The sequence below is a fragment of the Mesorhizobium sp. WSM3864 genome, assembly GCF_002294955.1.
Lineage (GTDB): Bacteria > Pseudomonadota > Alphaproteobacteria > Rhizobiales > Rhizobiaceae > Mesorhizobium.
In genome coordinates this window covers 790,716-845,111 of sequence record NZ_NSGD01000001.1, presented here as the reverse complement: position 1 = coordinate 845,111, position 54,396 = coordinate 790,716, and the positions used below count along the sequence as shown (strand labels likewise).

Below are 54,396 nucleotides of genomic sequence, written 5' to 3'. Positions count from 1 at the left end.
TACGACATTCTGCGCCGCGGCACGCTGGTCCTTTCGAAGGCCGCCGTCGAGGCTCTCGAGGAGCGCTTCAAATGACCGACCTCCGTCACTACGACGTGATCGTCTCGCCGGCGATCACTGAAAAGTCGACCATGGCTTCCGAGCAGAACCAGGTCGTCTTCAATGTCGCCAAGAAGGCGTCGAAGCCGGAAATCAAGGCCGCCGTGGAAGCTCTCTTCGGGGTCAAGGTTACGGCCGTGAACACGCTCGTCCGTAAGGGCAAGATCAAGCGCTTCCGCGGCACGGTTGGCCGCCAGGGCGACGTCAAGAAGGCGGTTGTGACGCTGGCCGACGGCCAGTCGATCGACGTCGCGACGGGTCTCTGAGCAAGGCCGCGAGGACAGGACAATGGCACTCAAGAAATTCAACCCGGTAACGCCGAGCACCCGTCAGCTGGTCATCGTCGACCGCTCGGGCCTCTACAAGGGCAAGCCCGTCAAGGGTCTGACCGAAGGCCTGACCAAGTCGGGCGGCCGCAACAATTACGGCCGCATCACGGCCCGCTTCATCGGCGGCGGTCACAAGCGTTCGTACCGCATCATCGACTTCAAGCGTAAGAAGTACGACGTCGTCGGCACGGTCGAGCGCATCGAATACGATCCGAACCGCACCGCCTTCATCGCGCTGATCAAGTATGACGACGGCGAGCTGTCCTACATCCTGGCGCCGCAGCGTCTGGCTGCCGGCGACAAGATCGTGGCCGGCGAAGCGGTCGACGTGAAGCCGGGCAACGCGATGCCGCTGGCTTCGATGCCGGTCGGCACGATCGTCCACAATATCGAGCTGAAGCCGGGCAAGGGCGGCCAGGTCGCCCGCTCGGCCGGCGGTTACGCCCAGCTCGTCGGCCGCGACCAGGGCATGGCGATCCTGCGCCTCAACTCGGGCGAGCAGCGCGTCGTGCACGGTTCCTGCATGGCCACCGTCGGCGCCGTGTCGAACCCCGATCACGGCAACATCAACGACGGCAAGGCCGGCCGCACGGTGTGGCGCGGCAAGCGCCCGCACAATCGCGGCGTGGCCATGAACCCGGTCGATCATCCGCACGGTGGTGGCGAAGGCCGCACCTCGGGTGGCCGTCACCCGGTTTCGCCCTGGGGCAAGCCGACCAAGGGCAAGAAGACGCGGTCCAACAAGGCGACCGACAAGTTCATCGTGCGCTCGCGCCATCAGCGCAAGAGCTAAGAAGAGGTAACGCCAAGTGACTCGTTCGATTTGGAAAGGCCCCTTCATCGACGGCTACCTTCTCAAGAAGGTGGACAAGGTTCGTGAAGGCGGTCGCAATGAGGTGATCAAGATGTGGAGCCGTCGCTCCACCATCCTGCCGCAGTTCGTCGGCTTCACCTTCGGTGTCTACAACGGCCAGAAGCACGTTCCCGTCTCCGTGAACGAGGACATGGTCGGCCACAAGTTCGGTGAATTCGCTCCGACCCGGACCTATTACGGTCATGGCGCGGATAAGAAGGCGAAGAGGAAATAATCATGGGCAAGGCCAAAGCTCCGCGCAGGCTTGCTGACAACGAGGCGCGCGCCGTTCTGCGCACCATCCGTATCAGCCCGCAGAAGCTGAACCTGGTTGCCGCGCTGATCCGCGGCAAGAAGGTCGCGACAGCGCTTTCCGACCTCGAATTCTCGGCCAAGCGGATTTCCGGCACGGTCAAGAAGACCCTGGAGTCGGCGATCGCCAACGCGGAAAACAACCACGACCTCGATGTCGATGCGCTGATCGTATCGGAAGCCTATGTCGGCAAGTCGATCGTCATGAAGCGTTTCCACGCGCGTGGCCGTGGTCGCGCCAGCCGTATCGAAAAGCCGTTCTCGCACCTCACGATCGTCGTTCGTGAAGTCGAGGAAAAAGGGGAGGCCGCATAATGGGCCAGAAAGTCAATCCGATCGGGCTGCGTCTCGGCATCAACCGCACCTGGGATTCGCGCTGGTTCGCGAACACCGGCGAATACGGTCAGCTGCTGCATGAAGACATCAAGATCCGTAAGTATCTTGAGAAGGAACTCAAGCAGGCCGCGATCTCCAAGGTCGTGATCGAGCGTCCGCACAAGAAGTGCCGCGTCACCATCCATGCCGCGCGTCCGGGCCTGATCATCGGCAAGAAGGGCGCCGACATCGAGAAGCTCCGCAAGAAGCTGATGGAGATGACGAAGTCCGAGACGCACCTCAACATCGTTGAAGTGCGCAAGCCGGAAATCGACGCCACGCTGATCGCCCAGTCGATCGCCCAGCAGCTCGAACGCCGCATCGCGTTCCGTCGCGCCATGAAGCGCGCCGTTCAGTCGGCCATGCGTCTTGGTGCCGAAGGCATCCGCATCAACTGCTCCGGCCGTCTCGGCGGCGCCGAAATCGCGCGCATGGAGTGGTACCGCGAAGGCCGCGTGCCGCTGCATACGCTGCGCGCCGATGTCGACTACGGCACGGCCGAGGCGAACACGGCGTATGGCATCTGCGGCGTCAAGGTGTGGGTGTTCAAGGGCGAGATCCTCGAGCACGACCCGATGGCGTCGGAGCGTCGCGCCACGGAAGGCGATCACGGCGGTCAGACCGGCGAGCGTGAGCGCGGTCGCCGTCGCGAGAACGCCTGAGAAATTTGAGAATTTGGAGTTAGAACGATGCTGCAGCCAAAGCGCACAAAGTTCCGCAAGCAGTTCAAGGGCCGTATCCACGGTACCGCCAAGGGCGGCACCAATCTGGATTTCGGCGGTTTCGGGCTGAAGGCGCTTGAGCCGAACCGCGTCACCGCGCGCGAGATCGAGGCGGCCCGCCGCGCGATCACCCGCGAGATGAAGCGCGCCGGCCGCGTCTGGATCCGGGTGTTCCCGGATCTGCCGGTCACCTCGAAGCCGACCGAAGTGCGCATGGGTAAGGGCAAGGGCGCCGTCGACTACTGGGCGGCGCGCGTCAAGCCTGGCCGCATCATGTTCGAGATCGACGGCGTCAGCGAAGAAACAGCGCGTGAGGCGCTGCGTCTCGGCGCCGCCAAGCTCTCGGTCAAGACGCGCTTCGTGCAGCGCATCGCAGAATAAGGACAGGCGATCATGAAAGCCGAAGACATCCGGACCAAGACCCAGGATCAGCTGGCCGACGACCTGGCCGCCCTCAAGAAGGAGCAGTTCAACCTGCGCTTCCAGAAGGCCACCGGCCAGCTCGAGAAGACCGCACGCGTGAAGCAGGTCCGCAGGGACATCGCGCGCATCAAGACCATCGCCGCGGAAAAAGCCGCGGCCAAGAAGGCTTAAGGACGAGAACCATGCCAAAGCGCATCCTGCAGGGCACCGTCGTCAGCGACAAGAACGAGAAGACGGTCGTCGTCAAGGTCGAGCGGCGCTTCACGCATCCCGTGATGAAGAAGACCGTGCGCCTGACCAAGAAGTACAAGGCGCATGACGAGAACAACGCCCATAAGGTCGGCGACCAGGTGTTCATCCAGGAATCGAAGCCGATCTCCAAGGACAAGCGCTGGGTCGTCATCACCGCGGATCAGGCTTGATCCGGGCGAACGAAACGAATTTTGGACAGACCGGGGAGGGGTGAAAGCCCGTCCCGTTAGAAAAGAAGAAGGCGGCCAGTCATGATTCAGATGCAAACAAACCTCGACGTCGCGGACAATTCCGGCGCCCGTCGTGTCATGTGCATCAAGGTGCTGGGCGGTTCGAAGCGGAAGTATGCCTCCGTCGGCGACATCATCGTGGTGTCGATCAAGGAAGCCATCCCGCGCGGCCGCGTTAAGAAGGGCGATGTGATGAAGGCGGTCGTGGTTCGCACGGCCAAGGACATCCGCCGTCCGGACGGCAGCGTGATCCGTTTCGACAAGAACGCGGCCGTTCTCGTCGACAACAAGAAAGAGCCGATCGGCACGCGTATCTTCGGGCCGGTTCCGCGCGAGCTTCGCGCCAAGAACCACATGAAGATCATCTCGCTCGCGCCTGAAGTGCTGTAAGGAGCCGGACCCATGCAAAAGATCAGAAAAGGCGACAAGGTCGTCGTGCTTGCCGGCAAGGACAAGGGCCGTTCGGGCGAAGTCCTGTCGGTGCAGCCGAAGGAAGACACCGCGCTGGTCCGCGGCGTGAACCTCATTCGCCGTCACCAGAAGCAGACCCAGTCCCAAGAGGGCGGGATCATCACCAAGGAAGCGCCGATCCACCTGTCGAACATCGCGCTGGCCGACCCCAAGGACGGCAAGCCGACCCGCGTCGGCTTCGCCATCCAGAAGGACGGCAAGAAGGTGCGCGTCGCCAAGCGTTCGGGAGAAGTCATCAATGGCTAAAGCTGAAACCAAGCAGGCAGCTGCCAAGAACGAGCCGCGCCTCAAGAAGGTCTATCAGGAGACCATCCGCAAGGCGCTGCAGGAGCAGTTCGGCTACGACAACGAGATGCAGGTTCCGCGCATCGACAAGATCGTGCTGAACATGGGCGTCGGTGAGGCGACCGGCGATTCCAAGAAGCCCTCGGTCGCGGCCGAGGACCTCGCGCTGATCGCCGGCCAGAAGGCTGTCGTCACCCGCGCCCGCAACTCGATCGCGGGCTTCAAGGTGCGCGAGAACATGCCGATCGGCGCCAAGGTCACGCTGCGCAAGGAACGCATGTACGAGTTCCTCGACCGCCTCGTGAACATCGCGCTGCCGCGCGTTCGCGACTTTCGCGGACTGAACCCGAAGAGCTTTGACGGCCGTGGCAACTACGCCATGGGCATCAAGGAGCACATCGTGTTCCCGGAGATCAACTACGACAAGGTTGATCAGGTCTGGGGCATGGACGTCATCGTTTGTACGACGGCGAAGACGGATGACGAGGCCAGGGCGCTGCTCAAGGCCTTCAACTTCCCCTTCCGCCAGTAACGGCAGCGAAAAAGGAAAAATCTGAAATGGCAAAGACCAGCTCAGTCGAGAAGAACAACCGGCGCCGCAAGCTTGCCGGTCAGTACGCCGCCAAGCGCAAGGCGCTCAAGGAAATCGTCATGGACCAGTCCAAGCCGATGGAAGAGCGTTTCCGCGCCCAGTTGAAGCTTTCGGCGCTGCCGCGCAACTCGGCCAAGATCCGCATCCGCAACCGCTGCGAAGTGACGGGGCGTCCGCGCGCCTACTATCGCAAGCTCAAGCTTTCGCGTATCGCGCTTCGCGATCTGGGCAACAACGGCCAGATCCCGGGCCTGGTCAAGTCGAGCTGGTAAGGAGACACTGAGATGTCATTGAGCGATCCTCTCGGCGATATGCTGACCCGCATCCGCAACGCCTATGGCCGCAAGAAGTCGAGCGTCTCGACTCCGGCCTCGCGTCTGCGCGCCCGCGTCCTCGAAGTGCTGAAGTCGGAAGGCTATATCCGCGACTACAGCCAGACCGACTTCGAGAACGGCAAGTCGGAAATCGAGATCGAGCTGAAGTATTTCGACGGCGCTCCGGTCGTGCGCGAAATCGAGCGCGTCTCGAAGCCCGGCCGCCGCGTCTATGTCTCGGCCAAGTCGATCCCGCATGTCGCCAACGGCCTCGGCATCGCCATCCTTTCGACGCCGAAGGGCGTCATGGCCGATCACGAAGCGCGCGAGCAGAATGTCGGCGGCGAGATCCTCTGCCAGATTTTCTAAGGGTGAATGGTCAATGGTGAATAGTGAATGGTGAGACTGCACGGGACTTTGACCGCGCCGTTCGCCACTTCACCATTCACCATTCACAGCAGTAAAAGGAAGAGGAGACAACAATGTCTCGTATCGGAAAGAAACCCGTTTCGCTGCCGCAGGGCGTCTCCGCGACCGTCAACGGCCAGACCGTGACGGCCAAGGGCCCCAAGGGCGAGCTGAAGTTCGTGGTCAACGACGAAGTGCTGGTCAAGATGGAAGGCGCCGAGATTTCGGTCGAGCCGCGCGACCAGACCAAGACCGCCCGCGCCAAGTGGGGCATGTCGCGCACGCAGATCGTCAACATCCTGCAGGGCGTCAAGGACGGCTTCGAGAAGAAGCTCGAGATCACCGGCGTCGGCTATCGCGCCGCCATGCAGGGCAAGAACCTGCAGCTGGCGCTCGGCTTCAGCCACGACGTGGTCTATGAGACGCCGCAGGGCATCACGATCTCCGTGCCGAAGCCGACCGAAATCACGGTCTCCGGCATCGACAAGCAGCAGGTCGGCCAGGTCGCGGCCGAGATCCGCGAGTATCGCGGTCCCGAACCCTACAAGGGCAAGGGCGTGCGCTATGCCGACGAGCGGATTGTCCGCAAGGAAGGCAAGAAGAAGTAAGACTTTTGATCGCCGCGGGGCGCGACCGCGGGAGGCTTGGCCTACCGCACACGGTTGCCCCCGTTTTCTGAAGGCAAGGAACAGAATCATGGCTAGCCCCAAAGAAACAACCCAGCGCCGCGCGCAGCGCGTGCGCCGCCAGCTCAAGAAGGTCGCCGGCGAGCGGCCGCGGCTTTCGGTGCATCGCACCTCGAAGCACATCTACGTCCAGGTCATCGACGACGCGAAGGGCCACACGCTGGCCGCCGCCTCGACGCTGGAGAAGGAGCTGAAGGGCTCGCTCAAGACCGGCGCCGACAGCGCCGCTGCTGCCGCGGTCGGCAAGCTGATCGCCGAGCGCGCGTCGAAGGCCGGCGTCAAGGAAGTCGTCTTCGATCGTGGCCCGTACATCTATCACGGCCGCGTCAAGGCGCTGGCCGAGGCTGCCCGCGAAGGCGGTCTGAGCTTCTAATGCATGATCCCGAAAAGTTGCAGACTTTTCGGACAAGATCATGCAAAGGAGAAATTCACCGCCGGTGTCGATAGAGGCGCCGGCAAACAGCAACCCGTGCTTCCGGAAAAGAACAAGGACTAGGATATGGCACAGGAACGTAGGGAAGGCGGCCGCGGCCGCGAGCGTGAACGCGAAGAGCGCGACGACGGCATGGTGGACAAGCTTGTCCACATCAACCGCGTCGCCAAGGTGGTGAAGGGCGGCCGTCGCTTCGGCTTTGCCGCGCTCGTCGTCGTCGGCGACCAGAAGGGCCGCGTCGGCTTCGGCCACGGCAAGGCGCGCGAAGTGCCGGAGGCGATCCGCAAGGCGACCGAATCGGCCAAGCGCGACATGATCTTCGTGCCGCTGCGTTCGGGCCGCACGCTGCATCACGACGTCGAGGGCCGCTGGGGCGCCGGACGCGTTCTGCTGCGCGCCGCCAAGCAGGGTACCGGCATCATCGCTGGCGGCCCGATGCGCGCCGTCTTCGAGACGCTCGGCATGCATGACGTGGTCGCCAAGTCGATGGGTTCGTCGAACCCCTACAACATGGTTCGCGCCACCTTCGACGCGCTGAAGAGCCAGATGCATCCGAAGGATGTGGCTGCTGCGCGCGGCATCAAGTACTCGACCCTTCAGGCCCGCCGCGGCACCGCCGTCGCGGCCGAAGAATAGTCGACGCTGACCAGGGATTTCGACCATGGCCAAGAAAGCTACCAAGACCATCACCGTCGAGCAGATCGGTTCGCCGATCCGCCGGCCGAAGGAGCAGCGCGCGACGCTGGTCGGCCTCGGCCTCAACAAGATGCACAAGCGGCGCACGCTGGAAGACACCCCTTCGGTGCGCGGCATGATCGCCGCCGTCCAGCACCTCGTCCGCGTTGTGGACGAGGCCTGAACGGAAGCGCAGGAGACAGAAACATGAAACTCAACGATCTGCGTGACAAGGACGGCGCCACGCACTCCAGGAAGCGCCTCGGTCGCGGCATCGGCTCCGGCTCTGGCAAGACCGCCGGTCGCGGCGTCAAGGGCCAGAAGGCACGCTCGGGCGTTGCCATCAACGGCTTCGAGGGCGGCCAGATGCCGCTTTACCGGCGCCTGCCGAAGCGCGGCTTCAACAACCTGTTCGCCAAGAGCTTCACCGTCGTGTCGCTTGCCCGCATCCAGGCTGCGGTCGATGCCAAGAAGCTCGACGCGAAGGAGACCGTGACGGCTGAGACCCTGATCGCTGCCGGCGTCATCCGCCGCGCCAAGGACGGCGTGCGCGTGCTCTCCGACGGCGAGCTCAAGGCCAAGCTCAGCTTCGACGTCGCCGGCGCCTCCAAAGCTGCGATCGAGAAGATCGAGAAGGCGGGCGGTTCGGTGAAGCTGCCGGAAGCGGCCGCCGCCGAGTAACGGCGATTTGAAGCGCGGCCGGCGGGTATGGTTTCATTTTTGCCGCCCGTCCGCGCTTTGATCTGATCAATTAGGCGGCCGCGTCAACGCGGCCGCTTGCATGTTGACGGTCCGGAGCTTATCTCGTGAGCTTCGGTGACACGCGCCGCCTGAGCTGCGGGCATCGAGCGCGACATAGAAATCAATGAAGTAGAGCATGATGTCTTCCGAAAACCGCTTCACACTTTTCGGCATCATGCTCTAGCGGAGAAAATCAGGCATGGCTTCGGCTGCTGAACAACTAGCCTCCAATCTGAATTTTGCGGCCTTCGCCAAGGCCGAGGATCTGAAGAAGCGCATCTGGTTCACCGTCGGCGCGCTGCTCGTCTACCGCCTCGGCACCTACATCCCGCTTCCCGGGATCAATCCCGACGCTTTCGCGCAGGCCTTCTCCTCGCAGAGCAAGGGCGTGCTCGGCATGTTCAACATGTTTGCCGGCGGCGCCGTGCAGCGCATGGCGATCTTCGCGCTCGGCATCATGCCCTACATCTCCGCCTCCATCATCATGCAGCTGATGACCTCGGTCATCCCGTCGCTGGAAGCGCTCAAGAAGGAAGGCGAGCAGGGCCGCAAGATCATCAACCAGTACACGCGCTACGGCACCGTGCTGCTGGCCTTGGTGCAGGCCTACGGCATTTCGGTCGGGCTGGAGGGCGGCAACGGTATCGTCACCGATCCCGGCATGTTCTTCCGCATCTCGACCGTCGTCACGCTTGTCGGCGGCACCATGTTCCTGATGTGGCTCGGCGAGCAGATCACCGCGCGCGGCATCGGCAACGGCATTTCGCTGATCATCTTCTCGGGCATCGTCGCCGGTCTGCCGCACGCCATTTCAGGCACGCTGGAACTCGGCCGCACCGGTGCGCTGTCCACGAGCCTGATTCTCGCGATCATCGTGCTCGCCGTCGTCGTCATCGGCGTCATCGTCTTCTTCGAGCGCGCTCAGCGCCGCCTGCTCATCCAGTATCCGAAGCGGCAGGTCGGCAACCGCATGTTCCAGGGCGATACCTCGCATTTGCCGCTGAAGCTCAACACCTCGGGCGTCATCCCGCCGATCTTCGCCTCCTCGCTGCTGTTGCTGCCGGCAACGGTTGCCGGCTTCTCGCAGACCACCAACCTGCCTGCCTGGGCGAGCACGGTCCTGGCGGCGCTCGGGCACGGCCAGCCGCTCTATATGGCGTTCTATGCGGCGATGATCATTTTCTTCGCCTTCTTCTATACGGCGATCGTCTTCAACCCGAAGGACACGGCCGACCAGCTCAAGAAGCATTCCGGCTTCATCCCGGGCTATCGTCCGGGCGAGCGCACCGCCGAATATATCGACTATGTTCTGACGCGTATCACCGTCATCGGCGCCATCTATCTGGTGCTGGTGTGTCTGCTGCCTGAGTTCCTGATTTCAGCGACTGGCGTACCTTTCTATCTCGGTGGCACATCGCTTCTGATCGTGGTCAGTGTCACGCTCGACACGGTGGCGCAGATTCAGGGTCACCTGATCGCGCACCAGTATGAGGGCCTGATCAAGAAGTCGAAGTTGCGCGGGGGTAAGAGGAGCAGATGAGGCTGATATTGCTTGGGCCGCCAGGAGCGGGCAAGGGGACGCAAGCACAGAGACTGGTAGAAAAACACGGCATACCCCAGCTTTCGACGGGAGACATGCTGCGTGCCGCCGTCCAGGCCGGAACCGAGGTCGGCAAGCGGGCCAAGGCGGTGATGGATGCCGGCGAGCTGGTATCGGACGCGATCGTCAATGCGATCGTTGCCGAGCGGATCGACCAGCCCGACTGCGCCAGGGGCTTCATCCTCGACGGTTATCCGCGCACGCTGGTGCAGGCCGATGCCGTCGAAGCCATGCTCGCCGAGCGCAACATCGCGCTCGACAGCGTCATCGAGCTCGTCGTCGACGACAAGGCGCTGGTCGGGCGCATCGTCAAGCGGGCCGAGGATGCCAAGGCGGCCGGCCAGCCGGTGCGCAAGGACGACAATCCGGCGGTGTTCGAGGAGCGCCTGCGCGAATATTACAAGAAGACGGCGCCGCTGACCGGCTACTACTATGCCAAAGGCAGGCTGAAGAGCGTTGACGGCATGGCCAGCATCGACGCGGTGACCGCGGAGATCGAGAAGGTGCTCACGGCGGCGGTGAGCTAGGTCGCTCCGACAAGCAAAGATTGCGCTTGACTGGAAGAAGCCATTGGGGTATGGCGGCCCGTCTTCCTATCAGGCATGGACTTTGCTTGCCCGCAAGGGCAGGGCATCCGTTTTGAACCAGGATACTCCCGCAAGGGCCGGCCTCCACCGGACGCGGGGCAACTTAGATAGCGCCGGGCCTGCCTTTTTGAAGGATGGCCGGCCCAAATGGAGATGAGAGAACATGGCTCGTATAGCCGGCGTCAACATTCCGACCAACAAGCGCGTCGTCATTGCGCTTCAGTACATTCACGGCATCGGCAAGAAGTTTGCCCAGGAGATCGTCGACAAGGTCGGCATCCCGGCGGACCGCCGCGTCAACCAGCTGACCGACGCGGAAGTGCTGCAGATCCGCGAGACGATCGACCGCGACTACCAGGTCGAAGGCGACCTGCGCCGCGAGGTCTCGATGAACATCAAGCGGCTGATGGACCTCGGCTGCTACCGTGGCCTGCGTCATCGCCGCTCGCTTCCGGTCCGCGGCCAGCGCACGCATACCAATGCGCGCACCCGCAAGGGCCCGGCCAAGGCGATCGCCGGCAAGAAGAAGTAATTAGGGGAATAAGGGAGTAGGGGAGTAAGGCAGTAGGGAATGGTCCGAAATCGGATCGTTCATTTCCCTACTCCCTTACTGCCCTATTCCCCTACTCCCTTACGAAGGTGGAGCCGCTGGCGTTACGGCGGTGTAGAGATCAACTGAAAGGACTACCATGGCCAAGGAAGCCGCTCGTGTTCGCCGTCGCGAACGCAAGAACATCTCGTCGGGCGTTGCCCACGTCAATTCGACCTTCAACAACACGATGATCACCATCACCGACGCGCAGGGCAATTCGATCGCCTGGTCGTCGGCCGGCGCCCAGGGCTTCAAGGGTTCGCGCAAGTCGACCCCGTTCGCCGCCCAGATGGCCGCCGAAGACGTCGCCAAGAAGGCACAGGAACACGGCATGCGCATGCTCGAGGTCGAGGTCTGCGGACCCGGCTCCGGCCGTGAATCGGCGCTGCGCGCCCTGCAGGCCGCCGGCTTCACCATCACCTCGATCCGCGATGTGACGCCGATCCCGCACAATGGCTGCCGTCCGCGCAAGAAGCGCCGCGTCTAATATTTTTGAACGCCGCGTGAGCGCCAAGGCGCTCCTCCGCGGCAATTCCAGGCTGCCCGCCACGATTGGATGGTGGCGGGTCAAAGGAAGGAAGACACCATGATCCAGAAAAACTGGCAGGAACTGATCAAGCCGAACAAGATCGAGTTCTCGTCGAAGAAGAAGACGCTGACCACGCTCGTGGCCGAGCCGCTCGAGCGCGGCTTCGGCCTCACGCTCGGCAACGCGCTGCGGCGCGTGCTTCTGTCTTCGCTGCGCGGCGCGGCCGTCACCGCCGTGCAGATCGACGGCGTGCTGCATGAGTTCTCGTCCATCGCCGGCGTGCGCGAGGACGTGACCGACATCGTGCTCAACATCAAGGAAATCGCCATCCGCATGGAAGGCGATGGTCCCAAGCGCATGGTCGTGCGCAAGCAGGGTCCGGGCGCCGTCCTTGCCGGCGACATCCAGACCGTCGGCGACGTCGAGATCCTCAACCCCGACCACGTGATCTGCACGCTGGACGAGGGTGCGGAGATCCGCATGGAGTTCACCGTCGACACCGGCAAGGGCTATGTGCCGGCTGAGCGCAACCGCGCCGAGGACGCGCCGATCGGCTTGATCCCGGTCGACAGCCTCTACTCGCCAGTCAAGAAGGTCTCCTACAAGGTCGAGAACACCCGCGAGGGCCAGGTTCTCGACTATGACAAGCTGACCATGACCATCGAGACCGACGGTTCGATCTCGGGCGAGGACGCCGTGGCTTTCGCGGCCCGCATCCTGCAGGACCAGCTCAGCCTGTTCGTCAACTTCGACGAGCCGCAGAAGGAAGTCGCCACCGAGGCCGTCACCGAGCTGGCCTTTAACCCGGCGCTGCTCAAGAAGGTCGACGAGCTCGAGCTTTCGGTGCGTTCGGCCAACTGCCTGAAGAACGACAACATCGTCTATATCGGCGACCTGATCCAGAAGACGGAAGCCGAGATGCTGCGCACTCCGAATTTCGGCCGCAAGTCGCTGAACGAGATCAAGGAAGTGCTGGCGGCGATGGGTCTGCACCTCGGCATGGAAGTGCCGGATTGGCCCCCGGAAAACATCGAAGACCTCGCCAAGCGTTACGAAGATCAATATTGAGCATGAATTCCAAGGATCGGCGGCGCGAGCCGCTCGATCCGACGGTCATGCGGAAAACCATCAGAGGCCGTGGCCTCTTGAACAACTAAAGAAGGAAAAGAGCCATGCGCCACGGTTTCAAAGGCCGTCGCTTCGCCCGCAGCGTGAGCCACCGCAAGTCGATGTTCGCCAACCTCGCCGTGTCTCTGATCGAGCACGAGCAGATCGTCACCACCCTGCCGAAGGCGAAGGACCTGCGTCCGATCGTCGAGAAGCTGGTGACGCTCGGCAAGCGCGGCGACCTGCACGCCCGCCGCCAGGTGATCGCGCAGATCGGCAATGAAGGCGTCGTCAAGCGCCTGTTCGAAACCATCGCACCGCGCTACGCCAGCCGCAACGGCGGCTACCTGCGCATCATGAAGGCGGGCTTCCGCCACGGCGACAATGCCGCCATGGCGGTCATCGAGTTCGTCGACCGCGACACCTCGGCCAAGGGCGCCGCCGACCGCGCGCGTCTCGAGGCCGAAGGCGGCGAAGAGGAAGCCGCGGCCGCATAAGGCCAGGTTTTCAGCGAATGAATTCAAGGGGCCTTCGGGGCCCCTTTTTCGTTCTGAAACCAGCGAGCAGGGCGAGCGGATTTTCGTTCTCGTTCTCACGCTTTTGCGCGACAAGCATCGTATTTCCGTGCATTAGCCTTTCATTCTGCACAATCGTCGGGACAATGGCGCCTGATCTGGAGGATTCGGAATGCACCTCAAACGGCTGTTTCTTATTGCGGTTTGCACGCTTGCCGCTTTCGCCGCGGCTCCTAGCGTCAGACAGGCATTCGCAGAAGATGCCGCCAAGCCGGCCGACCCTGGCCTTTCCGACGTGCTGACCGATCTCTTGCATGGCGTCGAGGGCGAGAACTCCACTTCCGGGCCCGACAAGCGCGTGCCGTTCGGCCGCGAGGAGGTGCAGCTTTCGTTTGCGCCGCTGGTCAAGCAGACGGCGCCGGCCGTGGTCAACGTCTATGCCTCGCAGACCGCAAAGGTGACCTCGCCGTTCGAGGGCGATCCCTTCTTCGAGGAGTTCTTCGGCCGCGCGCAGCCGCGCGCGCAGTCTTCGCTCGGTTCCGGCGTGCTGGTCGATCCGAGCGGCGTGATCGTCACCAACTACCATGTCATCAAGGATGCCGACGAGGTGAAGGTCGCGACGGCCGACGGGCGCGAGTTCACATCCAAGGTGATGCTGAAGGACGAGACACTGGATCTTGCCGTGCTCAAAATCTCCGCCGACAAGCCGTTCCCGGTGATCGCCATCGGCGATTCCGACGCGCTCGAGGTCGGCGACCTGGTGCTCGCCATCGGCAATCCCTTCGGCGTCGGCCAGACGACCACCAGCGGGATCGTTTCGGCGCTTGCCCGCAGCCATATCGGCGTTTCCGACTCCGGCTATTTCATCCAGACCGATGCCGCCATCAATCCCGGCAATTCCGGCGGCGCGCTGATCAATATGGGCGGCCAGCTGGTCGGCATCAACACGGCTATCTATAGCCGCAGCGGCGGCTCGATCGGTATCGGTTTCGCCATTCCGTCGAACATGGTCAGGGCTTTCGCCGACGCCGCCAAGGCAGGCCTGGATTTCTTCGAGCGGCCCTATATCGGCGCCGAGTTTGAAGCCGTGACACCGCAGATCGCGGAATCGCTTGGCATGGAAAAGCCGACCGGCGCGCTGGTCTCGTCGGTCGATGGGGCCGGACCGGCCGGCAAGGCGGGGCTCAAGCCCGGCGACGTCGTGCTGTCGCTCAACAACACCCCGGTCGAAAGCATCGAGGCGCTGGATTACCGTATGGCGACGCTTTCGATCGGTACCAAGGCGACCTTCGCAGTGCTGAGCAAGGGCCAACAGGCAACGCTTGAGATTGCCCTGGAGCGCGCGCCGGAAGGCGCGAAGCCGAGCGAGGTCACGCTGCATGGCCGCAGCCCCTTCGCCGGCGCCAAGGTGGCAGAGCTTTCGCCGCGCCTTGCCCAGCGTCTCGGGCTGCGCACCGACATGAAGGGGGTCACCGTGGTCGACATCAACCGCGATTCACCGGCCGCCGATTTCGGCTTCCAACCGGGCGACATCGTGCGCGAAGTGAACGGCACGAGCATCGATAAGGCGGCGACGCTGGCACAGATTGCGCAGCAGGACACGCGGTGGTGGCGCTTTACCGTCGAGCGCGGTGGGCAGATACTGCGCCAGGTGTTGCGTTACTGAGCAGGCTCTGGAAAAGGGGCCGCGTTCCAACCAAATAAAAGTGCATGGCCGATCTGTTCAGCGTCGATGAACCGAAGAAGGCGCCGCCCGGCCGGCCGCTGGCTGACCGGTTGCGCCCGAAGACCCTTGGCGAGGTCGTTGGCCAGGAGCACTTGACCGGCCCGGATGGCGCGCTGACGCGGCTGATCAATTCCGGCACGCTCGGCTCGATGATCTTCTGGGGCCCGCCCGGCACCGGCAAGACGACGGTGGCGCGGCTGCTCGCCGGCGAAACCCACCTTGCCTTCGAGCAGATATCGGCGGTGTTTTCCGGCGTCGCCGACCTGAAGAAAGTGTTCGAGGCGGCGAAACTGCGCCGGACCAATGGCCGCCAGACGCTGCTCTTCGTCGATGAGATCCATCGCTTCAACCGCGCCCAGCAGGACGGTTTTTTGCCGGTCATGGAAGACGGCACGGTGGTGCTGGTCGGCGCCACGACGGAGAACCCATCCTTCGAGCTGAACGCGGCGCTTCTGTCCCGCGCGCGGGTGCTCGTCTTCCGCTCGCTGGACGAGGAGAGCATCGCCAAGCTGCTGGAGCGGGCCGAGGCGACCGAGGGCAGGGCGCTGCCGCTCGACGACGAGGCGCGGGCCATGCTGATCCGCATGAGCGATGGCGACGGTCGTGCCTCGCTGACGCTCGCCGAGGAGGTCTGGCGCGCCGCCAAGCCGGGCGAGGTGTTTAGGCCCGAAGGCCTGCAGCGCGTCATCCAGCGTCGCGCGCCGATCTACGACAAGGGCCAGGACGGCCACTACAACCTGATCTCGGCGCTGCATAAATCGGTGCGCGGCTCGGATCCGGACGCTGCGCTGTATTACCTCGCCCGCATGTTCGATGCCGGTGAGGATCCGCTCTATCTCGGCCGCCGGCTGGTGCGCATGGCGGTGGAAGATATCGGGCTTGCCGATCCGCAGGCCCTGGTCGTCGCCAATGCCGCGAAGGACGCCTACGATTATCTCGGCTCGCCCGAGGGCGAACTCGCCTTCGCCGAGGCCACCGTCTATCTCGCCACCGCGCCCAAGTCGAACGCCGTCTACACCGCCTTCAAGGCGGCGACACAAGCGGCCAAGGAATTCGGCTCGCTGCTGCCGCCCAAGCACATCCTCAACGCGCCAACCAAGCTGATGAAGGAAGAGGATTACGGCGCCGGCTACCGCTACGACCACGACGAGCCGGATGCCTTTTCCGGCCAGGACTATTTCCCGGAAAAGATGGGCCGCCGCACTTTCTACGATCCGCCCGAGCGCGGCTTCGAGCGCGAGGTCAAGAAGCGGCTGGAATACTGGGCAAAGCTGCGCAAAGAGCGGGAATAGCCGCTTCCGCGGCTCGGCGAGCCCGGGTGCTTCGCGGCGAAGTTTCGTCGGCATGACAGCAAAGTCGAGATGCTGGCGCGATCGTGAGCGGGCAAACCTGTTCCAGATTGTGCCGCGTCATGAAAAATCCTATGAAGGCGCACGGCTGGCGGGGGTCGCCGTGATTTGGCTCATGCGAACAGGATCGCGCTCCCAAGCGAAAGACAATGACAAAGCAAACCCGTAAGACTCTTCGTCAGGCTGCTATCGCAGTCCCGCTTCTCGCGCTTGCCTTTTATTTTATCCCGATCCTGACCACGATCTGGATCGTCTGCGGTCTGATCGACGTGATGCGCAATGCAAACAAGGATCTGTCGTTGTTCCGCGGCTATTTCCTCGGCAACGGCATCTTCACCTGGCTGCTGTCGCCATTCAACCTTTTGGTCGACCTGCTTTGCTATCGGAACCCGGGCGTATGGAAGCTGGAGCAGTTCCCCGCAGACTATCAGCGCGAGGTCAACGAGGTTCTCGACGTCTTCAAGGCTCGCAAGGACGAGATCATCGCCGATATCGACGCCAATTTCGGCACCGGTCGGCGCGGCATGTATGTCTATCAGTGGTATGGCAAGCACAAGATCGACAACGTCGCGGAATTCAACAAGGATTTCAAATACATCAAGACCATCGCGGTCTCAGTCTTCAGAGGCAAGGAATCGACTTCCTGGCATTTCGGGCCGCTGCGGCTCAGCCTGCGCATCCTCTACAATCTGTTGCCGGTCAAGGCTGAGATTTTCGTCGAGTGCAACGGCGCCAGGAACTACTGGCACGACAACCCGCTTTACATTTTCGACGACACGCTGCTGCACCGTTCGGTGAACGAATATGACGGACGCCGCTACTGCGTGTTCATGGATATCATCCGTCCATCGCCATTCCCCGGCCTGATTGCCAACCTTCTCGCCATCGTCTCGGTCAGCGTCGAGCGCGTCAATTCCATGTTCTACAAGAACTGGAAGATGATCGGCTCGTCCAAGGCCAAGAAGGCGGCCGCAAACTGAGGCGTCCGCGCCCGCGGCTGCGCAACGGTCTTTGGCGCGATCTTTGTCCGTTGTTGGGTCTTTGGCTCGCAACCTCTCTGCCTTAGTGCTATGGCGCCGCTTTCAACCGGAAAAGCGTAACCATGGCAGGTGTCGAACAAATCACGGTGGAGGCCGGCGAAGCGGGCATGCGGCTCGACCGCTGGTTCAAGGTCCATTATCCGGGCCTCGGCTTCGGTCACCTGCAAAAGCTCTTGCGCTCGGGCCAGGTCCGCGTTGATGGCGGCCGCGTGAAGGCCGACACGCGCGTCGAGCCCGGGCAGACCGTGCGCATTCCGCCGCTCGAAGTCGACAAGAAGGGCGACGCCGCGCTCACCGGCCATTCGATCCGCAACCAGGGCGATGCCGATGTGCTGGCCAAGATGCTGCTGCACGAGGACCCGAAAGTCTTCGTCTTCAACAAGCCTGCCGGGCTTGCCGTGCAAGGCGGCTCCGGCGTCACGCGCAATGTCGACGACATGCTGGAGGCCTGGCGCAACCAGAAGGGCGAGAAGCCGCGCCTCGTCCATCGCCTCGACCGTGACACTTCCGGTGTGCTGGTCGTTGCCCGCACCCGCCTTGCCGCGATGAAGCTGTCGGAAGCGTTCCGGGCGCGCGAGACGAAGAAAACCTATTGGGCCTTGGTCAAGGGCGTGCCGCCGAAGCGCGAGGACAAGATCTCGACCTGGCTGGTCAAGGAGGCGACGCCGGACGGCGACCGCGTGCGCATCGCCAAGCATGGCGAGAAGGGCGCCGACCATGCCGTTTCCTATTACCGCGTCGTCGAGCAGGCGGCGCAGTCGCTGTCCTGGCTGGAAATGGAACCCTATACCGGCCGCACCCACCAGCTTCGCGTCCATGCCGCCCATATCGGCTGCCCGATCATCGGCGATCCCAAATATTTCGAGGCCGACACCAATTGGGAGTTTCCCGGCGGCATCCAGAACCGCCTTCATCTTCACGCGCGCCGCATCGTTATCCCGCATCCAGACCAGGGGGTCATCGATGTTACCGCGCCGATGCCGCCGCATATGCGCCAAAGCTGGAACTTGCTCGGCTTCGATGAGCAGAGCGCGGAGGACGACAATTGAGCGGTGCTGCCGATACATTCGGCCGACGCGACGCGGTCGACATGACCGCGGCCGCCATGATGGTCGGGCTGACATTGTCCTGGGGCCTGAACTACGTCGCCGCCAAGGTCTCCTATGCCGGCTACGATCCGGTCTTCGTATCGATCGCGCGCTCGATCATCGGCGGGCTGTGCGTTCTCGGCTGGTGCCGGTTGCGCGGCATCAAGCTGTTTGAAGCGGATGGGACGCTCAGCGCCGGTATTGTCGTCGGCGTGCTCTTCGGCGTCGAGTTCCTGTTTCTCTATATCGGGCTGGAATACACGACCGTCGCTCGCAACACGCTGTTGGTCAACACCATGCCGTTCTGGGTCCTGATCGGCGGCCATTTTTTGCTAGGCGAGCGCATCAACGCGCGCAAGCTTGGGGGCCTCGTGCTTGCTTTCTGCGGGCTTCTGGCCGTGTTCTCAGACGGCATCTTCGCCGGTAATGACGCGACGCTGACGGGCGATCTGCTCAGTCTTGGCTCGGGCATCCTGTGGGCGTTGACCAGCATCATCATCAAGCGATCGAAGCTGGTCGAAACCAGCGCCGAGAAGCTTCTGCTCTATCAACTCGCGGGCGCCGCCGTCGTCGGTGCCCTTGTGATGCCGTTCGCCGGCCCGCCGATCCGCGAAATCGCTGCATTGCCGACACTGGCATTGATGTTCCAGTCTTTCTATATCGTCGCTTTCACCTATGTTTTGTGGTTCTGGCTGCTCACGCGCTATCCGGCGGCAGGCCTGTCCAGCTTCGCCTTCCTGTCGCCGGTGTTCGGTGTTCTGTGCGGCGCCGTGCTTTTGGGCGAGCCGCTGACGATCAGGATCTTCCTGGCGCTCGGCCTGATCGCGGCCGGGCTGATCATCGTCAATCGGCCGTCGCGCAAGCAGGTCCCAGCGTAAGGAGTTCGAGATGCGCGACATCCTCAACGACCTCGAAGCGGGAAAGCAGCTTTCAGATCCCGATCCGGTGCGCCGCGCCCAGATCCAGATGAAGACGCCGCTGCCGAAGCGCTTCTACAAGGCGGTTTCAGTAGTGCCGGTCGAAGGCGGTTTTGCCGTCCATCTGGACGGCAGGCCGGTCCGCACGCCGGGAAAGGCGCTGCTGGTGTTGCCGACTGAAGGAGCCGCGACGCTGGTTGCTGACGAATTTTCCGCCCAGCGCGAGATCATCGACCCTGTGACCATGCCGGTGATGCGCCTTGCCAACACGGCACTCGACGGTGTGGCCAGCGACCCGCAAGCGGTGCTGGAGGATGTCCTGCGCTTCGCTTCGTCGGACCTGCTTTGCTACCGAGCCGATGGCCCGCAGGGGCTGGTAGACCGTCAGAACAGGCTCTGGGATCCGGTTCTCGATTGGGCAAGAAGCAACCTCGGCGTGCGCTTCAACCTCGCCGAAGGTGTCATCCATGTCGAGCAGCCGCGCGAGACGATCGCCGTCCTTGGCGCTCATCTTGCCCAGCGCGCCGAGCCGCTGCGTCTGGCCGCGATCCACGTCATGACCTCGCTGACCGGCTCAGCGCTGCTGGCGCTTGCCGTCGACTTCGGCGAGCTCGACGGCGAGGAGGCCTGGGCCGCCGGCCATGTCGACGAAGACTGGCAGATCGAGCACTGGGGCCAGGATGCCGAAGCCGTCGCGCGCCGCTCCGCCCGCAAGCGCGACATGATGGCGGCAGTCAGCCTGCTTGAGGCGCTTAAAGCCTGAGCTCCGCTTCGCATTGCATCTAATACCAAAGTCATAATCCCATCGTCGCGGTGCCTTTCCGGGGCGCTTTCTGCCATTTTTTCCCTCGTTGGCCGCGTTTTTTGAGTCCGCGTTCGGAGGAATTGCGGACGGTGGCGCGCAGCCATCGAGGACAGACGGGATCCACGGGAGGATATATCAATGGCAATGGCATCGACCGCCGGCGGAAAAAGCCGCGGCATGACGCGGGAGGAAAAGAAGGTCATCTTCGCCTCCTCGCTCGGCACCGTTTTTGAATGGTACGATTTCTATCTTTACGGTTCGCTGGCCGCCTTCATCGGCGCGACTTTCTTCAGCCCGACCATCCCCGAGGCGACGCGCAACATCTTCGCGCTGCTGGCTTTCGCCGCCGGCTTCCTCGTCCGTCCCTTCGGCGCGCTTGTGTTCGGCCGGATCGGCGACCTCGTGGGCCGCAAATACACCTTCCTCGTCACCATGACGATCATGGGCCTGTCGACCTTCCTGGTCGGCCTGCTGCCCGGCTATGCCAGCTGGGGCATCGCGGCACCGGTGATCCTGATCGGGCTGCGCATGCTGCAGGGGCTGGCGCTTGGCGGCGAATATGGCGGTGCCGCAACCTATGTCGCCGAGCACGCGCCGGACGATCGCCGCGGCTTCTACACCTCCTGGATCCAGACGACGGCAACGCTCGGCCTATTCCTGTCGCTGATCGTCATCCTCATCGTCCAGGGTTCGCTCAGCAAGGAAACCTACGCTGCCTGGGGCTGGCGCATTCCCTTCATCGTCTCCTTTCTGCTGCTTGCCATCTCGATCTGGATCCGGCTGTCGCTTTCGGAGTCGCCGACCTTCCAGCGCATGAAGGAGGAGGGCAAGGGCTCCAAGGCGCCGCTGTCAGAGGCCTTCGGCCAGTGGAAGAATGCCAAGATCGCGCTTCTGGCGCTGCTCGGCCTCACCGCAGGCCAGGCCGTGATCTGGTACAACGGCCAGTTCTACGCGCTGTTCTTCCTGCAGAACGTGCTGAAGGTCGACGCGTGGTCGGTCAACGTCATGATCGCGATCGCGCTTGCCGTCGGCTCGATCTTCTTCGTCGTGTTCGGCTGGCTGTCCGACAAGATCGGCCGCAAGCCGATCATCATGGCCGGCCTTGCTTTGGGAATCGTCTGCACCTTCCCGCTGTTCAAGGCGCTGACCTGGGCCGCCAATCCGGCGCTGGCCACCGCACAGCAGAACACGCGCGCAACGGTGACCGCGGCCCCCGGCGACTGCAGGTTCCAGTTCAATCCGGTCGGCACGGCGAAGTTCACGACATCCTGCGATATCGCGACCTCGTTCCTGACCAAGAACTCGGTGCCTTACGACGTCGTTTCGACGGCGGCACCCGGCACCGCCGCCACGGTCAAGATCGGCAACGAGACGGTGCAGTCCTATGACGCCGTCGCCGCCGGCGATCAGGCCAAGGCCAAGGAGGCCGCCTTCCAAAAGGCAGTCAACATGTCTCTGCAGGATGGCGGTTATCCGCTGAAGCGGGCCGCGGCCAAGGTGCCGGACCAGAAGCTCGACGCCTTCGTCGCAGCCAATCCGGAATTGAAGCTCGATGCGGCGGCGATCCGCGGCGGCGAGAAGACGACCGTTCCGACCGACAAGGCGGTCGCCGACAAGCTGCTGACCAAGGAGGAAGCGGCCGGCGCCCCCGAGGTCACTGTCTACAACATCCCGGGCGGTGGTGCCTTTGCCATGGTCGCCGATCCGGAGGCGGTGAATTGGCCGGTGACGATCGGCATCCTGTTCATCTTGGTCGTGTTCGTGACCATGGTCTACGGGCCGATCGCCGCGATCCTGGTCGAGATGTTCCCGACCCGCATCCGCTATACCGGCATGTCGCTGCCTTACCATATCGGCAATGGCTGGTTCGGCGGCCTGCTGCCGGCAACGGTGTTCGCACTCAGCGCCTACAAGGGCGACATCTATTACGGCCTCTGGTACCCAGTGGTGATCGCCGCGATGTCGCTGATCATCGGCATGATCTTCGTCAGGGATACGCTGGGCACCGATCTGGACGCCAAGCAGTAGCCGATCCTCGGCAAATGAAGAGCCCGGCGCGAGCGATCGCGCCGGGCTTTTTCTCGTCTCGAGCTGGAAAGAATTGGTCAGCTCTTGCGCTGCTTGTGTTCTTCCTCGATTGCCGCCTGATGGTACCAGCCGTCGAAATCTGCGTGCGTATTGCGCAACGAGGCAAGCTCTGCCGCGAATTTCGCCTTCGCGCCTAAATTTAAGGCAGGCGCCCGGCCTGCAAGCGGGAACATCAGGATCTTTGCCGACGGACGGGACGTGGTGACTTCCATTGGCGGCCTCCTACCTCTTCAGGAGCAAGTCGATTTCAAATCTGTTCCCAAGATAGGTTCTGCGATTCATTTAGGCAATATGCTCACAAAAAGATCAGTCGTTGCACAATATTTATGCAGAAAGCGCGCCTGAACGATCGCCGCGCATTGCTGCGCAGGCTTAGCAAAATCAACGCTTTGCGATGACCATTTTGCCGCACCCTGGACGAGGAGAGTGGCATATGAATTGCATTTTAGCGCACGGCAGGCCGGCTCGGTCCGGCCATGCGTTGATGCCGCCCCGGCGTCCAAGCAACGAGAGGCACTGGAATGACCAAATACAAACTCGAGTATATTTGGCTCGACGGCTACACCCCGACCCCCAATCTGCGCGGCAAGACCCAGATCAAGGAGTTTGCCGAGTTCCCGACGCTTGAGCAGCTGCCACTGTGGGGCTTCGACGGCTCTTCCACGAACCAGGCCGAAGGCCGCAGCTCCGACTGCGTGCTGAAGCCGGTCGCGCTCTATCCGGATCCGGCGCGCACCAACGGCGTTCTCGTCATGTGCGAAGTCATGATGCCCGATGGCGTCACCCCGCATGCCTCGAACAGCCGCGCGACCATCCTCGACGACGAGGACGCCTGGTTCGGCTTCGAGCAGGAATATTTCTTCTACAAGGATGGCCGCCCCCTCGGCTTCCCCGAGAGCGGCTATCCGGCGCCGCAGGGACCTTATTACACCGGCGTCGGCTACAAGAATGTCGGCGATGTCGCGCGCCAGATCGTCGAGGAGCATCTCGACCTCTGTCTCACCGCCGGCATCAATCATGAAGGCATCAACGCCGAAGTGGCCAAGGGCCAGTGGGAGTTCCAGATCTTCGGCAAGGGTTCCAAGAAAGCCGCCGACCAGATCTGGATGGCGCGCTACCTGCTGCTGCGCCTTACCGAAAAGTACGGCATCGACATCGAGTTCCACTGCAAGCCGCTTGGCGATACCGATTGGAACGGCTCGGGCATGCACTGCAACTTCTCGACCAAGTACATGCGCGAAGTCGGCGGCAAGGCCTATTTCGAGGCGCTGATGGCCCAGTTCGAAAAGAACCTGATGGATCACATCGCCGTCTATGGTCCGGACAACGACAAGCGCCTGACCGGCAAGCATGAGACCGCGCCTTGGAACAAGTTCTCCTATGGCGTTGCCGACCGCGGTGCCTCGATCCGCGTGCCGCACTCCTTCATCAAGAACGACTACAAGGGCTATCTGGAAGACCGCCGCCCGAACTCGCAGGGCGACCCCTACCAGATCGCCTCGCAGGTCTTGAAGACGATCTCGGAGGTCGCGACCGACGCGAAGGTCTCGGCTGCGGCGTGATGCCTGCGTCGGCGGCATTCCCCGCCAGACCATCGAAGATTAAAAAGCCCTGGCGAAAATGCCGGGGCTTTTTCTAGGCCTGGCTTGCTTGGCGGCGATGAGATCCGCGCTCTCGCGACAGTGCTGGCCTGCTGTTCTGACGAGGCCCGTCCTGCGGCCTTTCCGCCCTCTGGCGAGCTGTTCACGAAAAAACCCCGGCTTTCGCCGGGGTTGTTTTCTGTCGGGAATGCAGTCGCTTACACCGAATAGTACATGTCGTACTCGACGGGGTGCGGGGTCATTTCGAAGCGCATCACCTCGGCCATCTTGAGCTCGATATAAGAGTCGATCTGGTCGTCGTCGAAGACGCCGCCTGCCTTCAGGAAGCCGCGGTCCTTGTCGAGGTTCTGCAACGCTTCGCGCAGGGAGCCGCAGACCGTTGGGATCTTCTTCAATTCCTTCGGCGGCAGGTCGTAGAGGTCCTTGTCCATCGGCTGTCCGGGATGGATCTTGTTCTTGATGCCGTCGAGACCCGCCATCAGCATGGCGGCAAAGCCGAGATAGGGGTTCGCGCCCGGATCGGGGAAGCGGACCTCGACGCGCTTCGACTTCGGCGAGGAGCCGAACGGAATGCGGCAGGAGGCCGAACGGTTGCGCGCCGAATAGGCGAGCAGCACCGGCGCTTCGTAACCCGGCACCAGACGCTTATAGGAGTTGGTGAGCGGGTTGGTGAAGGCATTGATCGCCTTGGCGTGCCTGATGATGCCGCCGATGTAGAAGAGGCAGGTTTCCGACAAGCCGGCGTATTCGTTGCCGGCGAAGGTCGGCTTGCCGCCCTTCCAGATCGACTGGTGCACGTGCATGCCCGAGCCGTTGTCGCCGAACACCGGCTTCGGCATGAAAGTGGCCGTCTTGCCATAGGCATTGGCGACCTGGTGCACGACATACTTATAGATCAGCATCTTGTCGGCGTTGCGCACCAGCGTGTCGAACTTGATGCCGAGTTCGTGCTGGGCGGCCGCGACCTCGTGGTGATGCTTTTCGACGCGCACGCCCATTTCGGCGAGCACTGTCAGCATCTCGGAACGCATGTCCTGGCAGGAGTCGATCGGCGGCACAGGGAAGTAGCCGCCCTTGATGCGCGGCCGATGGCCGAGATTGCCGGTCTCATAGTCGGTGTCGTCGTTGGACGGAAGCTCGGTCGAGTCCAGGCGGAACCCGGTGTTGTAGGGGTCGGCCTTGTACTTGACGTCATCGAACACGAAGAACTCGGCTTCGGGGCCGACATAGATGGTGTCGCCGATGCCTTCCGACTTCATGTAGGCTTCGGCCTTCTTGGCGGTGCCGCGCGGGTCGCGATTGTAGGCCTCGCCCGAGATCGGATCGAGGATGTCGCACAGGATGACCATGGTCGACTGGGCGAAGAACGGATCCATGTGGACCGTATCCGTGTCCGGCATCAGCACCATGTCGGACTCGTTGATCGCCTTCCAGCCCGCGATCGAGGAGCCGTCGAACATGACGCCGTCGGCGAACATGTCTTCCTCCACCTCCACGACGTCCATCGTCACATGCTGCAGCTTGCCCCTCGGATCGGTGAAGCGCAGGTCGACGAATTTTACATCGTTGTCCTTGATCTGCTTCATGATGTCTTTGGCTGTCGTCATGTCATGTATCCCTGTGTGCTGACGTTTTTTTGATGATGACGGTTCAGGAAGACGGGCGGAGTCAGACCGCGTCCATGCCGGTCTCGCCGGTGCGGATGCGAACGACTTCCTCGATGTTGGAGACGAAGATCTTGCCGTCGCCGATGCGGCCGGTCTGCGCCGCCTTGCGTATGGCTTCGATGGCGCCTTCGACGGCGTCGTCGCCGAGCACGACCTCGATCTTCACCTTGGGCAGGAAGTCGACGACATATTCGGCGCCCCGATAAAGCTCGGTATGGCCCTTCTGCCGACCGAAACCCTTGGCCTCGGTGACGGTGATGCCTTGCAGCCCGGCCTCCTGAAGCGCTTCCTTCACTTCGTCCAGCTTGAATGGCTTGATGATCGCTTCGATCTTTTTCATGTAGAAAGTGGCCTCCACTGCCAAAGAGACGGGTTGCGCGCCCCGCTTGCGCCTTCATCAAGCACGAAGCGTGCCAATTACCAGAGGTTGAGGGCGGTATCGGGCGATTTCCATGCCTTGCCGCATCCGAATGCAAATCCGCGTCATCCGCTGCATCGGATGCGTCATCGACGCCCAAACCCTATACATCGCTCCTCCATCCGTCTGCGCAAAACTTGAGCAGATAGCGCAATTTGCAGGCAGATTCCCCTCCGGGCGCCACCGCTTTGGGATGCATTCGGCCGCCGCTGTTTGCTTCGAGCCGCAAATCGGACAATGCTTGATCGGATGGAGATCGGCAATCCCATGCGCAATGAACTTCTTTCGCCGTCCGAAATGGCCGAAGCCGACCGGCTGGCGATCACACAAGGCCCGCTCGACGGCTACGGATTGATGCGCCGGGCCGGCGAGGCCGTGGCGGCCATGCTCATGGCGCGCTATCCGGCGGCACGGGTGCACGTGCTTTGCGGACCCGGCAACAACGGCGGCGACGGCTATGTCGTGGCGAGCCTGCTCCGGAAGAGCGGTGTCGACGTTGCTTTGTGGCGATCGGGCGAACCACGCGCGGGCAGCGATGCCGCGCTGGCTGCAGCCGATTGCCCGTTGGAGCCACGACCGCTATCTGCCTTCGCAGCCGGACCGGGATCGATGGTGGTCGACGCACTGTACGGAGCGGGGCTCTCGAAAGCACTGTCGGGCGATGCCGCCCGGGCCGTCCAGGTCGTTGCGGATCTCGGCTTGCCGGTCATCGCCGTGGACCTGCCCTCGGGCGTTTCCGGCGAAAGCGGTGCCATCCTCGGCAGCGCATTTCGCGCGGTCGTTACCGTGACGTTCGCGCGGAAGAAGCCGGGGCATCTGCTGCTGCCGGGGCGGGAAATGAGCGGCGAGATCGTGCTCGCCGACATCGGCATCGGTGACGACGTCATCGCTCGAGTCGCGCCGCGCACCTTCGAGAATGCGCCGGCGCTCTGGCTGCCTGTCTTTCCGGTTCCGGCCGTCGATGCGCACAAATACAAGCGCGGTCATGTCAGTGTCTTTTCGGGCGGTCCTGCGGCCACCGGTGCCGCGCGCCTGTCGGCGCTCGCAGCCGCAAGAAGCGGGGCAGGGGCGGTGACGGTGCTGTCGCCGGCGAACGCCATGCAGGTCAATGCCGCTCATCTGACATCGATCATGCTGCGCAAGGTCGACGCGGTTGCCGATCTCGGTGCGTTCCTTGCCGACAGCCGCCCCTCGTCCTTTGTGCTCGGCCCGGGGTTTGGCATCGGCGAAAAGGCGCGCGATTTTGCCGTTGCGCTGCTCGGCGCCGGGCACGCGCAGGAGACCGGCGTTGAAGGGCTGGTGCTCGACGCCGACGGCATCACCTCGTTTCGCGACGTGGCTGAGACGCTTTTCCAGGCTGCCCGAAAGTCCGGCGCCCCGGCGCTGGTGATGACGCCGCATGAAGGCGAGTTCGGCAGGCTGTTCCCCGAGGTCGCGGGCGACAAGGCTCTTTCGAAACTCGGCAAGACCCGCGCGGCGGCGGCGCGAGCCAACGCCGTCATCGTCTACAAAGGCGCCGACACGGTGATCGCAGCACCAGACGGCCGCGCCGCGATCAACGGCAATGGCACGCCATGGCTTGCCACCGCGGGTTCGGGCGACGTGCTGGCGGGCATCATCGCCGGGCTCCTGGCACAAGGCATGCCGGCGTTCGAAGCGGCCTGCGCGGCTGTCTGGATACACGCCGAAGCCGGCAGCCGGTTCGGACCCGGCCTGATCGCCGAGGATTTGCCTTTGGCCATGATGCCTGTGCTGCATGCGTTGGTGGCAAATGAGATGGCTGCTCGATGATGAGGCTGGCGATCCTTGTCGCGGCCGCTGCCATCGCTGTTCTTGGCGTCCGGGCGGCTGATGCAGCCGGTCGTCCGGTCACGGTCGTGGATGATCCGCAGGTGCTCGCCAAGCTCGATGCCGATGGCTTCGGCTTCACCGGTATTTTTGGCATCAGCGGCAAGGACGATCTGAAAACGCTCTATGGCGCGGCGCCGGCCTACCACGCCATCGTCGACACCGTAGCGGCCGATGTCGCAGCACTGCGCGCCGACCTGAAAGCAGGCGGCCGGCCGCTCTATGAGGTGACCGACGGCAATGTCGGCCGCATCATCGACATGCGCTGGCTGAAGACCGACGCGGCGCGTTTCCGGCTGGTCGGCGTCGTCAACCGGCTCGACCGGCGTGACTTCGCAAAGCTCGGTGGGGAAGCGGGCTGCGGCGAGGTGCGCTTCATCTACCGCCTTGCCTATAGTTTCAGGAAGAACGGCAAGGTGTTGGCCTCGAGGCTGCCGTTCAATTTCAGTGCCATCTACCGCGCAGCTCCCGACGCCGACGGCGGCTGTACCGGCGTCGCCGGGCGCTGGACGCCGCAGATCGACGAAGCGGCGGATGCCGGGTGGCTGTCCGGGGGACCGCTGGATAAAGCGAGCCTCTCCTTCAAGCAGCTCGAACTCAACGCTCAGGTGGTGCGCTTTCCTTCCGGCCAGGAGACCGAATTTGGCGGTCAGGCCGCCTATCTCATGCGCATCTTCGGTATCGACGGCACCACAATCAGCCAGAAACCGCTCGAAAATACACCGGACACCATCCGCCTTGCGCAAGACGCGCGGTTGAAGGCGAGGCTTACGGACTATGTCCGGGCCAATGCCGGTGCAATCGATCTCGGCGTTTACGAAATCCCGGATGAATTCCTGGCGAAGAAGGTCATCTCCTGGTCGACCTTCGGCAGTGCCAGGCAGGCCAATCATCCATTCACGCCACTGTTCGAACCGGAGGCGTTTGCCGGGGTCGACTATTCGAAACTGACATTGGCGGGCACGGCCGAAGCCCTGATCGAGCGGCTCGACAATGGCGCCTGCCAAGGCTGCCATCAGGCGGGCTCGACCGCCGGATTCCATTTCATCGGCCTCGACGATAGCACGACCTCGCCGCTCAACCGCATCGAGGTCGGCATCTCGCCGCATCTCCATGCCGAGATTCCGCGCCGCGAGGCGTGGCTGCAGGCGACTGTGGAAGGCAGAGAAGCGAACGGGTTTCGCCCGTTGTCCTTCGCACCACCGGCTGCGTGGAAAGACACCGGCGAGATCGCCTATACGCCGGCCGAGACGACCATGCCGTGCCTGGTGCCGGAGACGCCGCCCACTTCGGCAACAGCTGGCAATGCGGAGCCGGCACGGTCTGCACACCGATCGCGACCGCTACAGGGGTTAGGACGAGACTGGCGCAATGCCTGCTGCCCAAGGAGAGCCGGAACATCTTTTCCGGCCATCCCTGCCTGACCGGAACGATTGCCAGCGACACCGGGGAACCCTTCAACGACCGTTACAAGGTCACCGGCCAGTTCGCGGCCTTCGCGCCCGCCATTTCACGCACCGCCTATACCTGCCGGCCGCCCAAGATCGGTGTGCCAGGCGGCTTCGCCTATCGCGGCTGCGACGCGAAGGATCTGGCCTTCTCCGCTTTCAAGGCTGGCAAGCCGATGCCGAGCGAAATCTGCGGCCTGGTCGGCGGCAAGAAGTTCGATATTTGCGTGGCGACCAACAATTTCGACCAATGCCTCGGCGGCGCCGTCAATCGCGGTAACCGTCCGGCCTGCTCGGCCGATCGTTTCTGCCGCGAGGATTATATGTGCCAGTCGCTGCCGTCCGACACGCCCGGTGCCGCCAGGGTCAAGGGCATCGGCTTCTGCTCGCCGACCTATTTCCTGTTCCAGATGCGCATCGACAATCATGCGACGCCGTGGACGAACACCGCCCGCGCGAACATGAGCGCGGGCTTTGGCGCCGCCACCGAGGAATAAGCGGTCATGCCTGCTGCGGTGCGTATTTTTCGACGCTTGCCGCCAGCGCTTCGAGCACACGCTGCTCACTGATACCGCGCGTGTTCAGGACCCAGTTCGGTATCGAGATCGGAGGCTCGATGAAGGTTACCTGCTCGTTCAAGGGTCCATGCACGTAGGATCGGTTCGAGCCGAAGATGAGCACGCTTGGAATGCCTAAGGCGCCGGCTGCATGGGACACACCGCCATCGACACCGAGAAAGACGGTGGAGGCCGCGATCTGGTGCATGGCCTCTGCAATGTCGGGCGTCGAGGTGAAGTCGATCGCCTCAGGCAACAAGGCGCAAATCTGGGCGGCAGCCTGGCGTTCGCGCGGACCGCCGACAAGCCAGACGGACCAGCCCCGTTCGATGTGCTTTCGCGCGACCGAGACGAAGCGCTCGGGCGGCCAGGAGCGCATGTTCTCGAAATCGGAAGTATAGAGGGAAAGCACCGGCCTTGCCGGATCGATGCCGTTGCGCCGGCGCCACTTGGCAACGTCTTCGGACGAAATCGCCAGCCGCGGGGCCGGCAGCTGTTTTTCCTCGGCGGGCTGCTTGCCGAGGAGCGCGATCGCACAGACCTGTTCGACGAGCCTTGTCTTGCGCGGGCCGAAGGCCACGAAGGTTTTCAGCCATCCCGCGGGCAGCCGGTTGACGATGCCGAACTGGAGCTCGCGCGGATATCCGATGCGCTCGGGAATGCCCGCCAGCCACGGCACCAGGGCCGCCTTGGTGCTGCTGGTGAGCAGATAGGCTGCCTGATAATTCTCCTGGCGGAGTTCGCGCGCCAGCCGCGCCCGCTCCTTGAGACCGGGGTTCCAATGCCTCTCGACGGTCCAGGCCTTCCGGACATGCGGCATCAAGCGCGCCAGCGGCGCGGCGAGCGGCGAGGTGATGACGTCGATCGGCTGTCCAGGAAACGTCGCTGCTATGATTTGAATTGCCGAATGGCAGCGGATGAAGTCGCCGATTGCCGGCAAGCAGAACACGAGAATGGGGCGCAACGCGCGATACCTTTTCGATCCGACGCAGTCGCCGCGAACGGCGAGCATGCCGGTTCCTTGTCACGGAAGCGCTTCGCCATCAAGGATGCGGGCATAGAGTTCCAGATAGGCCTTCGCGGTTTTCGCGATCGGAAATCTGTCGGCGGCAGATTCACGGCATTTGCGCATGCACAGGTCTGCGACCTCGGCAAGACCTTCAGCAAACTCCTCGTCGCTCTCGAAGAACCGGCCCGTATCCGTGTCCACCGTCTCCGGCAGGGCGCCGCGCGCTGTGGTCAAAACGGGCGTGCCGCACAGCATCGCCTCGACCGGCGCATTGCCGAAAGGCTCTTCCCAGGCGATCGGATTGAGGAAGGCCTTCGATGCGCCCAGCAGGCGCAGCTTGTCGTCGCCGTCGACGACGCCGTTGAAGCGATAGCGGCGGGAAAGACTCTTGAAAAAGACGCCCTCGCGGCGGGTCCGACTTCGGCCGAGCAATTTCCACCGCGAGCCGCCGGCGATATCGAGGGGAAAGTCGAATTTCCTGGCGAGCTCGACTGCCCGGTTCAAGCCCTTTCCGGCGCGTGCGATGGCCGCCATGAAGAGGAGGCGATCGCTCTTCGATTCGGCCAGCCGATAGTCATCCACCGGAAAGCCGTTGTAGACGAAGGTCTTGCGGCCGTGCAGCTGGGCGTGCCGTGCGCTGATGAAGCTCCAGTTCGGTTGCGGCCGCGGATAATCCGGTAAATGGCCCCGCTCGGTGTTGAGGGTGGGGAAGTCAACCTCGACCTTCCACGCATGAAGGTGGACGATTTGGGTGTCCTTGGGGATCGCCGCGCGGCACTCGGCATCGCTCACAGCATGCCGGACTTCGCACAGTAGATGTGACGATCCAGGGCCCGCCACGAGGACGACATGGTGGCCCTGCCTGACCAGTTCAGTGGCCAGCCAGTCGACCTGACGTTCTATCCCGCCGTAGCCTTTGCACGGAACGACGCCCTTTGTTGCAAGGGTTATTAGCATTCAGCACCGTCATCACATTGATGTGATTTCAATGTGATTAGAGGTTGCCAGTTGTCAATCTCCGACGACGGATTGCGTAAGCCAGAGTTCCAGGCGCTGCCGGCCGGCTTTGGCCAAACAAGGTCTACCGATCCAGATGGTCGGCCACTCCCAGTCGCGAGGCCAAGCGGGAAGAAGAAGGGCTAAGCAACGAGAATAACGGCCAGCCTGCCGAAATGCTTGCCAGCTAGAAGGACCAGTCGCGACATCGCCGCCTCACAGCGGAATGTTGTCGTGCTTCTTCCAGGGGTTCTGCATATCCTTGTTGCGCAGCATGCGCAGCGCCCGCGCGATACGGCGGCGCGTCGAATGCGGCATGATCACCTCGTCGACATAGCCGCGTTCGGCCGCGACGAAGGGCGACAGGAACCGATCCTCGTATGCTTTGGTGTGGGCGGCGATCTTCTCCGCGTTGCCGATGTCCTTGCGGTAGATGATCTCGACCGCGCCCCTTGCGCCCATCACCGCAATCTGCGCCGTCGGCCAGGCATAGTTCATGTCGCCGCGCAGGTGCTTCGACGCCATCACGTCATAGGCGCCGCCATAGGCCTTGCGGGTGATCACGGTGATCTTCGGCACGGTGGCTTCGGCATAGGCGAACAGCAGTTTTGCGCCATGCTTGATCAGCCCGCCATATTCCTGCGCGGTGCCGGGCAGAAAACCTGGAACGTCGACGAAGGTAACGATCGGGATCGAGAAGCAGTCGCAGAAGCGCACGAAGCGCGCCGCCTTGCGGCTGGCGTCGGAGTCGAGCACGCCGGCCAGAACCATCGGCTGGTTGGCGACGAAGCCGACGGTTCGCCCCTCTACACGGCCGAAGCCGGTGACGATGTTCTTGGCGAAGCTCGCCTGGATTTCGAAGAAGTCGCCTTCGTCGGCAACCTTCAGGATCAGTTCCTTGATGTCGTAAGGCTTGTTGGCGTTGTCCGGAATCAGCCGGTCGAGCGACATGTCATGGTCCGTCACCGACTGGTAGCATTCGATCTCGGGAATCTCTGCCGTATTGGACGCCGGCAACAGGTCAATTAGCCGGCGCATCTGCAGCAGCGCCTCGACGTCGTTGTCATAGGCGCCGTCGGCGATGGAGGATCGGGTCGTGTGCACCGTGGCGCCGCCGAGGCTTTCGGCCGTCACCGTTTCATTGGTCACCGTCTTCACCACGTCCGGCCCGGTGACGAACATGTAGGAGGTGTCGCGCATCATGAAGATGAAGTCGGTCATGGCCGGCGAATAGACATCGCCGCCGGCACACGGGCCCATGATCAGCGAAATCTGCGGGATGACGCCGGAGGCGAGCACGTTGCGCTGAAAAATCTCGGCATAGCCGCCGAGCGCGGCCACGCCTTCCTGGATGCGTGCGCCGCCCGCGTCGTAGAAGCCGATGATCGGCGCGCGATTGCGCAGCGCCATCTCCTGCACCTTGACCACCTTCTCGGCATGCGCCTCAGACAGCGAGCCGCCGAAGACGGTGAAATCCTTGGCAAAAAGGTAGACTGGACGGCCGTTGACGGTGCCCCAGCCTGTGACGACGCCGTCGCCCGCGATCTTGGTTTTCTCCATGCCGAAGTCGGTTGAGCGGTGCTCGACATACATGTCGAACTCCTCGAACGAACCTTCGTCGAGGAAGACGTCGATGCGCTCGCGGGCGGTGAGCTTGCCCTTCTTGTGCTGGGCCTCGATCCGTTGCTTGCCGCCGCCCATCCGGGCGATCTCGCGGCGGCGCTCGAGTTCCTTCAGCACGTCCTTCATCGCTGCCCCCACAATAGAAAGGTGGTTTGTGGTAATCGTGAGGGCAGCGCAGCGCAAGCGTCGCTTTTCGCACGCCGTTTTGTTGCGCTGCAACATCGGCCCTTGCATTTTGCGGCGGACTCGGCCATATGCGGCCCATAGGCGCTTGGGCCGAACTTCGGCTTTCTCCACTAATTGAGACTGGTTGCGTCTGTTTTCCCTCTTTCCGGTTGGCCCTCCCGTCGATCGGCAAGCTGGCGAAAGAGCCCCGGGGCATGACGCCCGCGGGCACGACAGCGCAGCCGCGCGGACGCTCCCCGTCCGCCGCCTTGTCGTTTCCTGACAATTTTTCGACGGCAGGTTGCGCCCTGCCGCCATGATGTTTGCGGCCACAGCGCCGCGTGAAAGAAGACTATTTTGACCAATGAAAATCAGGCGGACCAGAACGGTTTCGCTACCCTTGGAATCACCGGCGCGCTGCTCAAGGCCGCCAATGCCGCGGGCTTCACGGATCCGAAGCCGATCCAGGTGCAGGCGATCCCGCCGCAGATCGAAGGCCGCGACATATTCGGCATTGCTCAGACCGGTTCGGGCAAGACGGCGGCTTTCGCGCTGCCGATCCTGTCGAAGATCATCGGGCTCGGCACGAAGCGCCGGCCAAAGACGGCGCGCGCGCTGATCCTGGCGCCGACACGCGAGCTAGCGGTACAGATCGAGGACACCATCAAGCTGCTCGCCAAGGGCGCGCACATCTCGACCGCGCTCGTGCTCGGCGGCGTCTCCCGCTACAGCCAGGTGAAGAAGATCGCACCCGGCGTCGATATCCTGATCGCCACGCCCGGCCGGCTGACCGACCTGGTGCGGGAAGGCGACCTCATCCTTGCCGATACCAAATGGCTGGTGCTCGACGAGGGCGACCGCATGCTCGACATGGGCTTCATCAACGACGTCAAGCGCATCGCCAAGGCGACCGCGCCGAACCGCCAGACCGCGCTGTTCTCGGCCACCATGCCGAACGAGATCGCGGAACTCGCCAAGGGCTTGCTGAAGGACGCCGTCCGCATCGAAGTCTCCCCGCAGAGCACGACGGCGGCCGAGATCGTGCAAAGCGTGGTGCTTGCCCGCACCAAGCAGAAGCGCCAAGTGCTGTCCAAGATGCTGGCCGACGAGGCGATGCGCTCGGTCATCGTGTTCTCGCGCACCAAGCATGGCGCCGACCGCGTCACCAAGGACCTTGCCCGCGACGGCTTCGACGCCGCAGTGATCCACGGCAACAAGTCGCAGAACGCGCGTCAGAAGGCGCTCAACGATTTCCGCGACGGCTCGGTGCGTATTTTGGTGGCGACCGATATCGCCGCGCGCGGCATCGACGTCCCAGGCATCAGCCATGTCGTGAATTTCGACTTGCCGGACGAAGCGGAGAGCTATGTCCACCGTATCGGCCGTACCGGCCGCAACGGCAGGGACGGCATCGCGATCACGCTTTGCGATCCATCGGAGAACGGCAAGCTGCGGCAGGTCGAGCGCATCATCCGCATGAAGCTTCCGGTCATTGCCGATCATCTCGGCAGTCCCGACCCGCAGCGCGATCCGAAGGAAAGGACCGAGCGTCATTTCGAGCCGGCCAATGACCGCGAGCACCATGGCAGCCGTCGTGACGGCCGCCGTCCCGGCAGCGGCAACAACGGCAAGAAGCGCTTCGGCGGCAAGCCCGGTGGCGAGCGCCAATTCGCGCCCAAGCCGCAAGGCGAACGTCCTGCGGGCGCCAAGCCGAATGGCGAGCACAAGCCTGACGGCTTCAAGCGCTTCAAGGGCAACAACAAGCGCCGCTTCGGCGGCAAGCGGCCGGCGAACCGGGCCGCTTAAAGTCCCACCGAGGTTTGATTGAAATCGCATAACGGCCGGAAGCACGCTCCGGCCGTTGGTCGGCTCACGGACTTGATTGCTGCTGCATCAGCGCCTTCACCCACACCACGATCCGCTCTGTCAGAAAGCCCGTGGTCTGCGGCGATAGCGCATCGCCTGCAATGACGTGGTTGTCCGGATCGCCCGTATCGTCGACCGGCACCAGTTCGTGCGGACCGCCCCAGCGGCCGGCGACCTCGCGCGTGCGGTCCGGCCGGACCACCTTGTCGGCATCCGAGAAGATGAACAGGGCAGGGATGGTCGCCTTCTCGACCGGCGCGCGATAGGCGAGCTCGGTGAGCGCAGCCATCGGCAAGGCCGCCGCGATCGGATATTTGGTGGTCCAGAATTTTTCGTGCAGCGCATTGCGCGCCGGAAAACTGCGCTCCCTGCCGCCGACGAGCTCGGCAATCTCTCTGCCCCAAGGCAGGGTAAGGACCTCGGCGCCCGACGCCTTGACGCCGAAATTAGGCGAGATGAATGCGATTGCCGCGACGCCGTCGGAAGCACCAGGCTGGGTTGCAGCCCATGTCGCCAGTGAGGCGCCGGTCGAGGTGGCGATAACGATCACCTTCTCGCCGATCGCGCGGCCGATCGCCAATGCCTCCTCATAGTCGTTGATCCAGGCATTCACGCTGCCTTCCGCCATGGCCGCGCCGTCCTGCCCGTGGCCGGTCAGGCGGGTGTAGAAGAGATTGGCCTCGAGCTCCCCGGCGACATCGTCCGGCAGCGGCCGGATCTCGCCCTTGGAAGCCGAAAACCCGTGGATGTAGACGATCGCAAGCTTGGTCTTGGCGTGAACCAACGGGTTCGCCCAGATGATCTCCTTGTCCAATTCGTCACGGATATTGGGCACGGCCGCTTCTTCGCGCGCCAGATAGGCCTGCGGATCGTCGCCGATCGCCGAAGGATCGAAACGGATCGTCGTATCGACCGCCACGCGTGGGCCGAGGTAAAAGCCTGAGAGGAGGATAACGACGAGACCCAGTACCGCAAGCAAGATCCGTCGCCCCATGACCGACTCCAAGCAACAATTCTCAACCTATGGCGGTGCCCACCGAGAGGCAATCTCTCCCGGATCAGCGGATGTCGTGCAAAAGCCTGCGACGGTTTTGCGAAACGACTTGCATAGAAAGGCATAAAGCGCGTTGCCTGAATGCGTTTCAGCGCGAGGCGCTTTACGCCGCTTTGTCCGTTGGACTTTTTTCGCCCGGCGTCTTGCGGTCGAAATACAACGGCCGTCCCCGCCAGCTGGTGGTCAGCCCGATCACCAGTCGGCCTACGGGTCGCGGCAACAGGCCCAGCAGCTTCAGCGGCCAGCTTATGTGATAGGGGAAGGTGACTTCGAAGCCTCCCCTCCGGATGCCGCGCGCCATGCGGCGCGATGCCCGGTGAACAGGCATCAGGCCCGGCATCGGCAGCATGTTCTTCTCGGTCAGCGGCGTGTCGACGAAGCCCGGATTCATCACCTGGATGCGGATGTTCATCTTGTCGAAGTCGTATTTCAGCGATTCCGCCAAGATGTTGATTGCCGCTTTGGTGCCGCCATAGGCGGCGGTGGTCGGCCAGCCGGAATAGGCCGTGACCGACCCGACCAGGACGACATGCCCGCGTCCTCGCGTGCGCATATAGTCGACCGCAGGCACCAGTCCGTTGACGATGCCGAAATAATTGACGGCGAAGGAACGATGAAAATCGCGCACCACGAGATGCTCACCGGGGGTGGCGATGTAGTTGCCGGCGTTGAAGACGGCGAGCACGATCGGCCCCATGTCTTTCTCGATCGCCGCGACAGTGCGTGCCATCCCTTCTTCGTCGGTCACATCGCAGGGAAAGGATTTCACGTGGCCGGCCATCTGCGCGGTCTCGACCAGCAGCGTGTCGGCTGGGTCGCTGGCCAGCGCCGTCACCGCGACGGCATAGCCTTGCCTCGCCAGGTCCTTGGCCAGCGCCCGGCCGAGGCCGCTGCTGCCGCCCGTGATCCAGGCGACACCGTCTTTCGGGTTGGCCCGGTAGAGTGTCATTGGAAGTCCTGCGAATTATCTGGGCTAGTGCTCTAGCGGCGAAGAAATGGGATGAAAAGAGCGCTTTTGGATGACATCGTTGAAATGCTCGGGAGCATTGCAGCGTCCCGAATGCGACTGGACCAGGCAAAATCTTGCCTTGAAACCGCGGCTTCCGGTTTTTAGGGTCTCGCCGCACGCATAAAGGAATCCCCATGCCCCGTAATGTGATCGAAGCGATCGGCAACACCCCCCTGATCCGGCTCAACAAGGCTTCGGACGCAACCGGCTGCGAGATCCTGGGCAAGGCCGAATTCATGAATCCGGGACAATCGGTCAAGGACCGTGCAGGCCTCTTCATCATCAGGGACGCCGAACATCGCGGATTGCTGAGGCCCGGTGGTGTCATCGTCGAAGGGACCGCCGGCAACACCGGCATTGGCCTCACGCTGGTCGCCAAGGCGCTCGGCTACCGGACAGTCATTGTCATCCCCGACACGCAAAGCCAGGAGAAGAAGGACACGATCAAGATCCTGGGAGCCGAGCTGATCGAAGTGCCGGCCGTGCCGTACAAGAACCCGAACAACTATGTGAAGCTTTCGGGGCGGCTCGCCGAGCAGATGGCACGGTCGGAGCCGAACGGCGCGATCTGGGCGAACCAGTTCGACAATGTCGCGAACCGCGACGGCCACATCCGCACGACTGCCGAGGAGATCTGGACCCAAACCGGCGGCAAGGTCGACGGCTTCGTGTCCGCCGTCGGCTCCGGCGGCACGCTCGCCGGCGTTGCGCTCGGGCTCAAGGCCAAGAGCAGGCACGTCAAGCTCGCACTTGCCGATCCGTTGGGTGCTGCGCTCTACAGCTTCTATACCAGCGGTGAGCTGAAAGCCGACGGCAGCTCGATCACCGAAGGCATCGGCCAGGGTCGCATCACCGCCAATCTCGACGGCTTCACGCCGGACTTCTCCTACCAGATACCGGACGAGGAGGCATTGCCGATCATCTTCGATCTGATCCAGGAAGAGGGACTGTGCGTCGGCGGCTCGACGGGCATCAACATCGCCGGCGCCATTCGGCTGGCGCGCGAGCTTGGCCCCGGCCATACCATCGTGACGATCCTCGCCGACTACGGCACGCGCTACCAGTCGAAGCTGTTCAATCCCGAGTTCCTGCGAAGCAAGAACCTGCCGGTCCCTGGCTGGATGGACGAAAAAACCAGCATCCCGGTGCCGTTCGAAAAGGTGGCCTGATGGCGCAGAGAACCGAAGCGCTGTTTCGCGACGACGCCTATCTGAGCACGGCGGAGGCGCAAGTCGTCGCCATCAATGACCGCGGCGGCATCCTTCTCGACCGCACGATCTTCTATGCCACGTCGGGCGGGCAGCCAGGCGATACGGGCATGTTGGTGCGCGCCGACGGCAGCCGAATCGCGATCGCCGCCACCATCACCGGCGAGACCAAGGACGAGATCATCCATGTGCCGGCGCCTGAACAGGCCCTGCCGGCCGTCGGTGAAAAGCTGAAGCTCGCCATCGACTGGCGGCGGCGGCATCTTCTGATGCGTATGCACTCCGCCTGCCATCTGCTCACCGTCGTCTGCCCGTTTCCGATCACCGGGGCAGCGGTCGCCGAGGACGACAGCCGCGTCGATTTCGACATTCCCGACGCCGGCTTCAGCAAGGAGGACGTGACAGTGAGATTGATGGAGCTTGTGCGGGCCAACCATCCCGTCTTCACGCGGCTGATCACCGACGAGGAACTTTCGGCCAATCCCGGGCTTGTCAAATCGAAGAACGTGCGGCCGCCCGTCGGCACCGGCAGGATTCGCCTGGTCTGCATCGGCGAGAATGCCTCAATCGACAGTCAGCCTTGCGGCGGCACCCATGTGAAGAGCACCGGCGAAATCGGCGAGATCCATATCGGCAAGATCGAAAAGAAGGGCCGCGAGAACCGGCGCTTCCGCATCCGCTTCGGGCCGATGCCGGCGAATTGACGAGCAACACCTACCAAAGTCACGAGGAGCGGGCAGGAGAGGAAAAATGGCCGAGGACAGCCCATTCATCGTCGACGCGGATTGGCTCGAGAAGCGGTTGGGAACGCCAGGACTGACCATCATTGACGCGTCCTGGTACCTGCCGGCGCAGAAACGCGACGCCCGCGCCGAGTATGACGACGCCCATATCCCCGGTGCCCGCTTCCTCGATCAGGACGCCGTTTCGGACCCGGATTCCAAGCTGCCGCACACATTGGCGTCGCCCCAATATTTCGCGCAATATGTCGGCTCGATGGGTGTTTCGGCCGACGACACGATCGTCATCTATGATGGTCCAGGCTATTTCTCGGCGCCGCGCGCCTGGTGGATGTTCCGCGTCATGGGCGTTTTCCAGGTCTATATCCTGAATGGCGGCTTCGACCACTGGAAGGCGGAAGGGCGGCCGGTGACGGCGGAGCAGACCCGGATCGCGCCTTGCGTCTTTTATGCCGATTTCGATGCAAGCCGGGTCGTCAGCCTCGACGAAATGCGCCGGATCGTTGGAAGGGGAGAAAGCCAGATCGCCGATGCGCGCTCACCCGGGCGTTTCGCCGGTATCGATCCGGAACCGCGTCCCGGCATCCGTTCCGGCCATATGCCGGGCGCTCGCAATGTTCCGATTGCCGCGCTTGCCGAGAATGGCGAACTCCTGCCCAAGGACCGCTTGCGCAAGGTCATTGAGGAAGCCGGTATCGATCTTACAAAGCCGGTCGTCACCTCGTGCGGATCTGGCATCACCGCGGCGGCGATCACGTTGGCGCTGGAGACGCTTGGCCATACCGACAACAGGCTGTACGACGGCTCATGGACCGAATGGGGTGGGCTGAGCGACACGCCCGTGGTGACGGGCAAGGAATGACGGCGATGGAAAACGGTGGACCGAAGGATATCGATGTCACGGTCACATTCCTCGAAATGCACGCACCGCTGGCCTCATCTCCCCCGCTGCCCTACAACCGGCAGATCGCCTTGCTGAGGACCAAGGACATTCCGCTGCATTTCTACCGCTACCTGATGGATCGCGTCGGGCGCAAATGGCACTGGGTCAATGTGCTTAGACTAAGCGACGAGGAACTGGCCGCCGGCCTGCATCGTGAAGACCGTGACATCAGCGTGCTCTACCTCGACGGCTCTCCCGCCGGCTTCTTCGACCTCAAGCCACATCTGCCCGAGGAAGTGGAACTCGCCTATTTCGGTATGATGGAACATGCGCATGGCCAGGGTATCGGTCGCTGGTTCCTGGGAGCGGCCATCTCGGCCGCGTGGTCGTATGGGCCGAAGCGCATCAGGGTGCAGACCTGCACGCTTGACCACCCGGCGGCGCTGCCGCTTTACCAGAAGCTAGGTTTTACGCCGGTTGCGCAGAAGAAAGAGGTCGTGCATCCGCTGACCTTCGCCGAGCGCTCCGCAAGCGTCATGCGACCGTAGCTAAGGGGAAGCGCGGCGCAGTCGGCTGCCTCGATGCCGCCTACGCAACCGGCGGCGGCTGGCCCGCGAAGGTCGGCAGCGACGTGTCGATGCAAGCCCATCGGGGCGCCTTGATCGTCCGGATCGTCGCTGCGGGCCGTATCATGCTCGGATCATCGCCAGACCTCAGCCGCCCGCGCGCCGCACCCTTCTTCTGCGATCATCATGGCGCGGAGCGCAGTCCATGGCGAGTCCGATAAGTCTAGCATCGTGATTTCGGGTTCGTAATTCGATACTGCGCTTCGAGCGACGCACGAAGCGCTTGGCAGGAATCGGGTGGGAGACGCTGTCGGCTCGGCATAATTTTCGGCCAAGGACACCGGAGAATTTTGCCATGAGCATCCAGTTCAAAGCCCTGCCGACCGAAGTCGTGCGCGCCTTACAGCGGGGAGGGCCCGACGCTTACGGCCACACGCCAGAGCGAAGGATTTCGGATGGCGATGGCGTGCCGTGCCGGCATTGCATGAAGAACGTCGCAACCGGCGATAGCTATCTCATCCTCGCCTACCGGCCGTTCCCGGAGCTTCAGCCTTACGCGGAGACCGGACCGATCTTCCTGCATGCGGACGAATGCCAACGCCCCGCGGAGGCGGATGCACTGCCCGAGATGCTCCAAAGCAGCGACTACATAGTGCGCGGTTATGGCAAGGACGACCGCATCGTCTACGGCAGCGGCGCCGTCGTCCCGACTGGCGATATCGCGGCCCGCGCCGAGACTTTGTTCGAGCGCGACGACATAGCCTACATTCACGTCCGCTCGGCACGGAACAATTGCTACCAGTGCCGCATCGAACGAGCTTGATCGCCGGCAAAAAATGCCCGCCGGTGGTCTGGCGGGTCGTTGGAAGTCTGTGACAGAAGCCTTCGGCCCGAGCCGCCGGCGGGGCCGGTTTTCACCGGAACCGAGGGCGACCGTAGCCGTCAGGTAGCGAAATCTCTCTAGGCAGGTTTCTCGGGTCCCGAATGTGAAGCATTTCACACAAGAGGCACCGGATTCGCTCGCATGGCTAAGCGGCGGCCCGCATGCCCCGCAAACTGTCGTACTCCAGTCGCATAACCGCGCTAGAAGGGCAGTCGTTGATCGATGGCCGACCGCGGATGGACCGGCGGCACATCGCAACATCGAGGAAGCGGGGCTCTGGCTCCGCTTTTTTGTTGCCCGGATTCTTCGCGCAAAGGACCGGACTGGAAACACGATAAAAAACGCCCGCCGGAAGAACCGGCGGGCGCGACAGGAGGAAGCTTTTGTCGAGGGCAATTCCAGGAAAGGTCTTTAGCGGTTCCGTCCGGAATTGCGTGACTGGTTTCAGGCGGCCAGCACCGCCTTCGGTTCGACCATCTCGTAACCGAGCGCTTCGGCGACGGCACGATTGGTGATCTTGCCCTTGTGGACATTGAGGCCGTTGCGCAGGTGATGGTCGTCGACCAGCGCCTTCAGGCCCTTGTCGGCGAGCTGCAGGCCGTGATGCAGGGTGGCGTTGTTCAGCGCGTGTGCCGAGGTGACCGGAACCGCGCCCGGCATGTTGGCGACGCAGTAGTGGATCACGCCGTCGACCTCATAGGTCGGGTCGGCATGGGTCGTGGCGTGCGAGGTCTCGAAGCAGCCGCCCTGGTCGATGGCGACGTCGACGAGCACCGAGCCCTTCTTCATGCCGGAGAGCATTTCGCGGGTGACCAGCTTGGGTGCGGCGGCCCCCGGGATCAGCACGGCGCCGACGACGATGTCAGCCGAAAAGCATTCGTCTTCGAGCGCTTCGACGGTCGAATAGCGGGTATGGACACGGCCGCCAAAAATGTCGTCGAGCTGGCGCAGGCGCGGGATCGAGCGGTCGATGATGGTGACGTCGGCGCCGAGGCCGGCAGCCATCTTCGCAGCATGCAGGCCGACGACGCCGCCGCCGAGCACGGTGACCTTGCCGGGCAGCACGCCGGGAACGCCGCCGAGCAGCACGCCGCGGCCGCCATTGGCCTTCTGCAGCGCGGTCGCGCCGGCCTGGATCGACAGGCGGCCGGCGACTTCCGACATCGGCGCGAGCAGGGGAAGACCGCCGCGGTCGTCGGTGACCGTCTCATAGGCGATCGCCGTGACGCCCGAAGCGAGCAGGCCCTTGGTCTGCTCCGGATCCGGGGCGAGGTGGAGGTAGGTGTAGAGGATCTGGCCGTCGCGCAGCTGCACCCATTCGTTGGGCTGCGGTTCCTTGACCTTGACGATCATGTCCGACTTGGCGAACACGTCGGCGGCCGTCTTGGCGATCGTGGCGCCGGCGGCGCGATAGGCGTTGTCGTCGGCGCCTATGCCGGCGCCGGCGCCGGCCTCGACAAGCACTTCGTGGCCGTGCGCGACATATTCGCGAACCGAGCCGGGCGTCAGACCGACACGGTATTCATGGTTCTTGATTTCCTTGGGGCAGCCGACGCGCATCTTCTTCTCCTGTCCGGCCCTTGAAAGGGCGCTCTCCCTGACATTTCCGGGCATGCCGCCAATCCCAAAACCGCCGCGCAGTTGGGCGACATGCATGAGACGCAGTGAAGCATGAATCGTTCCGTATGTGTTTGCGAATGCACTTGCGGCAGCGTCCGGTCTTCGATAATCGTTGCGCAAAATGCCGGATTATTCGCAGGAATCCCGAAAAATGCCCCTCGATAGGATTGATATCGCCATTCTGGAGACCTTGCAGAAGGATGGCCGGATCCCCAATGCAGCGCTTGCCGAAAAGGTTGGGCTGTCACAGTCGGCCTGCTCCAGGCGCCTGGACAATCTGGAGAAATCCGGAACCATCCGCGGCTATCACGCGCGGCTGTCGAATGCCGCGCTCGGCCATCAGATGACGGCGATCGTGCATATATCGCTATCGGGGCAGTTCGAGAAGACGCTGTCCGATTTCGAAGCGGCGATCAAACGCTGCCCGAACGTGCTTTCCTGCCATCTGATGTCGGGCGAATACGACTATATCCTGCGTATAGCGGCCAAGGACCTTGCCGACTATGAGCGCATCCACAAGGAATGGCTGTCGGCGATGCCGCATGTGACGAAGATCAACTCATCCTTCGCCCTGCGCGAGATCGTCGACAGGACAGCGGTGGGGTTGAGGCCGGAAATGGCTTAGCTGAGGTCAGAGCGTTTCAGCGTTCCACCGCAACCCGAACCGCTCAATCTCTTTGCTTTGCGCAATTGCGGACGGAAACCGCTACACACTTTTCGTGGAACTGCCTTAGGCTCCGGCCGCCTCGGTGACCACCTTGGTCATCGGGATGTCGTGCGGTTGCGGATAGATGGTGGGAATGCGCTGCAATTCGTAGCCGACGCCGATCACCAGCGGCCTGAACGACATGGCGGCGAGCGTACGATCGTAGAAACCGCCGCCATAGCCCAGCCGGTAGTTGCTGGGATCGATGCCGACCACCGGCGAGATCACGATATCGGGCAGCACAGGATCACCCTCGGCCGGGATCGGGATGTTCCAGACGCCCTTCTCCAGCCGGTCGCCCGGCGCGTAGGCGCGGAACACCAAAGGCCGGCCCTTCTCGATGACGACGGGCAGCGCGGTGCGGCCGCCGCGCGCATTGATCGACGCCATAAAGCCGCGCAGGTCCGGCTCGCCACGGAACGGCCAGTAGAGGCTGACCATAAGGCCGGCAACCTTGCCGACCAGCATATCGAGGCCCTCGGCAATCCGCTGTGACATTGCCGCGCGTGCATCTGCGGAAACCGCAAGCCGCGCGCCGATCAGCCGCTCACGCTCCGCCTTGCGCCAGCGCCGGACATCGGTCCAGTCCGACAGCGGCATCTGATAGGCCGGGTCGAGCTCATGCATGAAACAAGGCGGCGAAGCGTATTGGGCCGGGCCGTCGTCATCGCGTTTGTCAGACATGCTCCACTCCTATCGTTCTGCTCCACGCTATACCCGGGGTTCCGGGCCCGACATGCGCGTACACGACACCGGGCGACGACTCCCGGGCACTGACATGGCCCGCCGTGGCGTTGTTGCGGTGCACAAAAATGCTTACATCTAAGCAATCGGGTTGCTTTGGGCGAGGTGGCTGAAAATGGACGAAGCCAAGCATCATGTCGTGATCGTCGGCGCCGGGTTCGGCGGTCTCGAACTTACCCGCGCGCTGGCTGGCGCACCGGTGCGCATCACCATGATCGATAAGCGCAATCACCACTTGTTCCAGCCGCTGCTCTACCAGGTGGCGACCACCGCGCTGGCCACTTCCGAGATCGCCTGGCCGATCCGTCATCTGTTACGCAAGCGCAAGGATGTGACGACGCTTCTGGGTACGGTCATCGGTGTTGACCGCGCAGGCAAACGCGTGCTGCTCGATGACGGGAGCGCAGTCAGCTACGACACGCTGGTGCTCGCCACCGGCGCGCGCCACGCCTATTTCGGCCATGACGAATGGGAGCCATTCGCGCCCGGGCTGAAGACGCTGGAAGATGCCACCACCATCCGGCGCCGCATCCTGCTCGCCTTCGAGCAAGCCGAGCGCGAGACCGATCCCGCCAGGCGCCAGGCATTGCTGACGCTGGTCATCGTTGGCGGCGGACCGACCGGCGTGGAGCTTGCCGGCACCATTGCAGAGCTTGCGCAGGACACGCTGCGCGGCGAATTCCGCAATATCGACACGCGGCAGGCGCGCGTTGTGCTGATCGAAGCCGGTGACCTTGTGCTCGCCAATTTCGCACCGGAGCTCTCGGCCTATGCTCAAAAAGCGCTGAAGCGGCTTGGCGTGACGGTCGAGCTTGGCCGTGCCGTCACGCAGTTGGATGCCGAGGGCGTCGTCTTTGGCGATACCTACCTGCCGGCAAAGACGATTTTATGGGCAGCCGGCGTCGCCGCTTCGCCTGCGGCGGAATGGCTGGGAGCGCCCGCCGACCGGGCGGGCAGGGTGCTGGTCGAGCCCGATCTCACCGTGCCGGGCAGCCCGGAGATATTTGTTATCGGCGATACGGCACATCTGCTGCGACCGGACGGCAAGCCGGTACCGGGCGTGGCGCCGTCCGCCAAGCAGGAGGGCAGGCATGTTGCTGCAACGATCAAAGCGAGGCTCGATGGCGACGCAACGCCACGCCCTTTCCGCTACAAGCATGCTGGCGACCTGGCGACGATCGGCAAACGCGCGGCCGCCATCGATTTCGGCTGGATCAAGCTCACCGGCTGGCTCGCATGGTGGCTCTGGGGGATAGCGCACATTTATTTCCTGATCGATTTCCGCAATCGGCTCGCAGTGTCGCTCAGCTGGCTATGGATATATTTTACCGGACAGCGCAGCGCGCGCCTGATCACTCAGGGTGACGACGACAAGAGCTGATTGCTTTTCATCGACGCGTCACCTTGTCGTGATCAACAGACATCCAACAGACATGGACTCGAAATGCCTTCGGCGGCATGTTCCGATTGAGGGGCAGGGCATGTCGCGTTGTCTAAGAGGAGGAAAACAATGTCACTTTTGCCCGTCTCTCGCCGCGAATTCCTGGCCGGAGCCGCCGCCAGCGGAGCGCTGATCATGCTGCATCCGTTCTCCGTCCGGGCCGCAGCCAATCAGGCGCATCTGAGGATCATGGAGACGACCGACATCCATGTAAATTTGCTGCCTTATGATTATTACGCCGACAAAGCGAACGACACGATGGGCCTGTCGCGCACGGCCTCGCTGATCGACGGGGTGCGCAAGCAAGCCACCAATGCGATGCTGATCGACAACGGCGACCTGTTGCAGGGCAATCCGATGGGCGACTACATCGCCTATGAAAAGGGCATGAAGGACGGCGACCTGCATCCGATCATGAAGGGCATGAACCTGCTCGGCTATGAATGCTCGACGCTCGGCAACCACGAATTCAACTACGGCCTGTCCTTCATGGACAAGGTGTTGGCCGGCGCCAATTTCCCCTTCGTGTGCGCCAACCTGATCCGGGGCACGACGCTCGCCACGAACCCGCGCGACGACAAGCTCTACCTCAAGCCCTATGTCATCCTCGACAAGAAGATCAAGGACGGTTCCGGCGCCGAGCAACCGATCAAGATCGGGGTCATCGGTTTCGTGCCGCCGCAGATCATGGTCTGGGACCTGAAAAACCTGGAAGGCAACGTCCAGACCCGCGACATTGTCCAGGCGGCCAAGGCCTGGGTACCGCAAATCCGCGAGGAGGGCGCCGACATCGTCATTGCGCTTTCGCATTCCGGCATCGATATCAAGCAGGGCGAAATGATGGAGAACGCCTCCTTCTTCGTCGCCGGCGTCGAAGGCATCGACGCGGTCTTCACCGGGCACCAGCATCTCGTCTTCCCCGGCAAGAAGGATTTCCAGGCGCTGGAAGGCGTCGACACCGAAAAAGGCACTCTGCAGGGCAAGCCGGCGGTGATGGGCGGCTTCTGGGGCTCGCATATGGGCCTGATCGACCTGCTTCTTGAGCGCGACGGCTCGAAATGGCGCGTCGTCTCGGCCACCTCCGAGGCGCGGCCGATCTATGAGCGGGTCGACAGCAAGAACAAGGCTACGGTCGGCGACGACAAGCGCATCATCGCGGCGCTCGAGCAGGATCACGAGGCGACGCTCGCCTATGTCCGCCGCCCCGTCGGCAAGACGTCCGCGCCGCTCTATTCCTATTTCGCTTTGGTCGCCGACGATCCATCGGTGCAGATCGTCAATCAGGCGCAGAGCTGGTATCTCAAGGATATTTTGAAGAGCACAGAGTGGAAGGACGTGCCGCTCCTCTCTGCGGCGGCACCGTTCAAGGCAGGCGGCCGCAACGGCGCCGACTACTATACCGACGTCCCTGTCGGCGATATCGCCATCAAGAACGTCGCCGATCTCTATCTTTATCCGAACACCGTGCGCGCGGTCGAAATCACCGGCTCGCAAGTCAAGGAATGGCTGGAGATGTCGGCCGGCATCTTCAACAGGATCGAGCCCGGGAAGGCGGATCAGCCGCTGATCAACACCGATTTCCCCTCCTACAATTTCGACGTCATCGATGGCATCACCTACAAGATCGACCTGTCGCAGCCGCCGAAATACGATACCAAGGGCGCCGTCGCCAATGCCGACTCCAGCCGCATCGTCGATCTTAGATTCGCCGGCAAGCCGCTCGATCCGGCAGCGAAATTCGTGGTTGCCACCAACAACTACCGCGCTGGCGGCGGCGGCAATTTCCCCGATATCAATGCTTCGAAGATCATCTACGAGGCGCCGGACACGAACCGCGACGTGATCGTGCGCTACGTCATCAGCGAGGGCACGATCAATCCGTCGGCGGACGACAACTGGTCGTTCGCGCCGCTGCCTGGAACCAGCGTTGTCTTCGAGACCGGACCCAGGGCCAAGGATTTCATCGGTCAGGTGAAGTCGCTGAAGATCGAGCCGGCGGGCGAGGGTGAGGCGGGGTTTGCCAAATACCGCATTGCCCTTTGATGTTGCGCGGCCGGGCCGGCCTGATTTGGCTAAGGCGAAGGGGTGGTCGCGGGCGTGGTGAGCGGCCCGGGGAAGGCCGGCTGGATCGACGTGCCGAGCGGATCGCTGGGCACGGTCAGCGGCGCCATTCCTCTCGGGTGGCGAATCTCCTGGATGGTCGATGTCGGCGTGTTGTTGACAAGGTCGCTGGCCCCCGGTGTCAGCGTCGGGGCAGTCAGCGCGCCCAGCGGGTCATTGGTGACCGTGGGCAAGGATACTTTTGCGTCAGCCGCACTTGCCGAGATCACGGCAAGCAGCAGCACGGCGACGGTTACGGTGCGGTTCAAGGAAGCCTCCTGTTGCGAACGACGCTCGGCGCTCGCCCGAGGATGCAGTGACGGCGCCGGACAGCCGGGAAAATGCCGGATGTCCGATCGCGGTTGCATCACGTTCGCATGAGACATTTGTGCTCGCACCGCAGCTCTCCAGGTAGGCCTGGCTGGGTCCCATGACGCCGGAAAGGTGCGTCGATTACAAAGCGGTGAATTGGAACGATTGCCGTGAAGGCGCTCTGGTTCGGTTTGAGGACATACGCTAGCTTTAGCCATGCGTTATGTGATCGTTATCGTCGCCATCACGTTCTTCCTGATCTGGGACGGCCTCTACAACCAGGGCCAATATCTCGACGCGACCGTCAGGGAGATGTCGCGCATCGTGCGTTACGTCACTGGCGCTGCCTGAGGCCCCGACGCTGCCGCTCGAACAGCGGGCGCGACATCGTTGCCGGTTGACGCGACGGCCTTGCTCCCACAAAACGCGTTCATCCGTCGATCAAGGAGGCTGGGTTTGATCCGGCACATCGTTTTCTTCAGCGTGCGGCGCAAGGAGGATGTGGAGGCCGTCCGGTCAGGTCTTCAGGAACTGGGCAAGATTCCACATTCGAAACACTTCGAGGTGACGCTCAATACCAAGGTCGATCTGTTCTCAAACGCGATCGACGTGGTCGTCTATGCCGAATTCGAGGACGAGGCAGCGCTCGCGGCCTACAGGGCGCATCCGATCTATGCGGAGACGACCGGCAGGGTTAAACCGTTGCGCGAGCTGCGTTATTCGGCCGACGTCGTGGCCGCCGCCTGAGCCGCGACGTCCGCTCGCCTTGGACGCCAGGCCTTGAACCGATTTCCGCAATGGGGCACACCGCGCCGGCATGACGAAAACTTCGCCCCATCCGCTCGACCATCTCGTTCTGCCCACGCAGAGCCTCGACATTGCAAGGCAGCGCCTCTCGTCGCTCGGCTTCTTCGTCGCGCCGACCGGCGTCCATCCTTTCGGGACCGTGAACGCTTGTGTCTTCTTCGCCGACGGCACCTATCTGGAACCGCTGGCCGTCGGCGATGACAGAACGGCCGATCGGGCGATGGGCGAGGGCAACGTCTTCGTCGCGCGCGACCGCCTTTACCGCAGCAGGCTTGGCGACGAGGGCTTCTCCGCGGTCGTCTTCGGGACCGCCGATGCAGATGCCGACCACGCGCGCTATGTCGAAGCGGGGCTGTCGGCAGGCAACATGTTGAGCTTTTCGCGCGCCTTCACCGACACCACGGGCAAAAGCGACACGGCATCGTTCAAACTGGCATTCGCGGCCGATAGAAAAGCACCGGACGCATTCCTGTTCGCCTGCCAGCGCATCAACGCGCCGCAGATCGACCGCACCGCACTGCAGGCACATGCCAATGGCGTGACCGGCATCGTCGAGATCGTGGCGGTGAGCGACGAGCCTTCGAGCCAGAGGGGACTGATATCGATCGCTGCCGGCCAGGGCGCGAGCGACGGCGACAGGACTGACCTGCCAAACGCGACCCTGGCCGTTCTGACGCCCGACGCTTTTGTCGCACGGTTCGGTGCTTCGGCAGGGCAGCCTTCGGACCTGCGTTTTGCGGCCGTCATCTTTGCGATACACAGCGTCGCCGCAGCCACCCAGCTACTTGCGGCCAACGCCATAGAGCACGACATGAGCGGCGACGATGTCGTCGTGCCGTCGGCACCCGGTCAGGGCGCAGCCTTCATCTTTCGGGAGATCCCATGAGCGAGCCCCTTGCGCCCAATGCCGCGGTAAGCGTCGGCAAGGTCGTTTTCGCCAACAATGCGCCCCTGTCGCTGATCGCAGGCCCCTGTCAACTCGAGTCGCGCCAGCATGCCTTCGACATGGCCGGCGCGCTGAAGGAACTGACCATCAGGCTCGGCATCGGGCTGGTGTACAAGACGAGCTACGACAAGGCCAACCGCACCTCGCTCGGCGGCGCGCGCGGTGCCGGGCTCGAGGCGGCGATGCCGATCTTCGACGCTCTGCGCAAGGAGTTCGGACTGCCGGTGCTGACCGACGTCCACACCGAGGAGCAATGCGCATTGGTCGCGCCTCATGTGGATGTGCTGCAGATACCGGCCTTTCTCAGCCGGCAGACGGATCTGCTGATTGCGGCGGCGCGCACCGGCAAGGTGGTGAACGTCAAGAAGGGTCAGTTCCTGGCGCCATGGGACATGAAGAATGTCGTCGCCAAGGTCACCGGTTCCGGCAACGCCAACGTGCTGGTCACCGAGCGCGGCGCCTCCTTCGGCTACAACACACTGGTGTCGGACATGCGAGCGCTGCCGATCATGGCCGAGATCGGCGCGCCGGTGATCTTCGACGCCACCCATTCCGTGCAGCAGCCGGGCGGGCAGGACGGCTCGACCGGTGGCGAACGACGCTTCGTCGAGACCCTCGCGCGCGCCGCCGTGGCGATCGGCGTTGCCGGCGTGTTCATCGAAACCCACCAGGATCCGGACAACGCCCCCTCCGACGGCCCCAACATGGTGCCCTTGAAGAATCTTCCCACATTGCTGGAAAGGCTGATGGCGTTCGATCGGATCGCCAAGAGGCCGTAGCAGGGCAGCCGAAAATCTGGAACCTTCGCCCGCTCCCCTCATTGTCCACAACGGACAAGCAAATGAGAGGAGCACAACAATGACCACTCCGTCTGGCCACACCGAAGCCATTGCCGCCTCGCGCGTCATCGGCACCTCGGTCTACAACACCGCCGGCGACAGCATCGGCAGCATCGAGGACGTGATGCTCGACAAGATGTCGAACGGGATCATGTTCGCGGTCATCGGCTTCGGCGGCTTCCTCGGCATGGGCGAGAAGTATCACGCCATTCCGTGGGCAAGCCTCGACTATGATGAAAACATGGGCGGCTACGTCGTGCCTTTCACGAAGGAACAGCTCAAGGCGGCACCGGCCTACTCGATCGAGGAATTGACCGGCGCCGATGGTGAAGCGGCCCGCGATGCATCCTTCGAATACTACCACGTGAAGCCTTACTGGCACTGATCGGCCTGAGCGGCTGCTTCCAGAATCGAGAAGGCCCCCGGGTCCGGGGGCCTTCGAGCGTTGAGGAACCTATTCAGCGGTCCGAAGGGTGGATAGCTCCGTGGAGTTCTGCTGAGGCTTCTGGGTGTCGCAGGACGTTAGGAATGCCGCCGCGATCAGGAACAAACTCACGATACCGCTCAACTGGGACATGGCGAAACTCCTCGTGTTTCGCCCCGCGCAAACACGACCATAAATCAGAAGGGTGAGTCGTGCGCATGACTAATGATGACAAAGATTTGCGCTTCGTGAATCTTGTCACCGGCAATTATTGCGGACCGCCCAATTGCCTTTTGCCGGGCTTTGGCTAAGAGGGGCGCGACGCTTCAATCGATCAATCAGGGACATCGCAATGACCGCCATCATCGACATTGTCGGGCGTGAAATCCTGGACAGCCGTGGAAATCCGACCGTCGAGGTCGACGTGGTGCTGGAAGACGGCTCGATGGGCCGCGCCGCCGTTCCGTCGGGCGCCTCGACCGGCGCGCATGAGGCGGTCGAGCTGCGCGACGGCGGGCCGCGCTATCTCGGCAAGGGAGTCCAGGGCGCCGTCGAGGCCGTGAACGGCGAGTTATTCGAGGCGATCGGCGGCATGGAAGCCGAGAACCAGATCCATATCGACCAGACGATGATCGAGCTCGACGGCACTCCGAACAAGAGCCGGCTCGGCGCCAACGCCATCCTCGGCGTGTCGCTGGCGGTGGCCAAGGCCGCCGCCGAGGCCGCCGGGCTGCCGCTCTACCGCTATGTCGGCGGCGCCAAGGCGCACATCCTGCCGGTGCCGATGATGAACATCATCAATGGCGGCGCTCATGCCGACAACCCGATCGACTTTCAGGAATTCATGATCCTGCCGGTCGGCGCGCCGACGCTGCGCGACGGCGTGCGTTGGGGCTCTGAAATCTTCCATACGCTGAGGAAGAAGCTGAAGGATGCCGGCCACAACACCAATGTCGGCGACGAGGGCGGTTTCGCCCCCAACCTGAAGAGCGCGCCGTCGGCCCTCGATTTCATCATGGAATCGATCGAGAAGGCCGGCTTCAAGCCGGGCGAGGACGTGGCGCTCGGCCTCGACTGCGCGGCGACCGAGTTCTTCAAGGACGGCAACTACGTCTATGAGGGCGAGAAGAAGACCCGCGATCCGAAGGCGCAGGCCAAATACCTCGCCAAGCTCGCTTCCGATTATCCGATCGTCACCATCGAGGACGGCCTTGCCGAGGACGATTGGGAGGGCTGGAAATACCTGACCGATCTGATCGGCAAGAAGACCCAATTGGTCGGCGACGATCTGTTTGTCACCAACACGGCGCGACTGCGCGACGGTATCCGCATGGGCGTCGCCAACTCGATCCTGGTCAAGGTCAACCAGATCGGCTCGCTCACCGAAACGCTCGACGCGGTCGAGACCGCGCACAAGGCCGGCTACACCGCCGTCATGTCGCACCGCTCGGGCGAGACCGAGGATTCGACCATTGCCGACCTCGCAGTCGCCACCAACTGCGGGCAGATCAAGACCGGCTCGCTGTCGCGCTCAGACCGCATGGCCAAGTACAACCAACTCATCCGGATCGAGGAAGAGCTCGGCCGGCAGGCGCGCTACGCCGGCAAGTCGGTGGTCAAGGGCTGATCCGGACAAACTGTCTTGGTTGTTGAAAGAGGCGGAGAGGCGGGTTTCCCCGCCTCTTTTTGTTTCGGCAAGTCTCAGTCCAGCCAACCGTAACCGTCCATTAAGCACAATCGGGCGAAAAAAGACTCGAACAGCCGCTTGCGCTCGCGGCCGAAAGGGTTCGGGTCATGTGGACACGTCAGCACAAGCAGAGAAACACCGGCAAGCTGATCGTTCCGTCGCTCTGCGTGCTGTTTCTCGCCTATTTCGGCTTCCATGCCTATCACGGTGAGTTCGGCATCTACTCCAAATATCGGCTGCAGGCCCAGGCGGCCGAACTCCAGACTCAGCTCGACGCGGTCAAGGCGCGCCGGATCGACTTCGAACGTCGTGTCCAGCTCATGCATGAAGGCACGCTGGAAAAGGACATGCTTGACGAGCAGGCCCGAAAGGCGCTCAATCTGTCCCATCCGGACGAAATCACCATCATGCTGCCGGCTTCGGCAAAATAACCGAATTTCGGTTAATCAAACTTATTTGCAATGATTCTAATCGCTTAGGATGCATGTCAGCCATGCATTTTTCAGCATGGCGCATTGCATTCTTGCGTGTTAGCCTCGCTCAAATCGGTGGGGAGACGGGTCGCTCTCCCTTGAATGTCCGCGAAGAGACGCCAACAGGGAGTGATGTATGGCCACCGCCGCCAGAAAAGCGCCTGCCAAGTCCAAATCCAGATCCGACGGCAAATCGTCGGCCCTTTCCACCCCCAAGCCAGCCGACTTCACCAAAGAAGAAGAGCTCTCCGCCTACCGGCACATGCTGCTCATTCGCCGCTTCGAGGAGAAGGCGGGCCAGCTTTACGGCATGGGCTTTATCGGCGGCTTCTGCCACCTCTATATCGGCCAGGAGGCCGTCGTTACCGGCATGAAGATGGCGCTGATCGAGGGCGACCAGATGATCACCGCCTATCGCGACCATGGCCACATGCTGGCGATGGATCTGTCGCCGCGCGGCGTGATGGCCGAGCTCACCGGGCGCCGTGGCGGCCTGTCGAAAGGCAAGGGCGGCTCCATGCACATGTTCTCCAAGGAGAAGCATTTCTATGGCGGCCACGGCATCGTCGGCGCGCAGGTGTCGCTGGGCACAGGCCTGGCCTTCGCCAACCGC

At 62.9% G+C, this 54,396-nt stretch carries 63 protein-coding genes (2 of these 63 running past the window's edge); 52 read left to right on the top strand and 11 right to left on the bottom strand.

What is annotated here, in order from left to right; genetic code table 11:
- The 32 genes from rplD to CK215_RS04035 form a co-directional block, all read left to right on the top strand.
- A protein-coding gene (gene rplD, locus CK215_RS04190) for a 50S ribosomal protein L4 (RefSeq protein WP_066989592.1) crosses the window boundary here: on the top strand, window positions 1–75 show its final stretch. 546 nt of this gene lie to the left of the window's left edge; only the last 75 of its 621 coding nucleotides appear in the window; its start codon lies beyond the left edge, outside the window; its stop codon occupies window positions 73–75.
- Entirely contained in the window at window positions 72–365 is a 294-nt protein-coding gene (locus CK215_RS04185) for a 50S ribosomal protein L23 (RefSeq protein WP_040983033.1), read from the top strand. Before rplD ends, CK215_RS04185 begins: the two co-directional genes overlap by 4 nt.
- Window positions 366–387: 22 nt before the next feature.
- Entirely contained in the window at window positions 388–1,221 is an 834-nt protein-coding gene (gene rplB, locus CK215_RS04180) for a 50S ribosomal protein L2 (protein WP_040970375.1), read from the top strand.
- Window positions 1,222–1,237: 16 nt separating this feature from the next.
- Window positions 1,238–1,516, top strand: coding sequence for a 30S ribosomal protein S19 (rpsS, locus tag CK215_RS04175; RefSeq protein ID WP_006205463.1), 279 nt, complete (start codon window positions 1,238–1,240; stop codon window positions 1,514–1,516).
- Between the two features lie 2 nt (window positions 1,517–1,518).
- Window positions 1,519–1,908: a 50S ribosomal protein L22 gene (gene rplV / locus CK215_RS04170; RefSeq protein WP_066989594.1), complete on the top strand. Its 390-nt coding sequence runs from the start codon at window positions 1,519–1,521 to the stop codon at window positions 1,906–1,908.
- Window positions 1,908–2,630, top strand: coding sequence for a 30S ribosomal protein S3 (rpsC, locus tag CK215_RS04165; protein WP_095829728.1), 723 nt, complete (start codon window positions 1,908–1,910; stop codon window positions 2,628–2,630). The genes rplV and rpsC overlap by 1 nt, the downstream gene beginning before the upstream one ends.
- 27 nt (window positions 2,631–2,657) lie before the next feature.
- Window positions 2,658–3,071, top strand: a complete 414-nt coding sequence (gene rplP, locus CK215_RS04160) for a 50S ribosomal protein L16 (RefSeq protein ID WP_027170364.1) — start codon at window positions 2,658–2,660, stop codon at window positions 3,069–3,071.
- Between the two features lie 12 nt (window positions 3,072–3,083).
- Window positions 3,084–3,284 (top strand): 50S ribosomal protein L29, encoded by a 201-nt coding sequence (gene rpmC / locus CK215_RS04155; protein WP_040970379.1) that lies wholly within the window; start codon window positions 3,084–3,086, stop codon window positions 3,282–3,284.
- A gap of 11 nt (window positions 3,285–3,295) precedes the next feature.
- Entirely contained in the window at window positions 3,296–3,535 is a 240-nt protein-coding gene (gene rpsQ, locus CK215_RS04150; RefSeq protein ID WP_040970380.1) for a 30S ribosomal protein S17, read from the top strand.
- Between the two features lie 81 nt (window positions 3,536–3,616).
- Complete coding sequence (rplN, locus tag CK215_RS04145) at window positions 3,617–3,985, top strand: 50S ribosomal protein L14 (RefSeq protein WP_006205457.1); 369 nt, start codon at window positions 3,617–3,619, stop codon at window positions 3,983–3,985.
- 12 nt (window positions 3,986–3,997) lie between these two features.
- Window positions 3,998–4,312, top strand: coding sequence for a 50S ribosomal protein L24 (gene rplX / locus CK215_RS04140; protein ID WP_059188493.1), 315 nt, complete (start codon window positions 3,998–4,000; stop codon window positions 4,310–4,312).
- Window positions 4,305–4,883, top strand: a complete 579-nt coding sequence (gene rplE, locus CK215_RS04135; RefSeq protein ID WP_095777622.1) for a 50S ribosomal protein L5 — start codon at window positions 4,305–4,307, stop codon at window positions 4,881–4,883. The genes rplX and rplE overlap by 8 nt, the downstream gene beginning before the upstream one ends.
- Before the next feature lie 26 nt (window positions 4,884–4,909).
- On the top strand, window positions 4,910–5,215 hold the full coding sequence (rpsN, locus tag CK215_RS04130) for a 30S ribosomal protein S14 (RefSeq protein ID WP_095777623.1): 306 nt from the start codon (window positions 4,910–4,912) through the stop codon (window positions 5,213–5,215).
- A gap of 12 nt (window positions 5,216–5,227) precedes the next feature.
- A complete protein-coding gene (gene rpsH / locus CK215_RS04125; RefSeq protein ID WP_066989600.1) occupies window positions 5,228–5,626 on the top strand; it encodes a 30S ribosomal protein S8 in 399 nt (132 codons plus the stop codon).
- 113 nt (window positions 5,627–5,739) lie between these two features.
- The gene (rplF, locus tag CK215_RS04120; RefSeq protein ID WP_067321468.1) at window positions 5,740–6,273 is read left to right on the top strand and encodes a 50S ribosomal protein L6; all 534 of its coding nucleotides are present in this window, start codon (window positions 5,740–5,742) and stop codon (window positions 6,271–6,273) included.
- An 88-nt stretch (window positions 6,274–6,361) separates the two neighbouring features.
- Window positions 6,362–6,724 carry a 50S ribosomal protein L18 gene (gene rplR, locus CK215_RS04115; protein ID WP_066989604.1) on the top strand — a complete coding sequence of 121 codons (363 nt, stop codon included), beginning with the start codon at window positions 6,362–6,364 and terminating at the stop codon, window positions 6,722–6,724.
- A 126-nt stretch (window positions 6,725–6,850) separates the two neighbouring features.
- Complete coding sequence (gene rpsE, locus CK215_RS04110) at window positions 6,851–7,420, top strand: 30S ribosomal protein S5 (protein WP_027046810.1); 570 nt, start codon at window positions 6,851–6,853, stop codon at window positions 7,418–7,420.
- Between the two features lie 25 nt (window positions 7,421–7,445).
- Window positions 7,446–7,643 (top strand): 50S ribosomal protein L30, encoded by a 198-nt coding sequence (gene rpmD, locus CK215_RS04105; protein ID WP_027170355.1) that lies wholly within the window; start codon window positions 7,446–7,448, stop codon window positions 7,641–7,643.
- Window positions 7,644–7,666: 23 nt separating this feature from the next.
- Entirely contained in the window at window positions 7,667–8,140 is a 474-nt protein-coding gene (rplO, locus tag CK215_RS04100; protein WP_066989606.1) for a 50S ribosomal protein L15, read from the top strand.
- Between the two features lie 259 nt (window positions 8,141–8,399).
- Window positions 8,400–9,740, top strand: coding sequence for a preprotein translocase subunit SecY (gene secY, locus CK215_RS04095; protein ID WP_066989608.1), 1,341 nt, complete (start codon window positions 8,400–8,402; stop codon window positions 9,738–9,740).
- Complete coding sequence (locus tag CK215_RS04090; RefSeq protein WP_095780445.1) at window positions 9,737–10,327, top strand: adenylate kinase; 591 nt, start codon at window positions 9,737–9,739, stop codon at window positions 10,325–10,327. Before secY ends, CK215_RS04090 begins: the two co-directional genes overlap by 4 nt.
- Before the next feature lie 223 nt (window positions 10,328–10,550).
- A complete protein-coding gene (gene rpsM / locus CK215_RS04085) occupies window positions 10,551–10,919 on the top strand; it encodes a 30S ribosomal protein S13 (RefSeq protein WP_027170351.1) in 369 nt (122 codons plus the stop codon).
- A 157-nt stretch (window positions 10,920–11,076) separates the two neighbouring features.
- Complete coding sequence (rpsK, locus tag CK215_RS04080; protein ID WP_006205444.1) at window positions 11,077–11,466, top strand: 30S ribosomal protein S11; 390 nt, start codon at window positions 11,077–11,079, stop codon at window positions 11,464–11,466.
- Between the two features lie 99 nt (window positions 11,467–11,565).
- The gene (locus CK215_RS04075; protein WP_059188661.1) at window positions 11,566–12,576 is read left to right on the top strand and encodes a DNA-directed RNA polymerase subunit alpha; all 1,011 of its coding nucleotides are present in this window, start codon (window positions 11,566–11,568) and stop codon (window positions 12,574–12,576) included.
- Between the two features lie 104 nt (window positions 12,577–12,680).
- Window positions 12,681–13,112 (top strand): 50S ribosomal protein L17, encoded by a 432-nt coding sequence (gene rplQ / locus CK215_RS04070; RefSeq protein WP_066989613.1) that lies wholly within the window; start codon window positions 12,681–12,683, stop codon window positions 13,110–13,112.
- A gap of 190 nt (window positions 13,113–13,302) precedes the next feature.
- Complete coding sequence (locus CK215_RS04065) at window positions 13,303–14,796, top strand: DegQ family serine endoprotease (RefSeq protein ID WP_095825450.1); 1,494 nt, start codon at window positions 13,303–13,305, stop codon at window positions 14,794–14,796.
- A gap of 44 nt (window positions 14,797–14,840) precedes the next feature.
- The gene (locus tag CK215_RS04060) at window positions 14,841–16,148 is read left to right on the top strand and encodes a replication-associated recombination protein A (protein WP_095830133.1); all 1,308 of its coding nucleotides are present in this window, start codon (window positions 14,841–14,843) and stop codon (window positions 16,146–16,148) included.
- 206 nt (window positions 16,149–16,354) lie between these two features.
- Window positions 16,355–17,185, top strand: coding sequence for an aspartyl/asparaginyl beta-hydroxylase domain-containing protein (locus tag CK215_RS04055; RefSeq protein ID WP_066989619.1), 831 nt, complete (start codon window positions 16,355–16,357; stop codon window positions 17,183–17,185).
- 122 nt (window positions 17,186–17,307) lie between these two features.
- Window positions 17,308–18,294, top strand: coding sequence for an RluA family pseudouridine synthase (locus CK215_RS04050; protein WP_095830132.1), 987 nt, complete (start codon window positions 17,308–17,310; stop codon window positions 18,292–18,294).
- A gap of 41 nt (window positions 18,295–18,335) precedes the next feature.
- A complete protein-coding gene (locus CK215_RS04045; protein WP_170950219.1) occupies window positions 18,336–19,211 on the top strand; it encodes a DMT family transporter in 876 nt (291 codons plus the stop codon).
- Window positions 19,212–19,221: 10 nt separating this feature from the next.
- The gene (locus CK215_RS04040) at window positions 19,222–20,013 is read left to right on the top strand and encodes an ATP12 family chaperone protein (protein WP_095780451.1); all 792 of its coding nucleotides are present in this window, start codon (window positions 19,222–19,224) and stop codon (window positions 20,011–20,013) included.
- Between the two features lie 180 nt (window positions 20,014–20,193).
- Complete coding sequence (locus tag CK215_RS04035; RefSeq protein ID WP_067321442.1) at window positions 20,194–22,083, top strand: MFS transporter; 1,890 nt, start codon at window positions 20,194–20,196, stop codon at window positions 22,081–22,083.
- Window positions 22,084–22,160: 77 nt separating this feature from the next.
- Here CK215_RS04035 and CK215_RS04030 read toward each other — a convergent pair whose 3' ends face one another.
- Window positions 22,161–22,355, bottom strand: a complete 195-nt coding sequence (locus CK215_RS04030) for a DUF2735 domain-containing protein (RefSeq protein WP_095830130.1) — start codon at window positions 22,353–22,355, stop codon at window positions 22,161–22,163.
- A 309-nt stretch (window positions 22,356–22,664) separates the two neighbouring features.
- On the opposite strand from CK215_RS04030, the gene CK215_RS04025 reads away from it, so the two are divergent.
- Complete coding sequence (locus CK215_RS04025; RefSeq protein WP_095830129.1) at window positions 22,665–23,705, top strand: glutamine synthetase beta-grasp domain-containing protein; 1,041 nt, start codon at window positions 22,665–22,667, stop codon at window positions 23,703–23,705.
- Window positions 23,706–23,941: 236 nt separating this feature from the next.
- Here CK215_RS04025 and glnA read toward each other — a convergent pair whose 3' ends face one another.
- Together glnA and CK215_RS04015 are read right to left on the bottom strand one after the other, a co-directional pair.
- A complete protein-coding gene (gene glnA, locus CK215_RS04020; protein WP_066989632.1) occupies window positions 23,942–25,351 on the bottom strand; it encodes a type I glutamate--ammonia ligase in 1,410 nt (469 codons plus the stop codon).
- A gap of 61 nt (window positions 25,352–25,412) precedes the next feature.
- Complete coding sequence (locus CK215_RS04015) at window positions 25,413–25,751, bottom strand: P-II family nitrogen regulator (RefSeq protein ID WP_006205430.1); 339 nt, start codon at window positions 25,749–25,751, stop codon at window positions 25,413–25,415.
- 345 nt (window positions 25,752–26,096) lie between these two features.
- On the opposite strand from CK215_RS04015, the gene CK215_RS04010 reads away from it, so the two are divergent.
- Together CK215_RS04010 and CK215_RS04005 are read left to right on the top strand one after the other, a co-directional pair.
- Window positions 26,097–27,620 carry an NAD(P)H-hydrate dehydratase gene (locus CK215_RS04010; RefSeq protein WP_095830197.1) on the top strand — a complete coding sequence of 508 codons (1,524 nt, stop codon included), beginning with the start codon at window positions 26,097–26,099 and terminating at the stop codon, window positions 27,618–27,620.
- The gene (locus CK215_RS04005; protein WP_245418593.1) at window positions 27,617–29,101 is read left to right on the top strand and encodes a hypothetical protein; all 1,485 of its coding nucleotides are present in this window, start codon (window positions 27,617–27,619) and stop codon (window positions 29,099–29,101) included. The genes CK215_RS04010 and CK215_RS04005 overlap by 4 nt, the downstream gene beginning before the upstream one ends.
- A gap of 525 nt (window positions 29,102–29,626) precedes the next feature.
- Here CK215_RS04005 and waaF read toward each other — a convergent pair.
- The 3 genes from waaF to CK215_RS03990 all read right to left on the bottom strand — a co-directional run bounded on the left by waaF (window position 29,627) and on the right by CK215_RS03990 (window position 33,436).
- Entirely contained in the window at window positions 29,627–30,694 is a 1,068-nt protein-coding gene (gene waaF / locus CK215_RS04000; RefSeq protein WP_245418592.1) for a lipopolysaccharide heptosyltransferase II, read from the bottom strand.
- Window positions 30,695–30,706: 12 nt separating this feature from the next.
- Window positions 30,707–31,483, bottom strand: coding sequence for a glycosyltransferase (locus CK215_RS03995; RefSeq protein WP_245322435.1), 777 nt, complete (start codon window positions 31,481–31,483; stop codon window positions 30,707–30,709).
- Between the two features lie 420 nt (window positions 31,484–31,903).
- Entirely contained in the window at window positions 31,904–33,436 is a 1,533-nt protein-coding gene (locus CK215_RS03990; protein ID WP_095830127.1) for an acyl-CoA carboxylase subunit beta, read from the bottom strand.
- Between the two features lie 396 nt (window positions 33,437–33,832).
- Here CK215_RS03990 and CK215_RS03985 point away from each other — a divergent pair, with 396 nt between their 5' ends.
- Window positions 33,833–35,281, top strand: coding sequence for a DEAD/DEAH box helicase (locus CK215_RS03985; protein WP_095830126.1), 1,449 nt, complete (start codon window positions 33,833–33,835; stop codon window positions 35,279–35,281).
- Between the two features lie 64 nt (window positions 35,282–35,345).
- Here CK215_RS03985 and CK215_RS03980 read toward each other — a convergent pair whose 3' ends face one another.
- Both CK215_RS03980 and CK215_RS03975 read right to left on the bottom strand, forming a co-directional pair.
- A complete protein-coding gene (locus CK215_RS03980) occupies window positions 35,346–36,335 on the bottom strand; it encodes an alpha/beta fold hydrolase (protein ID WP_095830125.1) in 990 nt (329 codons plus the stop codon).
- A 163-nt stretch (window positions 36,336–36,498) separates the two neighbouring features.
- Window positions 36,499–37,344, bottom strand: coding sequence for an SDR family oxidoreductase (locus tag CK215_RS03975; protein ID WP_066989643.1), 846 nt, complete (start codon window positions 37,342–37,344; stop codon window positions 36,499–36,501).
- Window positions 37,345–37,538: 194 nt separating this feature from the next.
- On the opposite strand from CK215_RS03975, the gene CK215_RS03970 reads away from it, so the two are divergent.
- The 5 genes from CK215_RS03970 to CK215_RS03950 all read left to right on the top strand — a co-directional run bounded on the left by CK215_RS03970 (window position 37,539) and on the right by CK215_RS03950 (window position 41,624).
- Entirely contained in the window at window positions 37,539–38,573 is a 1,035-nt protein-coding gene (locus tag CK215_RS03970) for a cysteine synthase A (RefSeq protein WP_095830124.1), read from the top strand.
- Entirely contained in the window at window positions 38,573–39,316 is a 744-nt protein-coding gene (locus CK215_RS03965) for an alanyl-tRNA editing protein (protein ID WP_095830123.1), read from the top strand. The genes CK215_RS03970 and CK215_RS03965 overlap by 1 nt, the downstream gene beginning before the upstream one ends.
- Window positions 39,317–39,362: 46 nt before the next feature.
- Window positions 39,363–40,214, top strand: a complete 852-nt coding sequence (gene sseA, locus CK215_RS03960; protein WP_095830122.1) for a 3-mercaptopyruvate sulfurtransferase — start codon at window positions 39,363–39,365, stop codon at window positions 40,212–40,214.
- A gap of 5 nt (window positions 40,215–40,219) precedes the next feature.
- Window positions 40,220–40,783, top strand: a complete 564-nt coding sequence (locus tag CK215_RS03955) for a GNAT family N-acetyltransferase (protein WP_095830195.1) — start codon at window positions 40,220–40,222, stop codon at window positions 40,781–40,783.
- Window positions 40,784–41,156: 373 nt separating this feature from the next.
- Window positions 41,157–41,624 (top strand): DUF1203 domain-containing protein, encoded by a 468-nt coding sequence (locus CK215_RS03950; RefSeq protein WP_095829714.1) that lies wholly within the window; start codon window positions 41,157–41,159, stop codon window positions 41,622–41,624.
- A gap of 504 nt (window positions 41,625–42,128) precedes the next feature.
- Here CK215_RS03950 and ald read toward each other — a convergent pair.
- On the bottom strand, window positions 42,129–43,244 hold the full coding sequence (gene ald, locus CK215_RS03945) for an alanine dehydrogenase (protein ID WP_067321621.1): 1,116 nt from the start codon (window positions 43,242–43,244) through the stop codon (window positions 42,129–42,131).
- A gap of 211 nt (window positions 43,245–43,455) precedes the next feature.
- Between ald and CK215_RS03940 the strand changes: the two genes are divergently transcribed.
- Window positions 43,456–43,929 carry an Lrp/AsnC family transcriptional regulator gene (locus CK215_RS03940; protein WP_059188527.1) on the top strand — a complete coding sequence of 158 codons (474 nt, stop codon included), beginning with the start codon at window positions 43,456–43,458 and terminating at the stop codon, window positions 43,927–43,929.
- A 105-nt stretch (window positions 43,930–44,034) separates the two neighbouring features.
- Here the strand turns inward: CK215_RS03940 and CK215_RS03935 are convergent, their stop codons facing one another.
- Window positions 44,035–44,694, bottom strand: a complete 660-nt coding sequence (locus CK215_RS03935; protein WP_095830121.1) for a 5-formyltetrahydrofolate cyclo-ligase — start codon at window positions 44,692–44,694, stop codon at window positions 44,035–44,037.
- Window positions 44,695–44,869: 175 nt separating this feature from the next.
- Here CK215_RS03935 and CK215_RS03930 point away from each other — a divergent pair, with 175 nt between their 5' ends.
- Window positions 44,870–46,135: an NAD(P)/FAD-dependent oxidoreductase gene (locus CK215_RS03930; protein WP_095830120.1), complete on the top strand. Its 1,266-nt coding sequence runs from the start codon at window positions 44,870–44,872 to the stop codon at window positions 46,133–46,135.
- A gap of 129 nt (window positions 46,136–46,264) precedes the next feature.
- Window positions 46,265–48,238: a bifunctional 2',3'-cyclic-nucleotide 2'-phosphodiesterase/3'-nucleotidase gene (locus CK215_RS03925; protein WP_095830119.1), complete on the top strand. Its 1,974-nt coding sequence runs from the start codon at window positions 46,265–46,267 to the stop codon at window positions 48,236–48,238.
- Window positions 48,239–48,267: 29 nt separating this feature from the next.
- Here the strand turns inward: CK215_RS03925 and CK215_RS03920 are convergent, their stop codons facing one another.
- Window positions 48,268–48,564 (bottom strand): hypothetical protein, encoded by a 297-nt coding sequence (locus tag CK215_RS03920; protein ID WP_095827660.1) that lies wholly within the window; start codon window positions 48,562–48,564, stop codon window positions 48,268–48,270.
- A 259-nt stretch (window positions 48,565–48,823) separates the two neighbouring features.
- Between CK215_RS03920 and CK215_RS32245 the strand changes: the two genes are divergently transcribed.
- The 8 genes from CK215_RS32245 to pdhA all read left to right on the top strand — a co-directional run.
- On the top strand, window positions 48,824–48,958 hold the full coding sequence (locus tag CK215_RS32245; RefSeq protein WP_259979787.1) for a hypothetical protein: 135 nt from the start codon (window positions 48,824–48,826) through the stop codon (window positions 48,956–48,958).
- A 105-nt stretch (window positions 48,959–49,063) separates the two neighbouring features.
- Window positions 49,064–49,354 (top strand): Dabb family protein, encoded by a 291-nt coding sequence (locus CK215_RS03915; RefSeq protein ID WP_066989660.1) that lies wholly within the window; start codon window positions 49,064–49,066, stop codon window positions 49,352–49,354.
- 70 nt (window positions 49,355–49,424) lie between these two features.
- On the top strand, window positions 49,425–50,300 hold the full coding sequence (locus CK215_RS03910; RefSeq protein WP_095830118.1) for a VOC family protein: 876 nt from the start codon (window positions 49,425–49,427) through the stop codon (window positions 50,298–50,300).
- Window positions 50,297–51,139 (top strand): 3-deoxy-8-phosphooctulonate synthase, encoded by an 843-nt coding sequence (gene kdsA / locus CK215_RS03905; protein ID WP_095830117.1) that lies wholly within the window; start codon window positions 50,297–50,299, stop codon window positions 51,137–51,139. Before CK215_RS03910 ends, kdsA begins: the two co-directional genes overlap by 4 nt.
- A gap of 79 nt (window positions 51,140–51,218) precedes the next feature.
- Window positions 51,219–51,584 carry a PRC-barrel domain-containing protein gene (locus CK215_RS03900; protein WP_066989666.1) on the top strand — a complete coding sequence of 122 codons (366 nt, stop codon included), beginning with the start codon at window positions 51,219–51,221 and terminating at the stop codon, window positions 51,582–51,584.
- A gap of 391 nt (window positions 51,585–51,975) precedes the next feature.
- On the top strand, window positions 51,976–53,250 hold the full coding sequence (gene eno, locus CK215_RS03895) for a phosphopyruvate hydratase (protein WP_066989668.1): 1,275 nt from the start codon (window positions 51,976–51,978) through the stop codon (window positions 53,248–53,250).
- Window positions 53,251–53,417: 167 nt separating this feature from the next.
- Window positions 53,418–53,741, top strand: a complete 324-nt coding sequence (locus tag CK215_RS03890; protein WP_066989670.1) for a septum formation initiator family protein — start codon at window positions 53,418–53,420, stop codon at window positions 53,739–53,741.
- 178 nt (window positions 53,742–53,919) lie between these two features.
- Window positions 53,920–54,396, top strand: the 5' end (the start) of a protein-coding gene (pdhA, locus tag CK215_RS03885; protein WP_066989672.1) for a pyruvate dehydrogenase (acetyl-transferring) E1 component subunit alpha. The gene runs 570 nt beyond the window's last position; 477 of the gene's 1,047 nt are visible here — the first part of the coding sequence; the start codon lies at window positions 53,920–53,922; the stop codon falls past the right edge of the window.

Excerpts from the sequence above, each read along its gene's own strand:
- CK215_RS03950 (WP_095829714.1), top strand. The coding sequence starts at position 41,157 with ATGAGCATCCAGTTCAAAGCCCTGCCGACCGAAGTCGTGCGCGCCTTA.
- CK215_RS04075 (WP_059188661.1), top strand. The coding sequence starts at position 11,566 with ATGATCCAGAAAAACTGGCAGGAACTGATCAAGCCGAACAAGATCGAG.
- CK215_RS03900 (WP_066989666.1), top strand. The coding sequence starts at position 51,219 with ATGACCACTCCGTCTGGCCACACCGAAGCCATTGCCGCCTCGCGCGTC.
- CK215_RS32245 (WP_259979787.1), top strand. The coding sequence starts at position 48,824 with ATGCGTTATGTGATCGTTATCGTCGCCATCACGTTCTTCCTGATCTGG.
- CK215_RS03975 (WP_066989643.1), bottom strand. The coding sequence starts at position 37,344 with ATGACACTCTACCGGGCCAACCCGAAAGACGGTGTCGCCTGGATCACG.
- rplO (WP_066989606.1), top strand. The coding sequence starts at position 7,667 with ATGAAACTCAACGATCTGCGTGACAAGGACGGCGCCACGCACTCCAGG.
- CK215_RS03940 (WP_059188527.1), top strand. The coding sequence starts at position 43,456 with ATGCCCCTCGATAGGATTGATATCGCCATTCTGGAGACCTTGCAGAAG.
- rplB (WP_040970375.1), top strand. The coding sequence starts at position 388 with ATGGCACTCAAGAAATTCAACCCGGTAACGCCGAGCACCCGTCAGCTG.
- CK215_RS04025 (WP_095830129.1), top strand. The coding sequence starts at position 22,665 with ATGACCAAATACAAACTCGAGTATATTTGGCTCGACGGCTACACCCCG.
- CK215_RS03910 (WP_095830118.1), top strand. The coding sequence starts at position 49,425 with ATGACGAAAACTTCGCCCCATCCGCTCGACCATCTCGTTCTGCCCACG.
- rpmC (WP_040970379.1), top strand. The coding sequence starts at position 3,084 with ATGAAAGCCGAAGACATCCGGACCAAGACCCAGGATCAGCTGGCCGAC.
- rplP (WP_027170364.1), top strand. The coding sequence starts at position 2,658 with ATGCTGCAGCCAAAGCGCACAAAGTTCCGCAAGCAGTTCAAGGGCCGT.
- CK215_RS04045 (WP_170950219.1), top strand. The coding sequence starts at position 18,336 with ATGACCGCGGCCGCCATGATGGTCGGGCTGACATTGTCCTGGGGCCTG.
- CK215_RS04035 (WP_067321442.1), top strand. The coding sequence starts at position 20,194 with ATGGCAATGGCATCGACCGCCGGCGGAAAAAGCCGCGGCATGACGCGG.
- CK215_RS03935 (WP_095830121.1), bottom strand. The coding sequence starts at position 44,694 with ATGTCTGACAAACGCGATGACGACGGCCCGGCCCAATACGCTTCGCCG.
- CK215_RS03930 (WP_095830120.1), top strand. The coding sequence starts at position 44,870 with ATGGACGAAGCCAAGCATCATGTCGTGATCGTCGGCGCCGGGTTCGGC.
- rpsQ (WP_040970380.1), top strand. The coding sequence starts at position 3,296 with ATGCCAAAGCGCATCCTGCAGGGCACCGTCGTCAGCGACAAGAACGAG.
- rpsE (WP_027046810.1), top strand. The coding sequence starts at position 6,851 with ATGGCACAGGAACGTAGGGAAGGCGGCCGCGGCCGCGAGCGTGAACGC.
- CK215_RS03980 (WP_095830125.1), bottom strand. The coding sequence starts at position 36,335 with ATGGGGCGACGGATCTTGCTTGCGGTACTGGGTCTCGTCGTTATCCTC.
- rpsN (WP_095777623.1), top strand. The coding sequence starts at position 4,910 with ATGGCAAAGACCAGCTCAGTCGAGAAGAACAACCGGCGCCGCAAGCTT.
- CK215_RS03925 (WP_095830119.1), top strand. The coding sequence starts at position 46,265 with ATGTCACTTTTGCCCGTCTCTCGCCGCGAATTCCTGGCCGGAGCCGCC.
- rpsC (WP_095829728.1), top strand. The coding sequence starts at position 1,908 with ATGGGCCAGAAAGTCAATCCGATCGGGCTGCGTCTCGGCATCAACCGC.
- rplE (WP_095777622.1), top strand. The coding sequence starts at position 4,305 with ATGGCTAAAGCTGAAACCAAGCAGGCAGCTGCCAAGAACGAGCCGCGC.
- rpsH (WP_066989600.1), top strand. The coding sequence starts at position 5,228 with ATGTCATTGAGCGATCCTCTCGGCGATATGCTGACCCGCATCCGCAAC.
- CK215_RS03990 (WP_095830127.1), bottom strand. The coding sequence starts at position 33,436 with ATGAAGGACGTGCTGAAGGAACTCGAGCGCCGCCGCGAGATCGCCCGG.
- rplN (WP_006205457.1), top strand. The coding sequence starts at position 3,617 with ATGATTCAGATGCAAACAAACCTCGACGTCGCGGACAATTCCGGCGCC.
- CK215_RS03965 (WP_095830123.1), top strand. The coding sequence starts at position 38,573 with ATGGCGCAGAGAACCGAAGCGCTGTTTCGCGACGACGCCTATCTGAGC.
- rpsM (WP_027170351.1), top strand. The coding sequence starts at position 10,551 with ATGGCTCGTATAGCCGGCGTCAACATTCCGACCAACAAGCGCGTCGTC.
- rplX (WP_059188493.1), top strand. The coding sequence starts at position 3,998 with ATGCAAAAGATCAGAAAAGGCGACAAGGTCGTCGTGCTTGCCGGCAAG.
- rplF (WP_067321468.1), top strand. The coding sequence starts at position 5,740 with ATGTCTCGTATCGGAAAGAAACCCGTTTCGCTGCCGCAGGGCGTCTCC.
- rplQ (WP_066989613.1), top strand. The coding sequence starts at position 12,681 with ATGCGCCACGGTTTCAAAGGCCGTCGCTTCGCCCGCAGCGTGAGCCAC.
- rpmD (WP_027170355.1), top strand. The coding sequence starts at position 7,446 with ATGGCCAAGAAAGCTACCAAGACCATCACCGTCGAGCAGATCGGTTCG.
- CK215_RS04015 (WP_006205430.1), bottom strand. The coding sequence starts at position 25,751 with ATGAAAAAGATCGAAGCGATCATCAAGCCATTCAAGCTGGACGAAGTG.
- CK215_RS04090 (WP_095780445.1), top strand. The coding sequence starts at position 9,737 with ATGAGGCTGATATTGCTTGGGCCGCCAGGAGCGGGCAAGGGGACGCAA.
- glnA (WP_066989632.1), bottom strand. The coding sequence starts at position 25,351 with ATGACGACAGCCAAAGACATCATGAAGCAGATCAAGGACAACGATGTA.
- rpsK (WP_006205444.1), top strand. The coding sequence starts at position 11,077 with ATGGCCAAGGAAGCCGCTCGTGTTCGCCGTCGCGAACGCAAGAACATC.
- CK215_RS04005 (WP_245418593.1), top strand. The coding sequence starts at position 27,617 with ATGATGAGGCTGGCGATCCTTGTCGCGGCCGCTGCCATCGCTGTTCTT.
- CK215_RS04040 (WP_095780451.1), top strand. The coding sequence starts at position 19,222 with ATGCGCGACATCCTCAACGACCTCGAAGCGGGAAAGCAGCTTTCAGAT.
- CK215_RS03955 (WP_095830195.1), top strand. The coding sequence starts at position 40,220 with ATGGAAAACGGTGGACCGAAGGATATCGATGTCACGGTCACATTCCTC.
- sseA (WP_095830122.1), top strand. The coding sequence starts at position 39,363 with ATGGCCGAGGACAGCCCATTCATCGTCGACGCGGATTGGCTCGAGAAG.
- CK215_RS04065 (WP_095825450.1), top strand. The coding sequence starts at position 13,303 with ATGCACCTCAAACGGCTGTTTCTTATTGCGGTTTGCACGCTTGCCGCT.
- CK215_RS03890 (WP_066989670.1), top strand. The coding sequence starts at position 53,418 with ATGTGGACACGTCAGCACAAGCAGAGAAACACCGGCAAGCTGATCGTT.
- CK215_RS04010 (WP_095830197.1), top strand. The coding sequence starts at position 26,097 with ATGCGCAATGAACTTCTTTCGCCGTCCGAAATGGCCGAAGCCGACCGG.
- rplR (WP_066989604.1), top strand. The coding sequence starts at position 6,362 with ATGGCTAGCCCCAAAGAAACAACCCAGCGCCGCGCGCAGCGCGTGCGC.
- CK215_RS04030 (WP_095830130.1), bottom strand. The coding sequence starts at position 22,355 with ATGGAAGTCACCACGTCCCGTCCGTCGGCAAAGATCCTGATGTTCCCG.
- CK215_RS04050 (WP_095830132.1), top strand. The coding sequence starts at position 17,308 with ATGGCAGGTGTCGAACAAATCACGGTGGAGGCCGGCGAAGCGGGCATG.
- CK215_RS03970 (WP_095830124.1), top strand. The coding sequence starts at position 37,539 with ATGCCCCGTAATGTGATCGAAGCGATCGGCAACACCCCCCTGATCCGG.
- secY (WP_066989608.1), top strand. The coding sequence starts at position 8,400 with ATGGCTTCGGCTGCTGAACAACTAGCCTCCAATCTGAATTTTGCGGCC.
- eno (WP_066989668.1), top strand. The coding sequence starts at position 51,976 with ATGACCGCCATCATCGACATTGTCGGGCGTGAAATCCTGGACAGCCGT.
- ald (WP_067321621.1), bottom strand. The coding sequence starts at position 43,244 with ATGCGCGTCGGCTGCCCCAAGGAAATCAAGAACCATGAATACCGTGTC.
- waaF (WP_245418592.1), bottom strand. The coding sequence starts at position 30,694 with ATGCTCGCCGTTCGCGGCGACTGCGTCGGATCGAAAAGGTATCGCGCG.
- CK215_RS04055 (WP_066989619.1), top strand. The coding sequence starts at position 16,355 with ATGACAAAGCAAACCCGTAAGACTCTTCGTCAGGCTGCTATCGCAGTC.
- CK215_RS04060 (WP_095830133.1), top strand. The coding sequence starts at position 14,841 with ATGGCCGATCTGTTCAGCGTCGATGAACCGAAGAAGGCGCCGCCCGGC.
- kdsA (WP_095830117.1), top strand. The coding sequence starts at position 50,297 with ATGAGCGAGCCCCTTGCGCCCAATGCCGCGGTAAGCGTCGGCAAGGTC.
- CK215_RS04185 (WP_040983033.1), top strand. The coding sequence starts at position 72 with ATGACCGACCTCCGTCACTACGACGTGATCGTCTCGCCGGCGATCACT.
- rplV (WP_066989594.1), top strand. The coding sequence starts at position 1,519 with ATGGGCAAGGCCAAAGCTCCGCGCAGGCTTGCTGACAACGAGGCGCGC.